Annotated in this window: 48 protein-coding genes and 1 pseudogene (2 of these 49 cut by a window edge); 27 read left to right on the top strand and 22 right to left on the bottom strand. The window is 71.4% G+C overall.

Translation table 11 applies throughout. The features are described 5' to 3' along the window. The 3 genes from ACIBVL_RS16940 to ACIBVL_RS16930 all read right to left on the bottom strand — a co-directional run. Positions 1-1524: the 5' end (the start) of an alpha-mannosidase gene (locus ACIBVL_RS16940; RefSeq protein ID WP_399097912.1), read on the bottom strand. 1539 nt of this gene lie to the left of the window's left edge; 1524 of the gene's 3063 nt are visible here — the first part of the coding sequence; it begins with the start codon at positions 1522-1524; the stop codon falls past the left edge of the window. Positions 1525-1616: 92 nt separating this feature from the next. After that, the gene (locus tag ACIBVL_RS16935; protein WP_399097911.1) at positions 1617-2957 is read right to left on the bottom strand and encodes a 6-phospho-beta-glucosidase; all 1341 of its coding nucleotides are present in this window, start codon (positions 2955-2957) and stop codon (positions 1617-1619) included. After that, entirely contained in the window at positions 2954-3718 is a 765-nt protein-coding gene (locus ACIBVL_RS16930) for a DeoR/GlpR family DNA-binding transcription regulator (protein WP_399097910.1), read from the bottom strand. The genes ACIBVL_RS16935 and ACIBVL_RS16930 overlap by 4 nt, the downstream gene beginning before the upstream one ends. A 193-nt stretch (positions 3719-3911) precedes the next feature. Here ACIBVL_RS16930 and ACIBVL_RS16925 point away from each other — a divergent pair, with 193 nt between their 5' ends. The 7 genes from ACIBVL_RS16925 to ACIBVL_RS16895 all read left to right on the top strand — a co-directional run bounded on the left by ACIBVL_RS16925 (position 3912) and on the right by ACIBVL_RS16895 (position 14642). Next, the gene (locus ACIBVL_RS16925) at positions 3912-4931 is read left to right on the top strand and encodes a carbohydrate kinase family protein (protein ID WP_399097909.1); all 1020 of its coding nucleotides are present in this window, start codon (positions 3912-3914) and stop codon (positions 4929-4931) included. 82 nt (positions 4932-5013) lie between these two features. Next, positions 5014-6300 (top strand): extracellular solute-binding protein, encoded by a 1287-nt coding sequence (locus ACIBVL_RS16920; RefSeq protein WP_399097908.1) that lies wholly within the window; start codon positions 5014-5016, stop codon positions 6298-6300. After that, positions 6300-7262, top strand: coding sequence for a carbohydrate ABC transporter permease (locus ACIBVL_RS16915; protein WP_399097907.1), 963 nt, complete (start codon positions 6300-6302; stop codon positions 7260-7262). The genes ACIBVL_RS16920 and ACIBVL_RS16915 overlap by 1 nt, the downstream gene beginning before the upstream one ends. A 15-nt stretch (positions 7263-7277) precedes the next feature. Further along, on the top strand, positions 7278-8114 hold the full coding sequence (locus ACIBVL_RS16910; RefSeq protein WP_399097906.1) for a carbohydrate ABC transporter permease: 837 nt from the start codon (positions 7278-7280) through the stop codon (positions 8112-8114). After that, entirely contained in the window at positions 8111-11068 is a 2958-nt protein-coding gene (locus ACIBVL_RS16905) for a glycoside hydrolase family 2 TIM barrel-domain containing protein (protein WP_399097905.1), read from the top strand. Before ACIBVL_RS16910 ends, ACIBVL_RS16905 begins: the two co-directional genes overlap by 4 nt. Positions 11069-11114: 46 nt before the next feature. Then, entirely contained in the window at positions 11115-12956 is a 1842-nt protein-coding gene (locus ACIBVL_RS16900; RefSeq protein ID WP_399097904.1) for a LamG-like jellyroll fold domain-containing protein, read from the top strand. 18 nt (positions 12957-12974) lie between these two features. Next, positions 12975-14642, top strand: a complete 1668-nt coding sequence (locus tag ACIBVL_RS16895) for a histidinol-phosphatase (RefSeq protein ID WP_399097903.1) — start codon at positions 12975-12977, stop codon at positions 14640-14642. 94 nt (positions 14643-14736) lie between these two features. Here the strand turns inward: ACIBVL_RS16895 and ACIBVL_RS16890 are convergent, their stop codons facing one another. From ACIBVL_RS16890 to ACIBVL_RS16875, 4 genes are read right to left on the bottom strand one after another with little or no spacing between them, the layout of a single operon-like run. After that, a complete protein-coding gene (locus ACIBVL_RS16890; protein WP_399097902.1) occupies positions 14737-15192 on the bottom strand; it encodes a MaoC family dehydratase in 456 nt (151 codons plus the stop codon). Positions 15193-15206: 14 nt separating this feature from the next. After that, entirely contained in the window at positions 15207-16712 is a 1506-nt protein-coding gene (gene menE, locus ACIBVL_RS16885; protein WP_399097901.1) for an o-succinylbenzoate--CoA ligase, read from the bottom strand. Positions 16713-16724: 12 nt separating this feature from the next. After that, a complete protein-coding gene (locus ACIBVL_RS16880) occupies positions 16725-17609 on the bottom strand; it encodes an amidohydrolase family protein (RefSeq protein ID WP_399097900.1) in 885 nt (294 codons plus the stop codon). Positions 17610-17611: 2 nt separating this feature from the next. Continuing rightward, entirely contained in the window at positions 17612-18529 is a 918-nt protein-coding gene (locus ACIBVL_RS16875; protein WP_399097899.1) for an SDR family NAD(P)-dependent oxidoreductase, read from the bottom strand. Between the two features lie 263 nt (positions 18530-18792). Between ACIBVL_RS16875 and ACIBVL_RS16870 the strand changes: the two genes are divergently transcribed. The 5 genes from ACIBVL_RS16870 (at position 18793) to ACIBVL_RS16850 (ending at position 24822) form a co-directional block, all read left to right on the top strand. Further along, positions 18793-19218: a MarR family winged helix-turn-helix transcriptional regulator gene (locus tag ACIBVL_RS16870; protein WP_399097941.1), complete on the top strand. Its 426-nt coding sequence runs from the start codon at positions 18793-18795 to the stop codon at positions 19216-19218. Between the two features lie 4 nt (positions 19219-19222). Beyond that, positions 19223-20017, top strand: coding sequence for an IclR family transcriptional regulator (locus tag ACIBVL_RS16865; protein WP_399097898.1), 795 nt, complete (start codon positions 19223-19225; stop codon positions 20015-20017). 223 nt (positions 20018-20240) lie between these two features. Next, positions 20241-21488, top strand: a complete 1248-nt coding sequence (locus tag ACIBVL_RS16860) for an Ig-like domain-containing protein (protein WP_399097897.1) — start codon at positions 20241-20243, stop codon at positions 21486-21488. A 175-nt stretch (positions 21489-21663) separates the two neighbouring features. Then, positions 21664-23055 carry a glycoside hydrolase family 16 protein gene (locus tag ACIBVL_RS16855; RefSeq protein WP_399097896.1) on the top strand — a complete coding sequence of 464 codons (1392 nt, stop codon included), beginning with the start codon at positions 21664-21666 and terminating at the stop codon, positions 23053-23055. A 177-nt stretch (positions 23056-23232) separates the two neighbouring features. Beyond that, positions 23233-24822: a DUF4157 domain-containing protein gene (locus ACIBVL_RS16850; protein WP_399097895.1), complete on the top strand. Its 1590-nt coding sequence runs from the start codon at positions 23233-23235 to the stop codon at positions 24820-24822. Positions 24823-24829: 7 nt separating this feature from the next. On the opposite strand, the gene ACIBVL_RS16845 is transcribed toward ACIBVL_RS16850, so the two are convergent. Both ACIBVL_RS16845 and ACIBVL_RS16840 read right to left on the bottom strand, forming a co-directional pair. After that, positions 24830-25513, bottom strand: coding sequence for an SDR family NAD(P)-dependent oxidoreductase (locus ACIBVL_RS16845; protein WP_399097894.1), 684 nt, complete (start codon positions 25511-25513; stop codon positions 24830-24832). A gap of 343 nt (positions 25514-25856) precedes the next feature. After that, entirely contained in the window at positions 25857-26744 is an 888-nt protein-coding gene (locus ACIBVL_RS16840; RefSeq protein WP_399097893.1) for a helix-turn-helix domain-containing protein, read from the bottom strand. Between the two features lie 146 nt (positions 26745-26890). Here ACIBVL_RS16840 and tkt point away from each other — a divergent pair, with 146 nt between their 5' ends. The 8 genes from tkt to ACIBVL_RS16800 are packed head-to-tail and all read left to right on the top strand — an operon-like array spanning position 26891 to position 37192. After that, the gene (tkt, locus tag ACIBVL_RS16835) at positions 26891-28966 is read left to right on the top strand and encodes a transketolase (RefSeq protein WP_399097892.1); all 2076 of its coding nucleotides are present in this window, start codon (positions 26891-26893) and stop codon (positions 28964-28966) included. Between the two features lie 19 nt (positions 28967-28985). Then, positions 28986-30131, top strand: a complete 1146-nt coding sequence (tal, locus tag ACIBVL_RS16830; protein ID WP_399097891.1) for a transaldolase — start codon at positions 28986-28988, stop codon at positions 30129-30131. Further along, complete coding sequence (zwf, locus tag ACIBVL_RS16825; protein WP_399097890.1) at positions 30128-31663, top strand: glucose-6-phosphate dehydrogenase; 1536 nt, start codon at positions 30128-30130, stop codon at positions 31661-31663. Before tal ends, zwf begins: the two co-directional genes overlap by 4 nt. Continuing rightward, positions 31660-32595 carry a glucose-6-phosphate dehydrogenase assembly protein OpcA gene (gene opcA, locus ACIBVL_RS16820; protein ID WP_399097889.1) on the top strand — a complete coding sequence of 312 codons (936 nt, stop codon included), beginning with the start codon at positions 31660-31662 and terminating at the stop codon, positions 32593-32595. The genes zwf and opcA overlap by 4 nt, the downstream gene beginning before the upstream one ends. Beyond that, on the top strand, positions 32588-34228 hold the full coding sequence (pgi, locus tag ACIBVL_RS16815; protein WP_399097888.1) for a glucose-6-phosphate isomerase: 1641 nt from the start codon (positions 32588-32590) through the stop codon (positions 34226-34228). The genes opcA and pgi overlap by 8 nt, the downstream gene beginning before the upstream one ends. A 9-nt stretch (positions 34229-34237) precedes the next feature. Beyond that, on the top strand, positions 34238-35119 hold the full coding sequence (gene gnd, locus ACIBVL_RS16810; RefSeq protein ID WP_399097887.1) for a phosphogluconate dehydrogenase (NAD(+)-dependent, decarboxylating): 882 nt from the start codon (positions 34238-34240) through the stop codon (positions 35117-35119). A gap of 7 nt (positions 35120-35126) precedes the next feature. Further along, complete coding sequence (locus ACIBVL_RS16805) at positions 35127-35720, top strand: histidine phosphatase family protein (protein WP_399097886.1); 594 nt, start codon at positions 35127-35129, stop codon at positions 35718-35720. Between the two features lie 41 nt (positions 35721-35761). Further along, positions 35762-37192 (top strand): membrane-associated oxidoreductase, encoded by a 1431-nt coding sequence (locus ACIBVL_RS16800; protein ID WP_399097885.1) that lies wholly within the window; start codon positions 35762-35764, stop codon positions 37190-37192. A 1-nt stretch (position 37193) separates the two neighbouring features. Here ACIBVL_RS16800 and ACIBVL_RS16795 read toward each other — a convergent pair whose 3' ends face one another. Together ACIBVL_RS16795 and ACIBVL_RS16790 are read right to left on the bottom strand one after the other, a co-directional pair. Further along, on the bottom strand, positions 37194-39011 hold the full coding sequence (locus tag ACIBVL_RS16795; RefSeq protein WP_399097884.1) for a bifunctional sugar phosphate isomerase/epimerase/4-hydroxyphenylpyruvate dioxygenase family protein: 1818 nt from the start codon (positions 39009-39011) through the stop codon (positions 37194-37196). A gap of 41 nt (positions 39012-39052) precedes the next feature. Then, positions 39053-39928 (bottom strand): shikimate dehydrogenase, encoded by an 876-nt coding sequence (locus tag ACIBVL_RS16790; RefSeq protein ID WP_399097940.1) that lies wholly within the window; start codon positions 39926-39928, stop codon positions 39053-39055. A 160-nt stretch (positions 39929-40088) separates the two neighbouring features. Here ACIBVL_RS16790 and ACIBVL_RS16785 point away from each other — a divergent pair, with 160 nt between their 5' ends. After that, the gene (locus ACIBVL_RS16785) at positions 40089-40754 is read left to right on the top strand and encodes a TetR family transcriptional regulator (protein WP_399097883.1); all 666 of its coding nucleotides are present in this window, start codon (positions 40089-40091) and stop codon (positions 40752-40754) included. 214 nt (positions 40755-40968) lie between these two features. Beyond that, on the top strand, positions 40969-42312 hold the full coding sequence (locus ACIBVL_RS16780) for an MFS transporter (RefSeq protein ID WP_399097882.1): 1344 nt from the start codon (positions 40969-40971) through the stop codon (positions 42310-42312). A 74-nt stretch (positions 42313-42386) separates the two neighbouring features. Here the strand turns inward: ACIBVL_RS16780 and ACIBVL_RS16775 are convergent, their stop codons facing one another. Continuing rightward, positions 42387-42833: a PPOX class F420-dependent oxidoreductase gene (locus ACIBVL_RS16775; protein ID WP_399097881.1), complete on the bottom strand. Its 447-nt coding sequence runs from the start codon at positions 42831-42833 to the stop codon at positions 42387-42389. A 107-nt stretch (positions 42834-42940) separates the two neighbouring features. Between ACIBVL_RS16775 and ACIBVL_RS16770 the strand changes: the two genes are divergently transcribed. Genes ACIBVL_RS16770 through ACIBVL_RS16760 form a run of 3 tightly spaced genes read left to right on the top strand, consistent with a single transcriptional unit; the run spans position 42941 to position 46210 of the window. Next, complete coding sequence (locus ACIBVL_RS16770) at positions 42941-43531, top strand: TetR/AcrR family transcriptional regulator (RefSeq protein ID WP_399097880.1); 591 nt, start codon at positions 42941-42943, stop codon at positions 43529-43531. Continuing rightward, on the top strand, positions 43528-44922 hold the full coding sequence (locus ACIBVL_RS16765; RefSeq protein WP_399097879.1) for an MFS transporter: 1395 nt from the start codon (positions 43528-43530) through the stop codon (positions 44920-44922). The genes ACIBVL_RS16770 and ACIBVL_RS16765 overlap by 4 nt, the downstream gene beginning before the upstream one ends. Positions 44923-44980: 58 nt before the next feature. Beyond that, positions 44981-46210, top strand: a complete 1230-nt coding sequence (locus ACIBVL_RS16760) for a serine hydrolase domain-containing protein (RefSeq protein ID WP_399097878.1) — start codon at positions 44981-44983, stop codon at positions 46208-46210. Positions 46211-46216: 6 nt separating this feature from the next. Here ACIBVL_RS16760 and ACIBVL_RS16755 read toward each other — a convergent pair whose 3' ends face one another. The 4 genes from ACIBVL_RS16755 to ribA all read right to left on the bottom strand — a co-directional run bounded on the left by ACIBVL_RS16755 (position 46217) and on the right by ribA (position 50362). Continuing rightward, positions 46217-47377, bottom strand: a complete 1161-nt coding sequence (locus tag ACIBVL_RS16755) for a saccharopine dehydrogenase family protein (protein ID WP_399097877.1) — start codon at positions 47375-47377, stop codon at positions 46217-46219. Continuing rightward, a complete protein-coding gene (locus tag ACIBVL_RS16750) occupies positions 47370-48449 on the bottom strand; it encodes a saccharopine dehydrogenase (protein ID WP_399097876.1) in 1080 nt (359 codons plus the stop codon). Before ACIBVL_RS16750 ends, ACIBVL_RS16755 begins: the two co-directional genes overlap by 8 nt. After that, positions 48446-49591: an NAD(P)/FAD-dependent oxidoreductase gene (locus ACIBVL_RS16745; RefSeq protein ID WP_399097875.1), complete on the bottom strand. Its 1146-nt coding sequence runs from the start codon at positions 49589-49591 to the stop codon at positions 48446-48448. The genes ACIBVL_RS16750 and ACIBVL_RS16745 overlap by 4 nt, the downstream gene beginning before the upstream one ends. A 111-nt stretch (positions 49592-49702) precedes the next feature. Continuing rightward, a complete protein-coding gene (ribA, locus tag ACIBVL_RS16740; RefSeq protein WP_399097874.1) occupies positions 49703-50362 on the bottom strand; it encodes a GTP cyclohydrolase II in 660 nt (219 codons plus the stop codon). A gap of 39 nt (positions 50363-50401) precedes the next feature. Here ribA and ACIBVL_RS16735 point away from each other — a divergent pair, with 39 nt between their 5' ends. Further along, positions 50402-51283 (top strand): creatininase family protein, encoded by an 882-nt coding sequence (locus ACIBVL_RS16735; RefSeq protein WP_399097873.1) that lies wholly within the window; start codon positions 50402-50404, stop codon positions 51281-51283. A gap of 146 nt (positions 51284-51429) precedes the next feature. Here ACIBVL_RS16735 and ACIBVL_RS16730 read toward each other — a convergent pair. From ACIBVL_RS16730 to ACIBVL_RS16710, 5 genes and pseudogenes are all read right to left on the bottom strand, one after another. Continuing rightward, positions 51430-52485: pseudogene (locus ACIBVL_RS16730) on the bottom strand (YbhN family protein); the annotation flags it as partial. Continuing rightward, positions 52485-53588, bottom strand: a complete 1104-nt coding sequence (locus ACIBVL_RS16725; protein ID WP_399097872.1) for a trans-aconitate methyltransferase — start codon at positions 53586-53588, stop codon at positions 52485-52487. The gene ACIBVL_RS16725 and the pseudogene ACIBVL_RS16730, both read right to left, overlap by 1 nt. After that, positions 53585-54766: a glycosyltransferase family 4 protein gene (locus ACIBVL_RS16720; protein ID WP_399097871.1), complete on the bottom strand. Its 1182-nt coding sequence runs from the start codon at positions 54764-54766 to the stop codon at positions 53585-53587. The genes ACIBVL_RS16725 and ACIBVL_RS16720 overlap by 4 nt, the downstream gene beginning before the upstream one ends. Further along, positions 54763-55161 carry a 6-pyruvoyl trahydropterin synthase family protein gene (locus ACIBVL_RS16715; RefSeq protein WP_399097870.1) on the bottom strand — a complete coding sequence of 133 codons (399 nt, stop codon included), beginning with the start codon at positions 55159-55161 and terminating at the stop codon, positions 54763-54765. The genes ACIBVL_RS16720 and ACIBVL_RS16715 overlap by 4 nt, the downstream gene beginning before the upstream one ends. A gap of 116 nt (positions 55162-55277) precedes the next feature. Beyond that, positions 55278-56270, bottom strand: a complete 993-nt coding sequence (locus ACIBVL_RS16710; protein ID WP_399097869.1) for a zinc-binding alcohol dehydrogenase — start codon at positions 56268-56270, stop codon at positions 55278-55280. A 108-nt stretch (positions 56271-56378) separates the two neighbouring features. On the opposite strand from ACIBVL_RS16710, the gene ACIBVL_RS16705 reads away from it, so the two are divergent. Continuing rightward, on the top strand, positions 56379-57140 hold the full coding sequence (locus ACIBVL_RS16705; protein ID WP_399097868.1) for a CDP-alcohol phosphatidyltransferase family protein: 762 nt from the start codon (positions 56379-56381) through the stop codon (positions 57138-57140). A gap of 193 nt (positions 57141-57333) precedes the next feature. Here ACIBVL_RS16705 and ACIBVL_RS16700 read toward each other — a convergent pair whose 3' ends face one another. Beyond that, positions 57334-57671 carry the final stretch of an MDR family MFS transporter gene (locus tag ACIBVL_RS16700; protein WP_399097867.1) on the bottom strand. The gene runs 895 nt beyond the window's last position, so 338 of the gene's 1233 nt are visible here — the last part of the coding sequence; the start codon falls outside the window, past its right edge — the gene reads right to left on this strand; it ends in the stop codon at positions 57334-57336.

Raw genomic sequence — 57671 nt, 5'->3', positions numbered from 1 at the left:
GTCCGGGTACTCCTCGCGGGCCTTGGCGAAGAAGTCGTCCGGGTGCTCGACGACGACCTTGGGCGAGCCCTCCAGGTCGGCGAGCCGACGGGCGCGTTCCATGATCTCGCGGGTGGGGCCGCCACCGCCGTCGCCCCAGCCGAACGGGGCGAGGGAGCGCGTACCGGCGCCCTTCTCGGAGTAGTTGCGGACCGCGCGGTCCATCTCCTCCCCGCTGAAGCGGGCGTTGTAGGTGTCGACCGGCGGGAAGTGGGTGAAGATGCGGGTGCCGTCGATGCCCTCCCACCAGAAGGTGTGGTGGGGGAACTTGTTGGTCTGGTTCCAGGAGATCTTCTGGGTGAGGAACCAGTCGTTGCCGGCGAGCTTGGCGAGCTGCGGATAGGCGGCCGTGTAGCCGAAGGAGTCCGGCAGCCAGACACCCTTGGTCTCGACGCCGAAGTGCTCGATGAAGAACCGCTTGCCGTGGATGAGCTGGCGGGCGATCGCCTCGCCGCCGGGCAGGTTGCCGTCGGCCTCCACCCACATGCCGCCGACCGGCGCCCACTGGCCCTTCTTCACCGACTCCTGGATGCGGGCCCACACGTGCGGGTAGTTGTCGCGCACCCACTCGTACTGCTGGGCCTGAGAGCAGGCGAAGATGAAGTCCTCGTACTCGTCGGCCAGCGAGGTGACGTTGGAGAAGGTGCGGGAGGTCTTGCGCTTGGTCTCGCGGATCGGCCACAGCCAGGCCGAGTCGATGTGCGCGTGGCCGACTCCGGAGACGGTGTGGGCGCTGGCGTGCGCGGGCCGGGCGAGGACGGGCGCGAGGACCTCGCGGACGGCGGCGGCGCTGCCGGAGATGTCGTCCAGGTCCAGGGCGTCCATGGCCCGGTCGAGGGCGTGCATGATCTCGTGGCGGCGGGGCTCGTGCTCGCCGAGGTGGACCATGAGTTCGCGCAGCACCTGGAGGTCCAGGTCGAGGTGCCAGACCTGCTCGTCGAGGACGGCGAGGTCGGCACGGCGGAATGTATACAGTGGACGGTCGCCTGCCGTCAGTACATCGCCGAGCGGCGTCGGCTCCGCGAAGTCGTTCGCCAGGATGTCGGGGTTGGAGGCCGCCTCGACCAGGTAGTCGATCTGCTCGCCGCCGGTCGCCGGGTTGCCGACCGGCACGTACTGGTTGAGCGGGTTGACCGCCTTCAGGGGGGTCCCGTCGGCCAGGTGGACCAGCGCCTCGGCCTGGCCGCCGGGCCAGTCGCCGACGAACCCGAGGTCCATGACGGCCTCGACCCGCCGGCCGGCCCACTCGGCGGGCACCTGGCCCCGCATCCGGAACCATGTCGTGCCCCATGGCGGGCCCCAGAGGGTGTCCATCGCGAAGGGCTCGTACGGCGCTGCCGCGGCCTCCTCGAACGGAACCGGCTCCCCCGGCGCCTGCCAGGCCTCGACCTCGAAGGGAACGGTGGCCGCGTAGATCGCGGGCTTGATGCGCTGGTTGTGGACGCGCTCGACGCGCTCCTCGATGCGGCGGCGTTCGTCGTGCATGGGATGTCTCCAGGGACCGGGAGGAAGGAGCCGGACGGGGAGCCGTCGTGCTCGGGAGCCGACGGACCCGGGGAAAGCGCTTTCTCGATGCTTCAGCGCTTAAGGTACGCGAGCCCGGGATGGGCCTCGGTGTAACCCTCGACGAGCCGGCGGGCGACATTCACCGAGTCGACCAGGGGGTGCAGTGCGAACGCCTTCACCGCCGTGGCCCGGGAGCCGGACTCGGCGGCGGCCAGCACCTCCCGCTCGACCGCCTTGACGGCGCACACGAGGCCGGTGGCGTGGCCGGGCAGCGGGTCGACCGCGACCGGGTGGGCGCCGTTGGCGTCGACGAGGCACGGGACCTCGATGACGGCGTCCGTGTCGAGCACCGACAGGGTGCCCTGGTTGCGCACGTTGAGGATCAGCGTGGTGCGCTCGTCGCGGGCGATCGCCCGCATCAGGGCCAGGGCCACCTTCTCGTAACCGCCGGAGAGGTCGTCGGCGTCGCGCTCGCCGGCGCCCGCCGTCTCCCGGTTCTCCGACATGTAGGTGGCCTCGCGCTCGGCGCGGGTGCGGTCCCAGGCGGTCAGGGCCGCCGCGCCGGGGTGGCGCATCTCCTCGTAGAAGTGGGCCTGCTGCTCGCGTAGGAAGGCGCCGCGGGTCTTCTCGGCCTGCTGGTAGGCGCGGACGGCCTCGCGGTTGAAGTAGTAGTAGTGCAGGTACTCGTTCGGGATCGCGCCGAGCGACTGGAGCCAGTCGACGCCGAACAGCTTGCCCTCCTCGAAGGAGCCGAGCAGGTCGGGGTCGGCGAGCAGCCGCGGCAGCTCGTCCCGGCCGGCGACGCGCAGGCCGCGGACCCAGCCGAGGTGGTTGAGGCCGACGTAGTCGATCCACGCCTCCTTCGGGTCGGCGCCGAGGACCCGGGCGATACGGCGGCCGAGACCGACCGGCGAGTCGCAGATGCCGATGACGCGGTCGCCGAGGTGGCGGGCCATGGCCTCGGTGACCAGGCCGGCCGGGTTGGTGAAGTTGATGAGCCAGGCCTCGGGGGCGAGGCGGGCGACGCGCCGGGCGATGTCGGTGGCGACGGGGACCGTCCGCAGACCGTAGGCGATGCCGCCCGCGCCGACCGTCTCCTGGCCGAGGACGCCCTCCGCGAGGGCGACCCGCTCGTCGGCGGCCCGGCCCTCCAGACCGCCGACCCGGATCGCGGAGAAGATGAAGTCGGCGCCGCGCAGGGCCTCGTCGAGGTCGGTGGTGGCGGTCACCGTGGGGGCGTCGGGGACACCGGCGGCCTGTTCAGCCAGTACACGGGCGACTGCATACAGTCGACTGTCGTCCAGATCGTGCAGAACGACGTCCGTCACCCGCCCCTCCGCACGATCGCCGAGGAGCGCCCCGTACACGAGCGGCACCCGGAAACCGCCGCCGCCCAGAATCGTCAGCTTCACGCCTGCACCTTTCCTGCCACGATCACCTCGACGCCCGCCTCCTCCAGCGAGGAGCGGGTCGCCGGGTCGACCGGCGCGTTCGTCACCACCACGTCCAGGTCCTCGGGACCGCAGACCTTCGCCATCCCCGTACCCGGGAACTTCGCCGCGTCGGCCAGCAGGACAACCTTGTCACCGGCCTTGATCATGGCTCGCTTCACCGGCACCTCGACGACCGTCGTATCCATCACCTGCCCGCCCGGGCGCACTCCACTGGTACCGAGGAAGAGCCAGTCCGCGTGCAGCTGACGCAGGTTGTCCTCGGTGAGGAAGCCGACCAGGGAACGGTACTCGCGGCGGACCATCCCGCCCAGCAGTACCAGCTCGATGCCCTCGTCGTCGGCGAGCTCCTCGTAGACCACCAGATTGCTGGTGATCACGGTGAGGCGGCGGCCGTGCAGCTGGCGGGCCAGACGGTAGGCGGTGGTGCCGATGTCGAGCAGTACCGACTGACCATCCTTGACCATGCCGGCCGCGTGCGCGGCGATGGCGTCCTTCTCCGGTACGCGCACCTCGGCGACCTCGGCGAAGGGCTGGTCGCCCTCCTCGACGACCGCCCCGCCGTGGACCCGGGTGAGCAGGCCGTCCTCCTCGAGTTTGACCAGGTCACGCCTGATCGTGGCGGGGCTCACGCCCAGCTGCTCGGAGAGATCGGTCACGGCCGCGGGCCCTCCGGAGCGAAGGGCCCGCAGGATGAGTTGGTGTCGTCGTTCTGCCAGCACGCCGTGAACAGTACTAGTCATCTTCGATCATTTCTATGCTCAGTTCTGCTCGGCTCTTGACCAACGGCGGTGAGCGGCGCACGATTCCGGTCACGAAATGAAGAGTTCTGACGAGTTGCTCCGCGCCGGGAGTGCACTCGCCCGCCCCAGAGCCCGCCCAGAGCCTGAAGAGAGCCCGAAGAGAGGACCCTCCGTGGACGACGACCGGCCCGATGTGCTGCTGACCGGGCTGCTCTTCTACGACCTCGTGCTCACCGGGCTGGGCGGGCCGCCCACGCCGGGCGAGGAGATCTGGACCGCCGGCATGGGCTGCGGCCCCGGCGGCATCGCCAACCTCGCGGTGGCGGCCTCCCGCTTCGGTCTCAGAACCTCCCTGGCGACGGTCTTCGGCGACGACTTCTACGGCGGCTACTGCCACGACGTCCTCGCCCGCCAGGAAGGCGTCGACCTCACCCTCTCCCGCGTGGCGGACGACTGGCCCACCCCGGTCACCGTCGCCCTCGCCCAGGGCCACGACCGGGCCCTCGTCACCCACGGCCAGGAGCCGCCGTACGCGCAGGACGAGCTGATGGGCGACCCGCCCGAGGCACGCACCGCCCTCGTGCACATCGAGGCCGAGCCGCAGGCGTGGCTCGCGAAGGCGGCGGCGAACGGCACCCGGATCTACGCCGACGTCGGCTGGGACCCCACCCGGCAGTGGTCGGCCGACCTGCTCGAACAGCTCGCCCTGTGCCACGCCTTCCTCCCCAACGAGACCGAGGCGATGGCCTACACCCGCACCGACAGCCCGGTCGCGGCCCTCGGCACCCTCGCGGAACTGGTGCCGGTCGCGGTGGTCACCCAGGGCGGCGACGGCGCCGTCGCGGTCGACCAGACGACCGGCGAGTACGCGGCGGTCCCCGCCCTTGACGTCGATGTCCTGGACGCCACGGGCGCCGGTGACGTGTTCGGCGCGAGCTTCGTCGCCGCCTCGCTCGGCGGCTGGCCGCTGGAGGAACGGCTGCGGTTCGCCGTACTGGCCTCCGGGTTGTCCGTACGCCATCACGGCGGGGCGCTGGCCGCGCCCGGCTGGTACGGCATCGACCGGTGGTGGCGGTCGGTGACCGATCCGGAGCTGAAGCGGGCCTACGGCTTCCTCGCCGACCGTATCCCGGCGGACGTCGGCCGGCCGGTGCGGTACGCGCCGGTCACCCCGCCCGCCCCACGGCCCTGACCCTTCCCCCGATTCCACGCTTGCCCCTGGTAGTGCACCCCGTCCGCGAAGACGGGTACAGATCCGAAAGGCGGTGGGAGCTGTGCGGCTCTCACGAAGAGGCCTCCTGCGCGCGGGCCTGGCCGGCACGGCCGCCACCGCGCTCGGCGGCCTGACGTCCGGCTGCGCCGTTCCGACCGGCTCGACCGGCCGCAACATGGTCCTGTGGTACTGGAGCGGCGGTCTGAGCGACACGGTCGTGAAGAACGCGAAGGCCCGTTACGACAGCACCGTGGACCTGCAGGCCATCCAGATCGGCGGCTACTACCGGTCGAAGCTGATCACCACGATGGCCGGCCGGGCCCACGTCCCCGACATCGCGGGCCTCAAGGGCGAGGACATGGCGTCCTACCTGCCCAACGCCGACCAGTTCATCGATCTGCGCACCCTCGGCGCCGAGAAGTACAAGAGCCGGTACCTGTCCTGGAAGTGGGACCAGGGCATCGCCGACGACGGCACGATGGTCGGCTTCCCGATCGACTGCGGGCCGGTCGCGCACTACTACATGCCGGCCGTCTTCGAGAAGGCGGGACTGCCCTTCGAGCCCGAGGACGTCTCCCGCGAGCTGGACACCTGGGAGAAGTTCCTCGACGCCGGTGTGCAGCTGAAGAAGCGGCTCCCGGGGACCTACCTGCTCACCGACATCACCAGCGTCTTCACCATGTCGGTCAACCAGGGCACCAAGAACTACGTCGACAAGGACCGCCACTTTATCGGCGACCAGGAGCACATCAGGACCGCCTGGGACCGGGCCGTGGACGCCAAACGGCGCGGGATCGTCTCCCAACTCGTCAGCGGCACGCCGGACCAGCTGTCGGCCACCGAGAGCGGCAAACTCCCCAGCCAGCTCAACGCCTCCTGGGCCACCAGCGACATCAAACTCGGGGTCCCGAAGACCAAGGGCAAGTGGCGGGTGGCGAACTGTCCCGGCGGCCCCTCCAACATCGGCGGCTCGTTCCTGGCGATCACCAAGGCGTGCCGGGAACCCGAGAAGGCCTTCGAGGTCATCACCTGGCTGCTGAACGCCGCCAACCAGGCCCAGGGGTTCGTCGACGCGGGTCTCTTCCCGTCCACGCCGGCCTCGTACGGCATGAGCAAGCTCCAGGAGCCCGACCCGTTCTTCGGCGGCCAGGTCACGATGGACGTCTTCGGGCCGGCCGCCCAGAAGATCCCGATCACCTACAACAGCCCCTACGACATCGCGCTCGGGCAGCCCATCAAGGACGAGATCAAGAACGTCGGCGTCCTCGGCAAGGACCCGGACAACGCCTGGAGTGACGCCATGAGCAAGTGCCGGCGCATCGCGAAGCACCTGGGGGTGAGCTACTGATGGCCACCGCCCCCGCGCTGGAGAAGCCCCCGGCGACCGTGCCGGCCACCCCCGCCGCACAGCCCAGAAAGGGCTTTCGCAAGTACTGGCACCTCTACGCCGCCATCTCCCCGTTCTATCTGCTGTTCCTGGGTTTCGGCCTGATCCCCGTCGGCTTCTCGCTCTACGTCTCCTTCCACCGCTGGGACGGCCTCGGCCCGATGGAGTGGGCGGGCCTGTCGCAATACCAGTACCTGCTGGGCGACAGCGACTTCTGGAACTCGGTCGGCAACACCATCGTCATCTGGGCGCTGGCCACCTTCCCCATGATCTTCCTGGCGATGGTCACGGCCGTGATGCTCAACTCGGCGGTCCGTTTCAAGAACGTCTACCGCTTCGCCTACTTCCTGCCGAACGTCACCTCGGTGGTGGCCGTCGCGATCATCTTCGGCTCGGTGTTCTCCACCAACTTCGGCCTGGTCAACGCCCTGCTGCAGGCGATCGGCGTGGACCAGGTGGCCTGGCTGAACACCCCCTGGGGCATCAAGGTCGCCATCGCCACGCTGATGACCTGGCAGTGGACGGGCTACAACGCGATCATCTTCCTCGCCGGCCTGCAGACGATCCCCGGTGAACTGTATGAAGCCGCCCGTATGGACGGCGCCGGTCCCCTGCAGACCTTCTTCCGGATCACGCTGCCGATGATGCGGCCGGTACTGCTGTTCGTCCTCGTCGTGTCGACCGTCACCGGTCTGCAGAGCTTCTCCGAACCGCAGGTCCTGCTCCAGACCACCGCCAACGACTCCACGTACGCGGGCGGCCCCGGACACTCCGGCCAGACGATGGTCCTCTACTTCTTCCAGCAGACCTTCGACAACAACGACTTCGGCTACGGCGCCGCCGTGGCGTGGGGCATCTTCCTCGTCGTCATCCTCTTCTCGATCATCAACTGGCGTCTGGTGCAGCGCCGGGGCGAAGACTAGGGAGGCCCGTTCACCATGGCATCCATCAAGGGAACCCGCAGCCGGGGCATCGCGCTGCACACCGTCCTCGTGATCGGCCTGCTGCTGTCGGCCTTCCCGTTCTACTGGGCCGTGATCATGTCGACGCACTCGTCGTCGGAGATCTTCTCGTACCCTCCGAAGCTGCTGCCCGGCTCGCACTTCCTCGAGAACGCCCGGCACCTCTTCGACAGCGTCGATTTCTTCGGCTCGATGGTCAACTCGCTGCTGGTCGCGTGCTCGGTGACCTTCCTGGTCCTGTTCTTCGACTCGCTGGCCGCCTTCGTCTTCGCCAAGTTCGCGTTCCCGGGCAAGAACGTACTGTTCGCGCTGCTCATGGTCATCTTCATGGTGCCCGCGCAACTCGCGGCCATCCCGCAGTTCGTGATCATGGCGAAGCTCGGCTGGATCGGCTCGATGACCTCGCTGATCGTGCCGGCGGCCGCCAACGCCTTCGGCATCTTCTGGATGCGCCAGTACATGAAGGGCGCCATCCACGACGAGCTCCTCGACGCCTCGCGCATCGACGGCGCGAACTTCATGCGCCAGTACTGGCACGTCGCCCTCCCGGTGGTCCGCCCGGGCCTGGCCTTCCTCGGCATCTTCACCTTCATGGGCCAGTGGAACGACTACGCCTGGCCCCTGATCGCGCTCACCGACCCCGACAACGTCACCCTCCAGGTCGCGCTGTCCCAGCTCAACGGCACCCACGGAACGACGGACTACGGAATGGTCATGACCGGCGCGCTGCTCGCGCTGGTCCCGCTGCTGATCGTGTTCGCGGTCGGCGCCCGCCAGATCATCGGGGACCTCGCCAAGGGAGCCATCAAATGACGCGCTCCCTGCCGACGGACCCACTGCTGGCACTGCGCCCCTGGGAGGCACCGGAGGTGACCTCCTGGGGGCGGCTGCCCATGAACGCCGTCGACCGGCGCGCCGGAGCATACTCCCTGGACGGCGACTGGCGTTTTCAGTTGCTGTCCGCTCCGGACGCGCCGGTCGGCGGTGCGTGGTCGACGACGGCCGTGCCGGGTGTATGGACGATGCAGGATACGGACGACCCTCTACGGGCGACGGTCGACCTTCCGCAGTATCTGAACATCCGTATGCCGTATACAGAATTCCCTCCGTTGTCGCCCGCCGACCACAACCCGACAGGTGTCTACGAGCGGGAGATCGACATCCCCGCCGAGTGGGCCGGACGCCGGATCGTGCTCCAGGTCGGGGCCGCCGAGAGCGTGCTGCTGGTGCATGTGGACGGGCGGCCCGTCGGTGTGTCCAAGGACTCCCACCTCGCCGCCGAGTTCGACCTGTCGGCCGTCGTGCGCCCCGGCGGGCGGTCGGTCCTCCGGCTGACCGTCGTCAAGTGGTCGGACGCCTCGCACATCGAGGACCAGGACCACTGGTGGCACGGCGGCATCACCCGCTCGGTACTGCTGTACGCGACCGACCCGCTGCACCTGGCCGACGTCACGGTCCGCGCGGCGCGGGACGGGGAGTTGCGGGTCGACTGTCTGGTGCGGGACGCGGGCGGGGCGCTGCCCGAGGGATGGTACGTCGGTGGGGAACTGGACGGGCTGGCGCTCGCGCAGGACACGGAGTTCGACCGGGCCAACGCCGAGGACGAGCGCGTCTCCGCCTTCCTCGGCGAGGCTCGGCTGCACGCGCGCGTGCCCGAGGTGCGCACCTGGACCGCCGAGACGCCCGAGCTGTACGGGCTGACGGTGCGCCTGCACCGCGCCGACGGCAGCGTCGCCGACACCTCCCGCCACCGGGTCGGCTTCCGGGACGTCGAGATCGTCGGGCGGGACCTGCTGGTCAACGGCGAGCGCGTCTTCATCCGGGGCGTGAACCGGCACGACTTCCACCCGCTGACGGGCCGGACGGTGTCGTACGACGACATGCGCGCGGACCTGATCCTGCTGAAGCGTTTCGGCTTCAACGCGATCCGCACCGCGCACTACCCCAACGACCCCGGTCTCCTGGATCTCGCGGACGATCTCGGGTTCTACGTGGTCGACGAGGCGGACATCGAGTCCCACGACCACGCCCATGAGATCGCCGACGACCCGCGTTATCTGAACGCCTTCGTGGACCGGGTGTCACGCATGGTGCTGCGGGACAAGAACCACCCGTCGGTGATCATCTGGTCGCTGGGCAACGAGTCGGACTACGGCGCCAACCACGATGCCGCCGCGGGCTGGGCGCGCCGGCACGACCCGACCCGGCCGCTGCAGTACGAGGGGGCGGCCAAGCGCGGCTGGGCGGATCCGGACCTCGCCTCCGACATCGCCTGCCCGATGTACGCGCCCCTGGAGGACTGCGTGGCGCACGCGCTGTCCGGGGAGCAGACCAAGCCGCTCATCCAGTGCGAGTACTCGCACGCGATGGGCAACAGCAACGGCACGCTGGCCGACCACTGGGCCGCCATCGAGGCCACCCCGGGTCTTCAGGGCGGGTTCATCTGGGAGTTCTGGGACCACGGAATCCTTCAGTCCGTGAACGACGGAAGACCGGTCGGGCGTGGGGGCGCCGGGCTCTACGACAACGGTGTCACCGCCCCCGGCCACCGCTGGGCATACGGCGGCGACTTCGGCGAGACGGACCACGACGGCGCGTTCATCGCGGACGGTGTCGTCTTCCCCGACCGCACCCCGAAACCGGTGATGTACGAACACCGGGAGATCGCGGCGCCGGTACGGCTGGAGCTGTTCCGGCACGAGGGGGTGGTCGTCTCCAACCACCAGCACTTCCGGGGCCTGGAGTGGCTCGCGGGCGAGTGGGAGCTGGCGCTGGCGGACGGTCGTACGCTGACCGCTCCCGCGGTGCTCCCGGCGCTGCGGCCCGGTGAGACGGCCGTGGTGCCGCTGCCGTTCGCGGTGCCGGAGGACGGCGGCGAGGTCTGGCTGACGCTGCGCGTGAGGACCGCCGAGGACCTGGCGTGGGCGCCGGCCGGTACGGAGGTGTGCGCGCCGCAGGTGCGGTTGCGGGCGGCCGTGGTGGTCGAGGACCTGATGGTCGCCGGTGGCGTGGAGGTCGACACCGACGGGCTGCTGGTCCATCCGCTGCTGACCGCCGGGCCCACGCTGTCGTTGTGGCGGGCGCCCACCGACAACGACGAGCTGGGCGGCATGGCGCTGCGCTGGCGGGCGTGGGGGCTGGACGCTCTGGTGCGCAAGGTGGTGTCGGTGCGGCACGACAGCGGGTCGGTGACCGTTGTCGCGGAGTACGCGGGGACCACCGGCGTGGTCCGGCACCGGCAGGTGTTCACCCCTGTCGAGGGCGGGGTCCGGATCGACGAACTGGCCGAGCTGCCGGAGGAGTTCGACGACGTGGCCCGAGTCGGGTCGGTGTTCGAGACGGTCGCGGGGCTCGACCTGCTCGAGTGGTTCGGGCAGGGCCCCTGGGAGTCCTACCCGGACCGCAGCGGGGGCGCGCCGGTGGGGCATCACTCCCTGCCCGTCGACGCGTTGTTCACGCCGTACCTGCGTCCGCAGGAGAGCGGCGGCCGGCACGGCGTAAGGCGCTTCACACTCTCGGCGCCGGACGCCACCGGTCTCGTGGTCGCGCTGGACGAGCCGCGGCAGGTGTCCGTAACGCGCTACCGCGCCGAGGACCTGACCGCCGCCGCCCACCACGACGAACTCGTGCCGCGCGCGGGCTGCGTGGTGCACCTGGACGCGTCGCACCGGGGCCTCGGTACGGCCTCGTGCGGCCCCGACACCTTCCCCTCCTACCTCGTCGCACCGGGCACCCACCGCTGGAGCTGGACCCTGCGCACCCTGTAACCCCCCTCCCCCGCAAGGCTTTTCCCGCCTCCCCTACGGAGCACACGTGTGTACTTCGCATGCCCATGAACCGTGCGAGGCCGCGCAGGCCGGCGCCGGACGACGCAGTTTCCTGCGGGCCACCGCACTGCTGGGGGCCGCGGCCACGGCCTCGGTCGCCCTGCCCGCGGCCGACGCCGAGGCGGCGCCCTCCGCCTGGCGCCCCGACGCCGACAGCCGCCGCTTCACGCTCGCCGTGATGCCCGACACCCAGTACCTCTTCGACGGGCCGAGCATCGACAAGGCGCCGGTCGAGGCCTCCCTGCGCTACCTCCTGGAGCACGGCCGGGACGAGAACATCGTCTTCCTGTCCCATCTCGGCGACCTCACCCAGAACGGCGCCGAGAACGAATTCGCAGCGATCGGCGAGGCGTTCGGGCTGCTCGACCGGCACGGCGTCGGCTACAGCGTCCTGGCCGGCAACCACGACGTGAAGTCGTCCACGACCGACCAGCGCGGCGCGACCCCGTACCTGGACACGTTCGGCCCGCGACGCTTCCGGCGGAAGCCCACCTTCGGCGGGGCCTCCTCCGACGGCTACAACACCTACCACCTGTTCAAGGCCGCCGGCCGCGAGTGGATGGTGCTCGCGCTGGACTGGCGGCTGTCGGTGAAGGGGTACGCCTGGGCGAAGGACGTCCTCGCCCGGCACCCGAAGACCCCGGTCGTCCTCACCACTCACGAACTGGTCGTCGAGGACGACTCGCTGTCCGCGTACGGGCAGCAGCTGTGGGACCGGCTGATCGAGGACCACGACCAGATCTTCCTCACCCTCAACGGTCACTACTGGCCCGCCGGCCGGACCACCCGCAAGAACGCGGCGGGACATGACGTCCACCTTCACCTGACGAACTATCAGAACCGTTACTTCGGCGGTGCGGCGATGATCCGCCTGTACCGCTTCGACCTCGACCGCGACGTCATCGACGTGGAGACGGTCTCCCCCTGGATCCTGGGCCGGGCCGCCGAGGGACTCAACGAGCTGGAGCGGCAGGAGATCGAACTCAGCGGCGACGCCGACCGGTTCTCCGTCGGCATCGACTTCGCCGAGCGCTTCGCCGGCTTCGACCCGGTGCCGGCCCGTGCCGCACGACCGGTGTCGAAGGTCGTCGTCCCGGGCACGGTCGCCTACTGGCGGTTCGACGGGCACGACGACGGTACGACCGTCTCCGGCACCGTCCGTGACCTCTCCGGGCGCGGCAACGACCTCACCGTCGTCACGGTCGGCGACGGCACGCTGGGCCGGTCGTCGGACCACCACCCCGACCAGCCGGGCCACGGCAGCCTGGAGTTCCGGGGTTTCAAGTCCCCGCTGCAGGGCGCCTACCTGCGTACGGTCGACGGCGCCCCCCTCAACTCGGCGACGTTCGAGGACGGTTACACCATCGAGGCGTTCTACCGCCTTCCGGCCGACTGGGACCCGGCGCACCACGCCTGGTCGGGACTGGTCAGCCGCACCGGAACGGGTGGCGCCGCGGGCAAGAGCGGCGACGACCCCGACGAGCCGCTCGCCACGCTGTCCCTGTCCAACGACCGGGAGCCCCAGTGGGCGATGCGTCCGCTGAACCAGGAGGGCATCGCCACCAACTGGGGGCAGGAGACCCCGCTGGAGACCTGGTGGCACCTCGCGGTCGTGAGCGACGGCACGCACACCACGCTGTACGTCGAGGGCTGCCCGGTCGTGCGCAACCCGAAGGCGAAGGCCGTGGGCATCACCTCCGTCGGGCTGCCGTGGCTCCTCGGCGGCTACGAGTACGCCGGACAGATCGACCAGATCCTGCACGGCAGTCTCGGTGACGTCCGCATCGTCGAACGGGCGCTGCCCACGACCTCCTTCATGAACCACTGAGACCCGCCGAGGACATCCATGACCGAGCAGCAGCTGCCCGCCTGGGCCGACCCGTCCGTCTCCCCCACCGCTCTCGACGCCCAGGGCGTGTCGAGGCGCGGACTCCTGCGCCGCGCCGGCCTGTTCGGCGCCGCGTTCGCCCTCGGTGGGGCGGCCACGCCCGCCGTCGCCGCCACCGGCAGGGGCTACGGCGGGGAGGACCCGCGCCTCGCCTATCTCGTCGGCGACCACCATGTGCACTCCGTGTACAGCCACGACGCCAAGTACACGTTCTCCCAGCAGGCGCAGGCCGCCGCCAGGTACGGCCTGGACTGGATGGTGTTCAACGAGCACTCCAACTTCGGGCACGCCTCCTACGGCGCCGCACTGGAGCACAAGGAGATCCTGCGGGCACGCGCCGAGAACCCCCGTCAGCTGATCTTCCAGGGCCTGGAGTGGTACATCCCGGCCGCCGAGCACTGCACGGTGTTCGCCGCCCCGGGCCCCCACGAGGTCGACCTGCTCACGCGGTTCGAGCTCGCCTACGACGGCAAGCTGCTCGGCTACACCGAGGGCTCCGCCGGCGCCACGGACACCGCCCGCAACGAGGCCCACGCCGTCAAGGCCGTCAAGTGGCTGGCGGAGCAGCGCCGTTCGGGCTACGTGGACGACGTCCTCGTCCTCGCCAACCATCCGCTGCGGCTGGGCATCGACTCCCCGCACGAGATGCGCAACTGGCGGGACGCGGCCCCCGAGATCATGATCGGCATGGAGGGCGCGCCGGGCGCCCAGGGCGCGGCGCTTCCCGGCTGGCGCGGCTCCACCTCGATCCGCGGCGAGTACGAGAACAAGCCGTCCGCGCAGTCGTGGGCGGGCTATCCGGCGGACGCCTACCTGACGTACGGCGGCTTCGACTGGGCGACCGCGACGGTCGGCGGCCTGTGGGACTCGATGCTGGCCGAGGGCCGGCTGTTCTCGATCACCACCAACTCCGACAACCACCGGACCGTCTTCGACACCTGGAAGAACGGCGACTGGCCGGCCGGGCAGAACTTCGACAACACCGGCAGGCTGCCGGACCCGGTGAACACCGACACACCGCAGCCGGGCAGCGACTTCTGGCCGGGCCAGTTCAGCCGGACCCACGTGGGGGTGACCCGCTACGGCTACCGGGCGGTGATGACGGGCCTGCGCGAGGGCCGGATCTGGCTCGACCACGGCCATCTGCTCGACGGCCTGGAGGTCCGCCTGCGGCGGGAGCACAGCACCGGCCGGGGTGTCACGCTGGGCGGCCGGATGCGGGTCCGCAGCGGCGAGAAGCTCACCCTGAGCATCACGGTGACCACCGCCTCCCGTCCCAATCCCCAGGGAATCCTTCCGGAGTTGGCGCACGTGGACGTGATCCGGGGCGCGGTGCGCGGCCCGGTGCCCGACCGCGACACCTGGAAGGCCCCCGACACCAGGGTCGTCCGCACGACGGACGTGAGCGGCCGTACAGGGACGTACACCCTGCGTGTCCCGCTCACCGTGGGCGACGAGTCCTTCTACGTCCGCCTGCGCGGCAGCGACGGCAACCGCAACGGCACCGGTTACCTCGGCGCGTCGGTCGACCCGCACGGCCCGATCCCCCACGAGCCGGGCGACGGCGATCCGTGGGCGGACACATGGTTCTACTCCAACCCGATCTTCGTGGACGTCGTCGGCTGAAACGCCCTGGAAAGGGGCGCCGGGGAACTGCGCGACCGGCTCAACGGTCCGCGGTTCCCCTCGACAACAGCCCTACGGCGCCACGAAGGAGGTCTCACGCATAGAACCGCGACAGGCTCTGCAGCACGGCAGCGGGCTTCGCGCCCCCCTCGATCTCGATCGCCCCGTCGACGGTGATCTGCACGCCGCCCGGCACGTCCTCGACCTCGGTCAGCTTCGCGACCAGCCGGATCCGCGAGCCGACCTTCACCGGCGAGGGGAAGCGCACCTTGTTCAGCCCGTAGTTGACCTTGGTCGTCACGCCCTGGACGTCCAGCAGCTCGGTGAACAGCGGGATGAACAGCGAGAGGGTCAGGTAACCGTGGGCGATGGGGGCCCCGAAGGGTCCGGTGGCCGCACGCTCGGGATCCACGTGGATCCACTGGTGGTCGCCGGTCGCGTCGGCGAAGGTGTCGATGCGCTCCTGGGTGACCTCGATCCACTCACTGGTGCCCAGGTCGCTGCCGGCCAGCTTCTTCAGTTCGTCGAGGCCGTTGACGGTGACGCTCATGTGGGTTCCCTTACTTAGGAGTCGGATCCGTAGCGCTTGCGCACCCGGGCTTTCAGGAGCTTTCCGGAGGCGGTGCGGGGAAGTTCGTCCGCGACCACCACCGACTTGGGGATCTTGTACTTCGCGAGCCGTCCGGCCAGGGACGCCACCACCTCGTCGGGATCCAGCGAAGCGCCCTCGCGGGGCACGACGACCGCGCGCGGCACCTCGCCCCACTTGTCGTCCCGCACACCGATGACGGCGGCCTCGACGATGTCGGGGTGGGCGAGTAGGAGGTCCTCGATCTCGGCGGGGTAGATGTTCTCCCCACCAGAGATGATCATGTCCTTTATACGGTCGACGATGTACACGTAACCGTCTTCGTCGACCTTCGCCGCGTCCCCGCTGCGGAACCAGCCGTCGGCGAAGGAGGCGGACGTCTCCTCGGGCAGCCCCCAGTAACCGGGCATCACATGGGGTCCGCGCACGAGCACCTCGCCGGTCTCGCCCGCCTCGACCGGGGCGAGGTCGGGGCGCAGGACGCGTACGTCGCTGAAGAAGTGCGGGACCCCGGCCGAGCCCGCCTTGCTGATCGCGTGCTCGGCGTCCAGGAAGAGCGTGCCGGGCGAGGCCTCGGTCATGCCGTAGCCCTGGAGGAAGGTGAGCCCGCGTTCCTGGTAGGCGGCGATCAGCGGGGTGGAGACCGGCGAGCCGCCGCAGGTCAGCAGGCGCAGGCTGGACAGGTCGGCGCCTGCCCAGCGCGGATGCCGGGCGATCTGGTCGAACATCGTCGGCACCCCGAACATGAAGGTGATCCGGTGCCGTTCGATCAGGTCGAAGGTGGCGTCGGGGTCGAAGGCCTCGACCAGGACGCAGGTGCCGCCCTTCAGGAGCACCGGGAGCGTCAGCATGTTCAGGCCGGCGGTGTGGAACAGCGGCGCCGAGACCAGGGCGCGCTCGTCGGCGATCAGGTCGGTGTCGACGAGGACGTTGATCGCGTTCCAGGTCAGGTTGCCGTGCGTGAGCATGGCGCCCTTGGGCCGGCCGGTCGTGCCCGAGGTGTACATGATGATGCAGGTGTCGTCGGCGCCGACGGGTTCGTCGATCGGCTCCTCGGCGGCCGACGCCAGCATGCTCTCGTACTCCTGCCCGACCTCGACGTACGTCCGCACGTCCGTGCTGCCCGGCAGTCCCGCGACCAGGCCCGCGTGGGAGGGGCCGTAGACGAGGGCCTTGGCGCCGGAGTCGGCGAGCTGGTAGGCGATCTCGGGTCCCGCGAGGCGGGTGTTGAGGGGGACGAAGACCGCGCCGAGCGTGCCGGCCGCGAACAGCGTCTCCAGGTAGGAGGGGTGGTTCGGGCCGAGATAGGCGATCCGGTCGCCGCGGCGGACACCCCGGGCGCGCAGGGCGTGGGCCAGGCGCGTGGTGCGTGTATGCAATGTGCGGTAGTCCGTCGACTGTTCACCGTGGACCAGGGCGGTGCGGTGGGGGGTCTTGCGGGCCCGGCGTGCGGGCCATGACCCCAGTCCCTCGTTGCGCATCTGTGACGCCCCTTACGGTGTGGTCAGCCCGAGCAGACGGGCGGCGTTCTCCTTGAGGATCTTCGGCTTCACCTCGTCCTTGATCGTCAGCTTGTCGAAGTCGGCGAGCCAGCGGTCCGGGGTGAGGACGGGGAAGTCGGAGCCGAAGAGGACCTTGTCCTTCAGCAGCGTATTGGCGTACTGCACGAGCTGCGGCGGGAAGTACTTCGGCGACCAGCCGGACAGGTCGATGTGCACGCCCGGCTTGTGTGTGGCGACGGCCAGGGCCTCGTCCTGCCAGGGGAAGGAGGGATGCGCCAGGATGATCTTGAGGTGCGGGAAGTCGGCGGCGACGTCGTCGACGTGCAGCGGGTTGGAGTACTTCAGACGGATCCCGCCGCCGCCCGGAACGCCCGCGCCGATGCCGGTCTGACCGGTGTGGAAGAGGGCGATGGTGCCCGTCTCCTCGATGACCTCGTACAGGTCGTACGCGACCGACCGGTCGTTGGGGAAGAAGCCCTGGATGCTGGGGTGGAACTTGAAGCCCTTCACCCCGTACTCCTCGACCAGGCGGCGGGCCTGCCGCACGCCGGCCTTTCCCCGGAAGGGGTCGATGGAGGCGAAGGGGATGAGGACGTCCGCGTTGGCGGCGGCGGCCTCGGCGACCTCCTCGTTGGGGACGGGGGCCGTGCCGGTCGCGGACTCGGCGTCCACCGTGAAGATCACGGCGGCCATCCTCCGTTCCCGGTAGTAGGCGGCCGTCTCCTCGAGGGTCGGCTTCCGCTTGCCCTCCACCTTGAAGTAGGCGGAGGACGCGTCGTGCAGGTCGTCGTCCAGCGAGGAGTGGCCCTTGGAGGACACCTCCGCGTGGGTGTGGACATCGATCGCGACGAGTTCCTCGACGTTGAGGGTCGCCATGGTCAGGCCTCCGGGAACTTGGGCGCCGGGATGCCGACGGTCTGCAGCTCGGCGCCGACCGAGGTGGGGAAGGCGTCGGCCAGGCTCGCGGGGGTCCAGCCTCCGTCGGCGTACGCGGTCTTGATCTCCTGCGGATGCGACCAGAGTGCCACCTTGTCGCCGCCGATGCCGATGGCCTGACCGGTGATGCCACGTGCCGCCCCGGAGGCGAGGAAGGGCACGAGCGCGGCGCAGTCCTCAGGCGTGCCGAAGCCCTCGCCCTTGCGCAGGAAGTCCGGGAGCGGCTCGCCGTTCCTCATGGCCTCGATGTACGGGGCGAAGGCGGGGATGGTCTCGGTCATCGCGGTCGCTGCGACCGGCACGATCGCGTTCACGGTGATGTTGGCGCGGCCCAGCTCCATCGACCAGGTGCGGGCCATGGCGGCGATGCCGGCCTTGGCGGCGGCGTAGTTCGTCTGGCCGAAGTTGCCGCGCTGGCCCGCCGGGGAGCCGACCAGGATCAGCGTGCCGCCCTCGCCCTGCTCCCGCATCCGTACGGCGGCGGCGCGGGCGCAGGTGAAGGTGCCCTTGAGGTGGGTGGTGACGACCGCGTCGAAGTCGTCGTCGGTCATCTTCCACAGCACCTTGTCGCGCAGGATGCCCGCGTTGGTGACCAGGATGTCGAGCCGCCCGAACTCCTCGACCGCGCGGGCGACCAGCCGCTCGGCGGCCTCGGTGGTGCCGACCGGGACCACCTCGGCGACAGCGGTGCCGCCGGCCTCCGTGATGGACTTCACGGCCTGCTCGGCGACCGCCTCGTCGACGTCGTTGACGACCACGGAGGCGCCGTGGGCGGCCAGGGCGTGGGCGTAGGCGAGACCGAGGCCCCGGCCGCTGCCGGTGACGACGGCGACCTTGCCGGTGAGATCGATGCTGGTCACGAGCGAGTCCCTTCAGGAAGAGCTATGACCACGAGGGGGTCACAGGAGCTGCGACCACGCGGGTCGCGGCGGGTGCGGCTTCGAGATCGAAGCTAAGAGCAATAATTGTTGTCGTCAATAGTTGTTGTCCACCTGCGGGTGAGTCATGCTGGAATCGGCACGACGCACCGCCCCCGGAAGGGGCCGAGACCAGGGAGCCCGCCATCGCCCGCCAGGACAACGCAGTGAACGCCGCCGCCCCGATCGACGGGAACGAGCCGTGGATGCGCGGACTGCACGCGGACACGGGCTACCTGCTCTACCGGCTGGGCCTGCGCTCGGGTCAGCTCTTCAACACGTTCCTCCAGGAGTCGGGGCTGCGACTGCGCCACTACGCGGTGCTGCGCTTCCTGGCCACCGCCGAGGGCGCGCTCCAGCGCGAACTGAGCACACGGCTCGGGTACGACCCGAGCGCGATCGTCGGCCTGGTCGACGACCTGGAGAAACTGGGGTTCGCCGAGCGCCGGCCCGCCCCGGACGACCGCCGCAGCCGGATCGTGGTCCTCACCGAGGACGGCCGCGCCTTTCTGCGCGGCACGGACGAGGCGGGTTTGCGCGTGACGAACGAACTGCTGGGCCCGCTCGGCCCCGCCGAACGCGACGCCCTGCACACGCTGCTGCTGCGGGTCGCGGAGGACAGGCTGAGCTGATGCCATGAGGACGACAGAAGTGGACCAGGGCCGCCCCGCGACGACCTCCCGTTCCGCGCCGGACCGGCTGCTGGCCGTGCTCGCCGCGTTCGACCACGCCCACCCGGCGCTGTCCCTGACCGACATCGGCCGTCGGGCGGGGCTGACCCTGACCACCGCGCACCGGCTGGTGGGCGCGCTGACCGAGTGGGGCGCGCTGGAGCGGGACGCGTCCGGCCTGTATCACGTGGGCCTGCGGCTGTGGGAGATCGCCGCGCTCGCGCCGCGCGGCCTGGCACTGCGCCAGGTGGCGCTGCCGTATCTGGAGGATCTCTACGAAGCCACGCACGAGAACGTGCAGTTGGCGGTGCGGGACGGGTCCGAGGTCGTCTACACCGAGTGGATCTCCGGGCGCTCGGCGGTAGGCGTGCACATCCGGGTGGGCGCCCGCTGGCCGCTGCACGTCACCGGAGTCGGGCTGGTGCTCCTGGCCCACGGCGGGCCCTCACTCCAAGAGGCCTACTGTGCCGGGCCGTTGGCGTCCTTCACTGCGCACACCATCACCGATCCCGCCCGGTTGCGCCGGGTACTGGCCGAAGTCCGGCGTATGGGCGTCGCGGTGAGCAGCCGTCAGGTCACGGACGACGCCCTGTCGGTGGCCGCCCCGGTGCGCGGGCCGGGCGGTGCGGTGGTCGCCGCCGTGTCGGTGGTCGTCCCGCATGCCCACGCCCAGGTGCCGGTGCTGGCACCGGCCGTACGGGTCGCCGCCCGCGGGATCTCCCGGGCCCTGGGGTGGCAGCCGGGGGAGCCACAGGTCTGAGGCACCCCCGCGCCGGGGGACCTCACACAGCGTCGCGGAGGCTTCCCGCCGGGGCCCCACGCGCCCGGATCCCCGCCGCCCTCCACCGGCGGCCCCATCGCTCCGCCCCCTCCCAGCCCGTCCTCACCGAAATCTCAGCCTGCGGCCCGGGCATTCAAAGGATCGACCCATGTGCGGGGCGCAGGATGCAGGCGCAAAGGTGGACATCTCAGGAAGGCGTGCCGTGGGCGTCTCGCACATATCGAACCGGTCCGAGCAGCAGTCGCAGGGGTGGTCCCGCCGCGGGATCCTGGCCGTGCTGAGTGCCGTGCCGGCCGTCGCGCTGACCGGGTGCGGTTCCGGGTCGGCGGACGCCTCGGAGGGCTCGGGCACCCGGGCCTCCGCTTCCACGAAGGCATCGGCGGCCGCCAAGCAGCCGGTGATCTCGGTGACCCCCGCCGACGGCACGAAGAAGGCCGCGTTCAGCAGCCCCGTCGAGGTGACGGTGACCGACGGCACCCTCGCGTCCGTGACGGTGACGGGCGACGACGGCTCCACGCTGGAGGGCTCCCTCAACGACGCCCGGACCACGTGGACGTCGACGAGGAACCCGTACTCGGGAACCACGTACACGGTCACCGCCCGGGCGGAGGGCGTCGACGCCCGGACGGCCACCTTCACCACCAGGTCGCCCGGCGAGACCTTCGTCGGCTACTACACCCCCGAGGCGGACTCGACCTCCGGCGTCGGCATGCCCGTGTCGATCAACTTCACCCACGCCGTGTCGGACAGGGCCGCCGTCCAGAAGGCGATCACCGTGACCGCCGAGCCGGCGGTGGAGATCGTGGGCCACTGGTTCAGCGACACCCGGCTGGACTTCCGGCCGGAGACGTACTGGGCGGCCGGCACCAAGATCACCCTCAGTCTGCGGTTGAAGGACGTCGAAGGACGGGATGGTGTCTACGGTATTCAGTCGAAGGACGTCACCTTCCACATCGGCCGCGAGCAGATCAGCACCGTCGACCTGTCCAGCAAGCAGATGGTGGTCGAGCGTGACGGCGCGACCTACGCCACCTACCCCGTCTCCGGCGGCGACTCCGAGCACACCACCTGGTCCGGGATCATGGTGATCAGCGAGCGGTTCAAGCAGACCCGGATGGAGTCCTCCACGGTCGGCCTCGGCGACGAGTACGACATCTCCGACGTGCCGCACGCCCAGCGCCTGACCACCTCCGGCACCTTCGTCCACGGCAACTACTGGGCCTCGACCTCGGTGTTCGGCAGCCAGAACACCAGCCACGGCTGCGTCGGACTGCACGACGCCAAGGGCGCGGGCGACAGCTCCGTCGCGGGGTACAGGTTCTACGAGAGTTCCCTGCTCGGCGACGTGGTGATCGTGAAGAACTCGGGCGAGAGGACCGTCGACCCCGCCAACGGCCTCAACGGCTGGAACCTGCCCTGGGCGGACTGGAAGGCGGGCAGCGCGGTTTAACACCTTTGCGCGGTTCACGCCCTGAACTCCCCCGGGACGAAAGGACTTTCCTCGCTTTAAGTCTTGACGACCCTCGCGACGGAGAGCACATTGGGCCCACTTTGAGAGCGCTCTCAAGGGGCAGCGCTGTCAAAGGCACCCGCACCCCACCACTCCGTACCCGAGAGGTCCCCCCATGAGTGCACCCTCCGGCGTGTCCAGGCGGCGACGCGCGCTCGTCGCCGTCCTGGGCACCCTCGGCCTGGCGGCCGCCGCGGCGACGGCCGTCACCCTGCCCGCGAACGCCTCCGCGCCCACACCCCCGTCGGGCTGGACGCAGGTCTTCCTCGACGACTTCACCGGCACCGCCGGCACCGGCGTCAACACCTCCAACTGGCAGTACAGCACCGGGACTTCGTATCCGGGTGGTCCCGCCAACTGGGGCACCGGCGAGGTCGAGACGATGACCAACAGCACCAGCAACGTCTCGCTCGACGGCAACGGCAACCTGCGCATCACCCCGCTGCGCGACGCGGCCGGCAACTGGACCTCGGGGCGTATCGAGACCACCCGCACCGACTTCCAGCCCCCGTCCGGCGGCAGACTGCGCGTCGAGGCCCGCCTGCAGATGCCCAACGTCACCGGCACCGCGGCCGAGGGCTACTGGCCCGCGTTCTGGATGCTCGGCGCCCCCTACCGGGGCAACTACCAGAACTGGCCGAGCGTCGGCGAACTGGACATCATGGAGAACGTCCAGGGCCTGAACAAGGTCTGGGCGACCATGCACTGCGGCACCAACCCGGGCGGGCCGTGCAACGAGACGAGCGGCATCGGCAACAACACCGCCTGTCCCAACACCACCTGCCAGTCCGGCTTCCACACCTACACGATGGAATGGGACCGCTCGGTCACCCCCGAGGCGATCCGCTTCTTCGTCGACGGCGTCAACTACCACACGGTGACGGCCAGTCAGGTCGACGCGACGACCTGGGCCAACGCCACCAACCACGGCTTCTTCGTCATCCTGAACGTGGCGATGGGCGGAGCCTTCCCCGACGCGTTCGGCGGCGGCCTGGACAGCGCCACCGAGCCCGGCCACCCGATGGTCGTCGACTACGTGCAGGTGCTCCAGGCCTCGGGCAGTGGGAGCGGTACCACGCCCCCGCCGTCCGGCAGCCGTGACGCCTACTCCACCCTCCAGGCCGAGTCCTACGACAGCCAGTCCGGCACCACCACCGAGACCACGACCGACACCGGGGGCGGCCAGGACCTCGGCTATCTCGCCAACGGCGACTGGGCGTCGTACAAGGGCGTCAATTTCGGTTCGACCGCGGCGACCCAGTTCAGCGCGCGGGTCGCCAGCGGCGCGGCCTCCGGGGTGAGCGGGCTGGTCGAGGTGCGCCTGGACAGCCGTACCAGCACGCCGATCGGCAGCTTCGCGGTGGCCAACACCGGCGGCTGGCAGACATGGAAGACGGTTCCGGCGAACATCAGCTCCGTCACCGGTACGCACGACGTGTATCTCACCTTCACCAGCGGGCAGTCGGCGGACTTCGTGAACGTCAACTGGTTCACGTTCGGTCACTGATCCCGTCCCGGGCGGCGCCGGACGCCCCGACCTGCGCACGGGTCGGGGCGTCCGGCGCAGCCCCGCAGACCCCCGACTGCCCCTCGGGGCAGGCAGATCTGCCCCCACGCCTCTTTCCGGGCGCGCGGTCGGCCGGTATGCAGGGATGGACCACCCCTCCCGCCCGGAAGGCACCTCGTGCGCACAGCGAAGCCCGGCAGAACTCCCGACGACTCCCCCCGCAAGGGCACGACGACCTCGGCGAACACCGGAACGCCGGCCCACCGGCTCCTCGCCCTGCAGCGCACCGCGGGCAACGGCGCGGTCGTCCAGTCGCTCCGCCGGGAGGGCCACCCCGCGACCGCGGCACGGGAGGAGCACCGGCACGGCGCGGACTGCGGTCACCAGGACGCCGCGGGCCACGGGGCCGCTCCCCCCGTACAGCGGTCGGCGGTCCACGACGTCCTGCGCGGCGGTGGCCGGCCACTCGACGACGCCACCCGTACGGACATGGAGTCCCGCCTCGGCGCCGACTTCTCCGACGTCCGCGTCCACACCGACGCCGCGGCGAAGGCCTCCGCGTCCGAGATCGGCGCCCGTGCCTACACCTCGGGCCACCACATCGTCCTCGGCGAGGGCGGCGGGGACCGGCACACCCTGGCCCATGAGCTGACCCATGTCATCCAGCAGCGGCAGGGACCGGTCTCCGGCACCGACAACGGTGCCGGGCTGCGGGTGTCGGACCCCGGTGACCGCTTCGAGCGCGAAGCCGAGGCGAACGCCGCGCGAGCGCTCGCGGGTCCGGCGCCGTCCGCCGCGCCCGCCCCGGAACACGCCGTCCGGCAGGACCCCGCCGGCGGTGGCGCCGTGCTGCAGCGCCGCAAGGTCGAGATCAAGCAGGGCCCGCCCCAGACGGCCGACACACAGGCCTTCAACGACTTCTTCACCGCCGTGGACAACGCCGTCGAGTGGGCCTACCACTACGTCACCACCGCGCCGCAACTGGGCCCCCTCGCCACCTACGACGGCTACACGAAGCGTTGGGTCGAGGTCTGGCAGGAGTTCAACGCCGTCGGCAGGAACGGCGGTATCTCCAAGGAGTTCGGCTACGCGATCGAATCCGTCGCCCAGGCCCGCCTGGAAGGCGCCGGAAGCCCCAACCTCCCCGCGGGCATGGACTACGCCACGCAGGTGACCTTCGGCACCACCCGGCCGGACTACGTCCTGTACGCGCACGGCAACCCCGTCGGGGCCGTGGACATCACCGCCGCCGGCAGCACCGGCCACGTCCTGAACAAGACCAACTGGGACGCTCTCTTCACCCAGTTCGGCGAGTCCGTCTATCCCTCGCTCAGCCCCACGATCACCGCCGCGATGAAAATGGCCCACGGCAACGCCGCGCCGCTCACGCAGCAGCAGGCCGACCAGCTGAAGCAGCAGGCCGCGGCCAAACGCGCCGAGTGGGAGGAGAAATGGCGACGGATGGGCGTCTCCTTCAAGGACGCCATGCAGCGCAAGGGCATCGTGAACGCGGCCGGCCAGGTGAGGGGCGGCGGCGATCCGATCGTCCGCGAGGCGGAGCGCCGCGGTGCGGTCTTCGCGTGGATGCGGGACGGCCTCGGCGTGGACCAGGACACCGCCGAGAGCAACGCCACCGTCATGCTGCTGAAGTTCAACCCCAGCTGGCCCGCCTCGTTCTCCTGCAACGACTCCACCGCGAGCGTGTCCCGCGGCGAGGCGTTCCTGACCTCCGTGTTCCGGGAGTGGGAGCAGCGGCACGCCACCTGACGGAACGTCACCAGGGCAGCGGCCGCCCGTCGCGGAAGAAGCCTCCGGTCGGACCGTCGTCGGGCAGCGTCGCGGCCCATACGATCCCGGCGGCGCCCTCGGCGACGGGTCGGCCGCCCGGGCCGCCCATGTCGGTGGCGACCCAGCCGGGGCAGACCGAGTTGACCAGGACGCCGTCGGCGCGCAGTTCGCCCGCGAGCATCCGGGTGAGCGCGTTGAGCGCGGCCTTGGAGGTGGAGTAGGCGGGCGTGCCGCCGGTCATGGCGGCCAGGGAGCCGCCCTCGCTGGACACGTTGACGATGCGCGGACGCCCGCTCGCCCGCAGCAGCGGCAGCAGGGCCTGAGCCAGCCGCCACGGCCCGTACAGATTGGTCTCCATGGCCTCGCGTACGACGTCCAGGTCGGCGTCCGCGGCCCGCTGCCAGGTGTCGTAGGTGATCGCCGCGTTGTTCACCAGGACGTCGAGGCCGCCGAACCGCTCCCGCAGGACCCGCGCCGCCGCCTCCGCGTCCGCCGGACGCGTCACGTCCAGCAGCAGCGGATGCGCGCCCGCGCCGCCGAGCCGCGCGGCGGCCTCCTCGGCGGCCCGCTCGGAGCGGGCGGTGACCAGGACCGTCCAGCCACGGCCCAGGAGTTGCCGTGCCACCTCGTAGCCGATGCCACGGTTCGCCCCGGTCACCAATGCGATCACTGCCGCGCCCTTTCGCCGCCCTGACTCGTATGAGGGACAAGCCTGTCAGTCAGGGAAAGCGGAGTCTCGCCGGAAACCGCCCACAGCCCGGTCCCGATGACGACCGACGGGCGACTGTCTGCAGTCGACCGCCGCCACCAGACCGCAGACGGTCGACCGCCGCCACCAGACCGCAGACCGTCGACTGCCGCCCCCAGACCGCAGACGGTCGACTGCCGCCCCCAGACCGCAGACCGTCGACCGCCACCTCGGACCGCAGACAGTCGACAGGCCCCCGGCCCCGCATTCGGTCGCCCACCGACCACAGGCCACCTGTCACCGACCACCGAAAGTCGGCCGCCTCTCACCGCAACTCCGCCCGGAACCCCACCGGCGTCTGCCCGGTGTGCAGTTGGAAGAACTTGGAGAAGTTCGCCGGATCGGGAAAGCCCACCGCCGCGCCGACGCGCCCGATCGGCAGCTCCGTGTGGGCCAGCAGCCGCTTGGCCTCCAGGACGACCCGTTTGTCGATGAAGCCCTTGGGCGTCTCTCCGGTGGCGGCGCGGACCGCGCGCACCAGAGTACGGCGGGAGTAACCCAGCGCGTCCGCGTAGGCGCTGACGCTGTGATTGGTCGCGAAGTCACGCTCCACGGCGTCCCGGAAGAGGGTGAACGTCGACTCGGTGCGCCGCCCGGCCTCCGCGGAACTCGCCGCGAGGTGCGCGAGCCGCAGCAGGAACGCCGTCAGGGAGTGCCGCAGCACCGCCGTGTGCAGGCTGAGCGGGAGGGTCGCGTCGTCCTCGTACTCCTGTCGCAGGTACGTCAGGGCCGCGCGCAGGCCTGCGAGTCGGGCCGGGTCGGGGCGGAGCAGGGGCGGCAGGTCGTAGCGGTACAGGCCGGTGGCCTCGACCGTGGCGCGGGGCAGGAAGCCGGGTTGCATGGCGAGAACGGTTCCGCGGTACTCGCTCGACTTCGAGAAGCGGTGGACCTGCCCCGGGCGGATCCACAGCAGATCGCCGGCCGTGGCCTCGTACTCCGCGAAGTCGATCATGTGGTGTACGGGGCCGGCGTCGAACAGCATCACCACGTGGAAGTCGATCCGGTGGACGCGGTCCAGCGGCGCGTCCTCGGCGTGCCAGGTGCGGCCCGGCGCCATGGGGCCGACCTGCATACCGACACCGCCGACACTCAGCTCGACCGGAAAGGGAAGGGTGCTGATGCCATCGCCGTCTTGGGGGTTTCTGTCCGCCATGTCCTTCTCTCGCCGCCCTGCTGCCGCCGCCTGTGTCCCACTTTCACCACAGGCTGACACAGGCAGACCTTCCCCCGTAAAAGTCAGACTTTTACTTTTGAACACGCAAGACCCAGCTTCCCCCTCCCATCGAGGACTTCTTGAAGATGAGCACGCAGACCCCGAACAGCTTCGAATGGACCGAGCTCGACCGGCGTGCCGTCGACACCGCACGCCTTCTGGCGGCGGATGCCGTACAGCGGGTGGGCAACGGCCACCCCGGCACCGCGATGAGCCTGGCCCCCGCCGCGTACACGATCTTCCAGAAGGTGATGCGTCACGATCCGGCGGACCCGGAGTGGACCGGCCGTGACCGGTTCGTCCTCTCCCCCGGCCACACCTCGCTCACCCTCTACACCCAGCTCTTCCTCTCCGGCTACGAGGTGGAGCTCGAGGACCTGAAGCGCTTCCGGACCCATGGCTCGAAGACCCCCGGACATCCCGAGTACGGGCACACCGCCGGCGTGGAGACCACCACCGGGCCGCTCGGCCAGGGTGTCGCCAACGCCGTGGGCATGGCGATGGCCGCCCGGTACGAGCGTGGTCTGTTCGACCCGGAGGCACCGCAGGGCGAGTCGCCGTTCGATCACACGATCTGGGCGATCGTCTCCGACGGCGACCTGGAGGAAGGCGTCTCCGCCGAGGCCTCCTCGCTCGCCGGCCACCAGAAGCTCGGCAACCTGGTCTTCCTCTACGACGACAACCACATCTCCATCGAGGGCGACACCGCCACCGCGTTCTCCGAGGACGTGCTGAAGAGGTACGAGGCGTACGGCTGGCACGTGCAGCGCGTCGAGCCCGCCGACAACGGCGACATCGACGTATCCGCCCTGCATACGGCTCTGAGGGCGGCGCAGGCCGAGACCGCGCGCCCCTCCATGGTCGCGATGCGTACGATCATCGCCTGGCCCGCCCCGAACGCCCGGAACACCGAGGCCTCCCACGGCTCGGCGCTCGGCGCGGACGAGGTCGCCGCCACCAAGCGGTTGCTGGGCTTCGACCCCGAGCAGTCCTTCCAGGTGGACGCCGACGTCCTCGCCCACACCCGCGCCGCGCTCGACCGGGGCGCCGAGGCGCACGCGGCCTGGGACAAGCAGCTCGGCACTTGGCGCGGCGCCAACCCGGAGCGGGCGAAGCTGTTCGACCGGGTCGTCGCCGGTCAGCTCCCGGAGGGCTGGGAGGACGCGCTGCCGGTGTTCGAGCCCGGCAAGTCCGTCGCCACCCGCGCCGCCTCCGGCAAGGTGCTGCAAGCGCTGGGCGCGGTCGTCCCCGAGCTGTGGGGCGGTTCCGCCGATCTCGCCGGCTCCAACAACACCACCATCGACAAGGCCTCCTCCTTCCTCCCCGAGGGCAACCCGCTGCCCGAGGCGGACCCGTACGGCCGTACCGTGCACTTCGGCATCCGCGAGTTCTCGATGGCCGCCGAGATGAACGGCATCGCGCTGCACGGCAACACCCGTATCTACGGGGGGACGTTCCTGGTGTTCTCCGACTACATGCGCAACGCCGTCCGCATGTCGGCGCTGATGCAGCTGCCGGTGACGTACGTGTGGACGCACGACTCCATCGGCCTCGGCGAGGACGGCCCCACTCACCAGCCGGTCGAGCACCTGGCCTCGCTGCGCGCCATTCCGGGCCTGAACATCGTCCGCCCGGCCGACGCCAACGAGACCGCGATCGCCTGGGCGGAGATTCTCAAGCGGCACGCCACCCACCCGGCGCCGCACGGGCTCGCCCTCACCCGCCAGGGCGTGCCGACGTACGCGCCCAACTCCGACGCGGCGAAGGGTGGTTACGTCCTCGTCGACTCCTCCTCCGGCACTGCGGACGTCGTTCTCCTCGCCACCGGCTCCGAGGTGCAGCTCGCCGTCGCCGCGCGCGAGCTGCTGGAGGCCGAGGGGATCGGGACGCGGGTGGTGTCGATGCCGTCCGTGGAGTGGTTCGAGGAGCAGTCGCGCGCGTACCGCGACAGCGTCCTGCCGCCGTCGGTGAAGGCCCGGGTCGCGGTCGAGGCGGGCATCGGCCTGACCTGGTACCGGTTCGTGGGGGACGCGGGACGCATCGTCTCCCTCGAACACTTCGGCGCCTCCGCCGACGCGAACATCCTGTTCGCCGAATACGGGTTCACCCCCGAGAACGTCGCCGCCGCAGCCCGGGAATCCCTCGCTGCCGCGCGTGGTTGATCCGAACGCCAGAAAGAAGATGATCACAGTGACCGAAGCAACCGCTGTCGCGGGAGCACTCAAGCGCCTGTCCGACGAGGGCGTCTCCATCTGGCTGGACGACCTGTCGCGCAACCGGATCCGGTCCGGCAACCTGGCCGAACTCGTCGCCACGCAGCACGTCGTCGGCGTCACCACCAACCCGTCCATCTTCCAGGCCGCCATCGGCTCCGGCGAGGGCTACGAGGACCAGCTCGCCGACCTGGCCGTGCGGGGCGTGACGGTCGACGAGGCCGTCAGGATGATGACGACCGCCGACGTGCGGGCGGCAGCCGATATCCTGCATCCCGTATACACCACATCGCATGGTGTCGACGGTCGCGTGTCCATCGAGGTCGACCCCCGCCTCGCACACGACACCGCGGCCACCATCGCCGAGGCCAAGCAGCTCGCCTGGCTCGTCGACCGCCCCAACGTGATGATCAAGATCCCGGCGACGAAGGCCGGCCTCCCGGCGATCACCGAGGTCATCGGCCTCGGCATCAGCGTCAACGTCACGCTGATCTTCTCGCTGGAGCGCTACCGCGAGGTCATGGACGCCTACCTGGCCGGCCTCGAGAAAGCGCATTCCAACGGCCTGGACCTCTCCGCCATCCACTCCGTGGCCTCCTTCTTCGTCTCCCGCGTCGACTCCGAGATCGACAAGCGGCTGACGGTCCTCGGCACGGACGAGGCCCTCGCGCTGAAGGGAAGGGCGGCGCTGGCCAACGCGCGGCTCGCCTACGAGGCGTACGAGGAGGTCTTCGCCGGCGACCGCTGGACCACGCTGGCCGGGGCGAAGGCGAACAAGCAGCGTCCGCTGTGGGCGTCCACGGGTGTGAAGGATCCCGCATACAAGGACACGCTGTACGTGGACGATCTGGTGGCTCCGGGCACCGTCAACACCATGCCGGAGGCCACCCTCCACGCCACCGCCGACCACGGCGCCATCACCGGCGACACGGTGACCGGCGGCTACGCGCGGGCCCGTGCCGATCTGGCCGCCGTAGCGGCACTCGGTATCTCCTACGACGAGGTCGTCACCCGGTTGGAGGACGAGGGTGTCGCCAAGTTCGAGGCGGCGTGGGAGGACTTGCTGAACACGGTCACGAAGTCGCTGCTGAGCAGGGGAGCTGACGCGGAATGAGCACCATACCTGTGTGGGACAACCCTCTGCGGGATCCCCGCGACCGGCGTCTGCCCCGTATCGCCGGCCCGTCCGGCCTCGTGATCTTCGGCGTGACGGGCGATCTGTCCCGCAAGAAGCTGATGCCGGCCGTCTACGACCTCGCCAACCGCGGTCTGCTGCCGCCGGGCTTCTCGCTCGTCGGGTTCGCCCGGCGCGACTGGGAGGACCAGGACTTCGCGCAGGTCGTGCATGACGCGGTGCGGGAGCACTCGCGGACCCCGTTCCGCGAGGAGGTCTGGCAGCAGCTCGCCGAGGGCATGCGGTTCATCCCGGGCGACTTCGACGACGACACGGCGTTCAAGCAGCTCAAGGCCGCCGTCGACGAGCTGGACACCTCTCGTGGTACCGGCGGCAACTTCGCCTTCTACCTCTCCGTGCCGCCCAGGTTCTTCCCGAAGGTCGTCGAGCAGCTCAAGAGGCACGGGCTGGCGAAGGCGCGGGAGGGATCCTGGCGGCGGGCGGTCATCGAGAAGCCGTTCGGGCACGACCTGGCGAGCGCGCGGGAGCTGAACGCGGTCGTGCACGACGTGTTCGAGCCGGACCAGGTGTTCCGCATCGACCACTACCTGGGCAAGGAGACCGTCCAGAACATCCTGGCGCTGCGGTTCGCCAACACGATGTTCGAGCCGATCTGGAACCGGTCGTACGTCGACCACATCCAGATCACCATGGCCGAGGACATCGGCATCGGCGGCCGGGCCGGCTACTACGACGGCATCGGCTCGGCCCGTGACGTCATCCAGAACCACCTGCTGCAGCTGATGGCACTGACGGCCATGGAGGAACCCGCCTCCTTCGACGCGGCCTCGCTGCTCACCGAGAAGCTCAAGGTGCTCGAGGCCGTGAAGCTGCCGGAGGACCTGGGCCGCCACACCGTGCGGGCGCAGTACGCGGGCGGCTGGCAGGGCGGTGCGAAGGTGCGCGGTTACCTGGAGGAGGACGGCATCGACCCGGCGTCCACGACGGACACGTACGCCGCCGTGAAGCTGAACGTCGACAACCGCCGCTGGGCGGGCGTCCCCTTCTACCTGCGCACCGGCAAGCGGCTCGGCCGCCGGGTGACGGAGATCGCGGTCGTCTTCCAGCGGGCGCCCCACTCCCCCTTCGACTCCACCGCCACCGAGGAGCTCGGGCAGAACGCGATCGTCATCCGCGTCCAGCCGGACGAGGGCATCACGGTACGGTTCGGTTCGAAGGTTCCGGGCACCTCGATGGAGATCCGGGACGTCACGATGGACTTCGCCTACGGCGAGTCCTTCACGGAGTCGAGCCCGGAGGCGTACGAGCGCCTCATCCTGGACGTGCTGCTCGGCGACGCCAACCTTTTCCCGCGCCACCAGGAAGTGGAAGAGTCCTGGAAGATCCTCGACCCGATCGAGGAGTACTGGGCGGCGCACGGCAGGCCCGCGCAGTACGCCTCGGGCAGCTGGGGTCCCGAGGAAGCCGACGAGATGCTCGCACGAGACGGACGGAGCTGGCGCAGGCCATGAAGATCGACCTGACCGACACCACGGCAAGCAAGATCAACAAGGCGCTGGTGCAGGGTCGCCGCGCCATCGGCACACCCGCCGTGGGCATGGTCCTGACGATGGTCATCGTCACGGACGAGGAGAACGCCTACGACGCGATCAAGGCGGCCGAGGAGGCCTCGCACGAGCACCCCTCGCGCACCCTGGTCGTCATCAAGCGGCACGCCCGCACCCCGAGGGAGCGCACCCGGTCGCGGCTGGACGCCGAGGTGCGCGTCGGCTCCGAGGCCGGCACCGGCGAGACGGTGATCCTGCGGACCTACGGCGAGGTGTCCGACCACGCCGACTCCGTCGTCCTGCCGCTGCTGCTGCCGGACGCGCCGGTCGTCGTGTGGTGGCCGGTGGACGCGCCGGAGAACCCGTCCAAGGATCCGCTGGGCGCGCTCGCGCAGCGCCGGATCACCGACCTCTACGCCGTCGAGAACGCGCTGCGGACGCTGGAGACCCGGGTACGGTCCTACGCCCCCGGCGACACCGACCTCGCGTGGACCCGGCTCACGCCGTGGCGCTCCATGCTGGCGGCGGCTCTGGACCAGGCCCGGGTGCCGATCGTCTCGGGCGCGGTGGAGGCCGAGGCGGAGAACCCGGCCGCCGAGCTGCTGGCCCGCTGGCTCGAGGCGCGGCTGAGCGTCCGGATCGACCGCGTGGTCACCGCCGGACCGGTCGTCACGGCCGTGCGCCTGGGCACGGCGGACGGCGACATCGTCATCGACCGCCCCGAGGGCCCCCTGGCCACGCTCTCCCTGCCGGGCCAGCCCTCACGCACCCTCGCGCTGAAGGTCCGCACCACCTCCGAACTCATCGCCGAGGAGCTCAGGCGCCTCGACGCGGACGAGATGTACGCCGTCGCCCTCAGGGGTGAGGGCACCAAGGAGACCCCCTCTCATGTCTGACACAACCCGGCTCACCCAGCGGCCCGAGTGGGCCGCCCTGGCGGACCACCGCGCCCAGGGGCAGGCACATCTGCGCGAGCTGTTCGCGGCGGACCCCTCTCGCGCCGAACGGTACGTGGTGCGCGTCGGCGACCTGCGCATCGACTACTCGAAGCACCTGGTCACCGACGAGACGCTGGCCCTGCTGACCGAACTGGCCACCGCCACCGGCGTGTTCGGGCTGCGGGACGCCATGTTCCGCGGCGAGAAGATCAACGTCACCGAGCGGCGGGCCGTCCTGCACACCGCGCTGCGCGCCCCGGCCGACGCGGTGATCGAGGTCGACGGCGAGAACGTCGTCCCCCAGGTCCACTCCGTGCTGCGGAAGATGAGCGACTTCGCCGAGCGGGTCCGCTCCGGCGAGTGGACCGGGCACACCGGCAAGCGCATCCGCAACGTCGTCAACATCGGCATCGGCGGCTCGGACCTGGGACCGGCGATGGCGTACGAGGTGCTGCGCGCCTTCACGGCACGGGAGTTGACGTTCCGATTCGTGTCGAACGTCGACGGCGCCGATCTCCACGAGGCCGTACGGGACCTGGACCCGGCGGAGACCCTGTTCATCGTCGCCTCCAAGACCTTCACCACCATCGAGACGATCACCAACGCCACCTCGGCCCGGTCCTGGCTCCTCGAGGGCCTGGGCGGCGAGGAGAAGGCGGTCGCGAGGCACTTCGTCGCGCTGTCCACGAACGCCGAGAAGGTCGCCGGCTTCGGCATCGACGTGGACAACATGTTCGAGTTCTGGGACTGGGTCGGCGGCCGCTACTCCTACGACTCGGCGATCGGACTGTCCCTGATGATCGCCATCGGCCCGGACCGGTTCCGGGAGATGCTCGACGGCTTCCACCTGGTCGACGAGCACTTCCGCACCGCGCCCGCCGAGGCCAACGCCCCTTTGATCCTGGGGCTGTTGGGCATCTGGTACGGCAACTTCCTGGACGCCCAGTCGCATGCGGTGCTGCCGTACTCGCACTATCTGTCGAAGTTCACCGCCTATCTCCAGCAGCTCGACATGGAGTCCAACGGCAAGTCGGTGGACCGCGAGGGCAGGCCCGTCGAGTGGCAGACGGGGCCGGTGGTGTGGGGTACGCCCGGCACCAACGGGCAGCACGCCTACTACCAGTTGATCCACCAGGGCACGAAGCTGATCCCGGCCGACCTGATCGGCTTCGCCCGTCCCGTCGGTGAGCTGAGCGACGAACTCAAGGCGCAGCACGATTTGTTGATGGCCAACCTGTTCGCGCAGGGGCAGGCGCTCGCCTTCGGCAAGACCGCCGACGAGGTCCGCGCGGAGGGCGTGCCCGAGGAGCAGGTCGCGCACCGCACCTTCCGGGGCAACCACCCCACCACCACGATCCTGGCGGCCGAGCTGACCCCGTCGGTCCTCGGCCAGCTCATCGCCCTCTACGAGCACAAGGTGTTCGTGCAGGGTGCCGTCTGGGACATCGACTCCTTCGACCAGTGGGGCGTGGAGCTCGGCAAGGTCCTCGCCAAGCGCGTCGAGCCGGCCCTCACCGAAGGCGCGGACGTGCCCGGCCTCGACCCCTCCACCGCCGCCCTCGTGGCCGCCTACCGTGAACTCAGGAAGTAGTGAACTGATATGCAGCTCGGTCTGATTGGTCTCGGCAAGATGGGCGGCAACATGCGCGAGCGCATCCGCCGCGCCGGCCACACCGTCATCGGCTACGACCGCAACCCCGACCTCTCCGACGTCGAGGACCTCGCCGGACTCGTCGAGCGGCTCGAGGCGCCGCGCACCGTCTGGGTGATGGTCCCGGCAGGCGCCGCCACCCAGTCCGTCGTCGACGAACTCGGCGACCTGCTCCAGGCCGGCGACACGGTCGTCGACGGCGGCAACTCCCGCTGGACGGACGACGAGAAGCACGCCGCCGAGCTCGGCGCCAAGGGCATCGGCTTCGTCGACGCCGGTGTCTCCGGCGGCGTGTGGGGCCTGCAGAACGGCTACGCCCTGATGGTCGGCGGCGACAAGGAGCACGTCGACCGGCTCCAGCCGATCTTCGACGCGCTCAAGCCGGAGGGCCCGTACGGCTATGTCCACGCGGGCAGGGTCGGCGCCGGGCACTTCTCGAAGATGGTCCACAACGGCATCGAGTACGCCATGATGCAGGCCTACGCCGAGGGCTGGGAGCTGCTGGAGAAGGTCGACTCCGTGACGGACGTGCGTGAGGTCTTCCGCTCCTGGCAGGAGGGCACCGTCATCCGGTCCTGGCTGCTCGACCTGGCGGTCAACGCCCTCGACGAGGACGAGCACCTCGACAAGCTGCGCGGCTGGGCACAGGACTCCGGTGAGGGCCGCTGGACCGTGGAGGCCGCCATCGACAACGCGGTGCCGCTGCCCGCGATCACGGCCTCGCTGTTCGCCCGGTTCACGTCCCGCCAGGAGGACTCGCCGCAGATGAAGATGATCGCGGCGCTGCGCAACCAGTTCGGCGGCCACGCCGTCGAGTCGGCGAAGGAGTAGTACGGCCGTGGGGGATCTGCTGCTGGTCCGCCACGGCGAGACGGAGTGGAGCCTTTCGGGACAGCACACCAGCTGGACCGACCTGCCCCTCACCGAGAACGGTGAACTGCAGGCGAAGTCGCTCGCTCCCTTCTTCTCCCGCCGGACCTTCTGCCTCGCCCTGACCAGCCCGCTGCACCGCGCGGTGCGCACCGCCGAGCTCGCCGGCATCGGCGGGGCCGTCGCCGCGCCCGACCTGCACGAGTGGGACTACGGGGCCTACGAGGGCATCACCAGCGTCGAGATCCATCGGGACCGCCCCACCTGGGACCTGTGGACCGACGGCGTCCCGGCCGGCCCCGACGGTCATCCCGGTGAGTCGCCGGAGGAGATCGGGCGGCGCGCCGACCGGGTGCTGTCCCGCGTCGACGCGGCGCTCGCCAACTGTGGCGGGGACGCCGTGCTCGTGGCCCACGGGCACTTCCTGCGGGTGCTGACGGCCCGTCGGCTCGGACTGCCGCCCGCGCAAGGGCGGTTGTTCCAGCTGGCCACGGGCACGTACAGCCGGTTGTCGACGGAGCACGGCCGACCGGTGATCGCGGAGTGGAACGTGCGGCCGTAGTCGGTTGACACCGTGCGAAGGGCCCGCCAGAGTCGCGGCTGATGGAGATCGACGATCTGACAGCGGCCGAACAGCGCGTCTGGCGGGCCTTCGCCACGGGTGCGGAGGTCGACTTCCGGGACAGCGACGGCGAACGGACGGTGCGGGCCCCGGTGTTGCGGGCGTTGCTCCTCAACGGACCGGGTGAACCGGGGGAGATAGCGGCCGTCAAGGTCCGCGGCGCCCGTATCACCGGCGCGCTGGACCTGCGGTACGCGACCGTCGACAGCGTCATCCACCTGACCCACTGCCACTTCGCGGACGCCCCCGACTTCACCGGCGGCCACCTGCGCTACCTCAGCCTGCGCGACTCCGAGATGCCCGGGCTGGCGGTGACCCGGGCCCGCATCGACGGCAGCCTGCGGCTGACCCGCTGCCGGTTCGGCGGGCCGGTGCGTCTCGACGGGGCACAGATCAGCGGTGCGCTGTTCCTCGAGCGGGCGCAGATCACCCCGGAGACCTCCGCACAGCCGGTGCTCCAGCTCAACCAGGTGGCCGTCGACGACGACCTGTGCGCCCGCGGACTGCGTGCCCGGGGCCTGATCCGGCTCGACGGCGCAACCGTCGCCGGCTCGCTCGACCTGGAGGACGCCGAGCTGAGCAACACCGGCGCCCATGTCCTCGACGCCGAGGCACTCGATGTCGGCGCCAACCTGCTCGCCCGGCGGCTGCGCGCCGAGGGACGCATCGACCTGCGCGGCGCCCGGATACCCGGCCGGGTGGATCTGCTGGACGCCCGGCTGTCCAACCCGGGCGGCACCGCCCTGCGGGCCAGCAGCTGTGTGATCGGCGAGTTCTGGCTGCGCCGGGGACCGCGGGTCGAGGGCATGCTGAATCTGCGACGGGCCGAGATCAACCAGTTCGACGTGGAGCCGGAGATGCTGCCCGAGGAGGTCCGTCTGCTCGACCTCACCTACACCTTCCTCACCCCCCACGAGCCCGCCGAACGCCGGCTGCCCATGCTGGAGCGGGACGGCGAGGGGTTCGATCCGCACGCCTACGAGCAGTTGACGGCCGCCTACCGCAGGATCGGCGACGACCAGGCGGCCATGCTCGTCCAACTCGCCAAGCAGCGCCGCCGCCGGTCCACGCTCCCCTGGTACGGGCGGGTGTGGGGCCATCTCCAGGACGCCGCCGTCGGCTACGGCTTCCGACCGCTGCGGGCGGCCGTCTGGCTGCTGTCCCTGCTGGCCGTCGGCTCGGTCGCGTACGCCACGCACCGTCCGCCCGCGCTCAAGGCGGGCGAGGCACCCCGCTTCGATCCGGTCTTCTACACCCTCGACCTGCTGCTTCCGGTGATCTCCTTCGGGCAGGAGAGCGCGTTCGCGCCGAGGGGCTGGTACCAGACGCTGTCGTACGTCCTCATCGTCACCGGCTGGATCCTGGCCACGACGGTCGTCGCGGGCGTGACCAGGACGGTCAGCCGCCAGTAGGTCAGCGCCACGCGCGCTGGGCCGCCAGCCGCACCGGCGCGTTGGCGGCGCCGTAGCCCTGGTAGCCGCCGTCGCGCTGGACGAGTTCGAAGAACACGCGGCCGACGGTGCGGGTGTAGAAGTGCCGAAAGACGCCGTGCGCGTCCCGGTCGTAGAGAATGCCCAGGTCCCGGTAGGTCTCCAGCTCGCCGTCGGCGAACTCGAAGCGGGCCGCGAGATCGTCGTGGTAGTTCTCGGGGATGGGCAGCAGACGGCCGCCGGCCGCGATGAAGCGGCGGGCCGCGGCAACCACGTCGTTGGTGGCGAGCGCGATGTGCCGGGCGTGGACGGTGTCGTCGCCGGGGGCCGCGCCGACGGTGAGCGGGAAACGGACGCTGCCGTCGGCGTTGGTGACGGCGCGGCTGCGCAGCAGCCCGTAGGGGTCGGCGACGTCGACGCTCTCCTGCGCGTCGAGGCCGAGGACGCCGCGGTGGAAGAGGACGGCCTCGTCGAAGTGGTGCCAGGGCTGGGTGAGGGCCACGTGGTCGATGCGGAGGTCGTCCGAGGGGACGGGGGTGTGGGGTACGTCCTCGAAGTCGGCGCGCCAGTTGGGCAGTCCGGGTCGGTCGGTCGCGCACAGGAAGAGTTCCGTGCCGTCGGGGGCGGCGACCGCGTCGAGGGGGGCGTCCTCGGCGGCGCGGCGACGCGGCAGGACCGGGGCGAGCAGGGCCTCGGCGCGGCGGGCGGCGGCGGCCGGGTCCGGGGACTCCAGGCCGATCGCGGCGAGGGTGGTGCCGTCGACGGGGGTCCCCCCGCGCGAGCGAAGCCGGGAGTGGGGGAGGGCGGCCGGGCCGGTGTTGACCAGGATCCGGGCCCCGCCCTGCTCCCACAGCTCGACCGGCTTGCCGCGGTGGCGGGCGGTGCGGGCGAAGCCGAGGGAGGTCAGGAGCGCGGAGACGGGTTCGGCGTCGGGGGTGACCAGTTCGGTGAAGGCGATCCCGGTGGGGGTGGCCGGCGCGGGCAGGTCCTCAAGGCCGAGCTGCTCCTGCAGGACGAGCAGGGAGCGGCGGGCGTCGACGGCGGTCGGGCCGGCCTCCGCCTGCCGGAAGACGTCGTTGAAGACCTCGAGCGAGAGCGGACCGTCGTAGCCTGTATGCAGTACACGACGTACAAGATCCGGTATATCGAATCCGCCCTGACCGGGGAAGCAGCGGTGGTGGCGGCTCCACTGCAGCACGTCCATGCCGAGCAGCGGGGCGTCCGCGAGCTGCAGGAAGAAGATCTTCTCGCCGGGGATGTCCTCGATGCCCTTGGGGTCGGAGCCCCGGGACAGGATGTGGAAGCTGTCCAGGCAGGTGCCGAGGGCCGGGTGACCGGCGGTCTCGACGATGTGCCAGGCGTGGTCGTAGGTGCTGACGTGCCGCCCCCAGGCGAGCGCCTCGTAGGCGACCCGGATCCCGAAGTCCTGGGCGAGGTCGGCGAGGCGGGCGAGCTGCTCGGCGGCGAGCGCGTCGTCGTCCTCGGCCAGCGGGGAGACGCTGGAGCAGACCAGGACGGTGTCCGCTCCGAGCCGGCCCATCAGCTCGAACTTGTGCCGGGCACGGCGCAGGTTGCGGGCGAACGCGGCCTCGGGCACCGCCTCGATGTCCCGCATCGGCTGGTAGAGATCGATGCCGAGGCCGAGGTCGGCGCAGCGGGCGCGGATCTCCTCGGGGGTGAGGGGGCTCGCGAGCAGATCGTTCTCGAAGATCTCGACACCGTCGAAACCGGCGCGGGCGGCGGCCGTGAGCTTCTCGGTGAGGGATCCGCTCAGGGAGACGGTGGCTATGGACGTACGCACCTGGGCACCTCTTGGTTCTGGTTGCGTCGGGCGGCGAGGGCTTACTTCGGGGCGGCGACCGCGCCGGCCAGCTCGGCGATGTCGGCGAGCATGCGGGCGCTGTCGGGTTCCCGCCCGGTGAACAGCCGGAACGCGTCCACCGCCTGGAAGACGGCCATGCCGCCGCCGTCGAGGACCGCGCAGCCCAGGGCCCGCGCGGTGCGCAGCAGCTCGGTCTCCAGCGGGCGGTAGACGACCTCGGCGACCCACAGGCCGGGGCGCAGCAGGCCGGCCGGGAAGGGCAGGCCGGGGTGGGCGGCCATGCCGGTGGGGGTGGCGTGCACGATGCCGTCGGCGTGCGCGAGCAGCTCCGGCAGGCGGTCCGGGCCGGCGGCCACCGCGCGACCGGCGCCGAAGTGGCGGTTCAGGGAGCCCGCGAGCTGTCGGGCCCGCTCGGGCAGCGCGTCGACGACGGTGACCTGCCCGGCGCCGAGGGTGAGTGTGGCGTGCGCGACGGCCGCGCCCGCGCCGCCCGCCCCCAGCTGCACGACCCGCTCCAGCGGGGCGTCCGGCAGGCCGCGGGCGAAGGAGGCGGCGAAACCGGTGACGTCGGTGTTGTGGCCGACGGCCCGGCCGCCCTCGAAGACGACCGTGTTGACCGCTCCGAGTGCCTCGGCCTGCGGGGAGAGCGCGTCGAGGTGCTCGATGACCAGCTGCTTGCACGGATGCGTGATGTTCAGCCCGTCGAAGCCGAGGTCGCGCGCGGCCCGCACCAGGTCGCCGACCGCCTCCGGAACGACCCCGAGGACGTCGATGTCGATCAGCCGGTACAGATAGCGCAGCCCCTGCCGGTCGGCCTCCCGCTCGTGCAGCGCCGGGCTGAGCGACGGGCCGATGCCGGAGCCGATCAGGCCGACGAGATACGAGTCCTTGGACACGTCCTGGGGCACGACGGACCTCCTGAGCGGCGACTAATGTACGAACTGGTGAGTTAGTCATAGCATCGGACCGGGCCGCCGGGGAAGCCCTCTCTCGTCATGGCACGCGATCGGGCTTCTAGAATCCGTTCACCGCACCCCCACCGCCCGAAGGAACCCGATGACCAGCGTCGACGAACCGGCACGACCGAACGGGCGCACCCGTGACGCCGCCCGCACCCAGGCCGAGATCCTCGACGTGGCGACCCGGGAGTTCGCCCGCGTCGGCTACGCCGGGGCCCGTGTCGACGACATCGCCGCCCGCACCAGCACCACGAAGCGGATGATCTACTACTACTTCGGCGGCAAGGAGCAGCTGTTCACCGCCGTCCTGGAGCGGGCCTACGGCGTGATCCGCGAGGCCGAGCAGAAGCTCGACGTCGAGCACCTGGACCCGGTCGCGGCCATCCGCCGCCTGGCCGAGCTGACCTTCGACCACCACGAGCAGCACCCGGACTTCATCCGCCTGGTGAGCATCGAGAACATCCACGAGGCCGAGCACATCGCCGCCTCCGAGAAGCTCGGCAGGATCGGCTCTCCCGCGCTCGACGTGATCGGCCGCATCCTCGCCGCCGGCCAGGAGTCCGGCCTGTTCACCGCCGAGGTGGACGCCGTCGACCTGCACGCCATGATCAGCTCGTTCTGCTTCTTCCGGGTGGCCAACCGGCACACCTTCGGCGCCCTGTTCGGCCGTGACCTGGTGGACCCGGCCCAGCGCGAGCACTACCGGACCATGCTCGGCGACATGGTGATCGCCTACCTGACGGCGGAGCGGGCGGCGGACTGATCCGCCCCCGGGACCGCCTCGGAAGATCCTTCCGCGCCACCTATTGACAGAGGGGAAACATCAGCGCAACATCACTGGCCATCCGCTACTAACTACCCAGTGGGTTAATTAGCCGGTCATCGCACCCGGCGCAGCCGCCGCCCCGCACCCCGGGGATCCTGCCCTTCTCCCCTGCCCCACTCCCCGTACGTCGGAGCCCCCGAAGGAGCACGCCGTGTCCGTCCCCGCCGCAGCACCTCCCGGCCAGCCGAAGAAAGCCGCCACGGCGGCGTGGATCGGCAGCGCCCTCGAGTACTACGACTTCTTCATCTACGGCAGCGCGGCCGCGCTGATCTTCCCGAAGGTCTTCTTCGACGAGTCGGACCCGGCCACCGCGACCCTGCTGTCGCTGGCCACCTTCGGTGTCGCCTACGCGGCCCGTCCCGTCGGCGCGCTCTTCCTGGGGCACTTCGGCGACCGCGTGGGCCGCAAGAAGATCATGGTCTTCACGCTGATCCTGATGGGCGTCTCGACGTTCCTCATCGGCTGCCTGCCCTCTCGCGCCCAGGTCGGCGGCCTCGCTCCGGTCCTGCTGGTCGCCTGCCGGGTCCTGCAGGGCATCTCCGCGGCCGGTGAGCAGGCCAGCGCCAACTCGATGACGCTCGAACACGCGCCGCCGAACCGGCGCGGCTTCTTCACCAGCTTCACCCTGAGCGGCACCCAGGGCGGGCAGCTCCTGGCCACCCTGGTCTTCATCCCGGTCGCGGCGCTGCCCGAGGACCAGCTGCTGTCGTGGGGCTGGCGGGTGCCGTTCTGGATGAGCATCGCGGTCGCCGTGGTCGGCTACGTCATCCGGCGCAAGCTGGAGGAGACCCCGGCGTTCGCCGCGCAGCAGGCCACCGGTGAGGTCGTCAAGCTGCCGCTGGCGGTGCTGCTGCGCGAGCACTGGGCCGATGTGCTGCGGGTGATCGGGGGCGCGCTGATCGCCTCGGTCAGCACCGTCTTCACGGTGTGGGCGCTGGCGTACGCGACCGGCGACTCGGTCGGCATGAGCCGCTCCTCCATGCTGTGGGTGGGCGCGCTGGCCAACCTGGTGGCGCTGGCGGCCATCCCGGCGTGGGCGACGCTCTCCGACCGCATCGGCCGGCGTCCCGTCTACCTGGCCGGTGCGGCCGGCAGCGCGGTGCTGATGTTCCTGTACCTGTGGGCGATCTCCACCGGTTCCTACCCGCTGATCCTGGTCCTGGGCATCGTCACCTTCGGTGTGGTCTACAGCGCCGCGAACGGCGTGTGGCCCTCCTTCTACGGCGAGATGTTCTCCACCCGCGTCCGCCTCTCGGGCATGGCGATCGGCACCCAGATCGGTTTCGCGGTGGCCGGTTTCGCGGTCACCTTCGCGGCGGAGATCGCGGGCCCGAACGGCGACGACTGGTCCTCGGTGGCCCTGTTCACGGCCGCCCTGTGCGTCCCGCCGGTGATCGCGGCCCTCTCGGCCCGGGAGACCGCGAAGATCCCGACCGAGCACCTGGGCGAGCGGGACGCGACCGGGTCCTCGCAGCGGGAGGCCGTCACCGCCTGACCCGCGGCCTCCCGAGCCCCTCCGGACGCCCTGGCGGCTCCGGTGGGGGCTCCGGCATGTCGGCGGGCCGCCCGTCAGCCTTCGCCGGCCGCCTTCGGAATCCCGTACGCCCGCTCCACCCGCAGCCGGGCGACCAGGCGGCGGTCGCGGACCATGGCGGCGCGGTAGTCCTCCCAGTCGGGGTGTTCGCCCAGGACGTCGCGGTAGAGGCGGACGAGTTCCTCCACCGTGTCGTCGTAGGGGTCCTTCGCGACCGGGGTGAGGTCGGCGGTGGCCTCGACGACCGTGTAGGCGCGGTGGTTCGGGGTGGTGACGTGGTACGACGCCCGTGGGTCGCGGCGCAGGTTGCGGGTCTTGGCGCGGTCGTCCGTGACGGAGATCCGGATGACGCCCTCGTCCGGGTCGTAGTGGTGGCTGACGTTCGACAGCTGGGGGCGGCCGTCACGCTTGAGGGTGACCAGTACTCCGCTGCGGCCCTCGGAGAGCAGCGCGAGCAGTGCGTTCTGCGTGTCCTGAGTCATGTCCGGCACAACAGGCTCCCCCTCGGGGCGCATTCCCCGCCCCGCGTCCCCACCGGACTCCGGGCGCCCAGTAGACACTGTCTACGGCATGCTGGTAGACAGTGTCTATGAGCGATTCCGAGAAGCCGGACCCCGATCTGCGGACCCGTCTCGTCGACATCGGCGTGGACCTGGTCGCACAGGAGGGGGCCGGTGCGCTGACCCTGCGGGAGATCGCCCGCCGGGCCGGCGTCTCGCACGGCGCGCCCCGCCGCCACTTCCCCACCCACCTGGAGCTGCTGTCGGCGATCGCCCGCCGCGGCTTCACCCAGCTGGGCGTGCGGGTGACGACGACCCTCGGTGACGGCGGCGCGGGCCCACGCGCGCAGATCGCCGAACTGGGGCGCGCCTACCTGGAGTTCGCGCTGGACAACTCCGGCATGTACGAGCTGATGTTCCGCCACGACCTGCTGGAAAGCGGGCACTTGAGGCTGCGGGACACCAGCCTGCCGCTGTTCGCGGTCCTGGTGGACCTGGTCGGCCGGGCCCGTCCGGAGGCCGACGCCCGCGCGGTCGCGGGGGCGCTGTGGGCGAACCTGCACGGCATCGCGCAGCTGTGGGGCTGGGGCAGCCTCCAACTCGCCACCGGAGCAGACGACTTCGTACCCCTGCTGCGGACGGCGCTCGACGCGCACCTCGGGCCGGAGGACGGCCGGTGAACCGCCCGTTGACGCTGGCGAGCAGCGTGGCGGGGGCCGTGGTCGTCGCCCTGGACGGCACCGTGCTCACCGTCGCCCAGCCCACCCTCCGCCGCGACCTGCACGCCTCCCTGACCGGGGTGCAGTGGACGAGCACCGGCTATCTCGTGGCCGTGGCGGGCCTGCTGGTGTTCGCCGGACGGCTCGGCGACCGGTACGGCCACCGGCGCACCTTCGCCGTCGGCATGCTCGGCTTCGGCGCCGCCTCGGCCGGTGTCGCATGGGCGCCCGGCGTGGGCTGGGTGATCGGACTGCGGGCCGTCCAGGGGGCGTTCGGAGCCTTGCTCCAGCCCGCCACGCTCGGGATGCTGCGCGCCGCGTTCCCGCCGGACCGGCTGCGCACGCCGATCGCCGTGCGGACCGCCGCCATCGGGGCGGCTGCCGCCGCCGGGCCGGTGGCGGGCGGGGCACTCGCCACGGGGTTCGGCTGGCGGGCGGTGTTCCTCCTCAACGTCGGGCCCGCCCTGTTCTTCGGCGTGCTCGCCCTGGCCTCCCGGGAGGAGCCCCGGCCGTCCGCCCGTGTCCCGCTCGACGTGCCCGGCGCCCTGCTTCTCGCGGTCGCGCTGGCCTGTCTGGTGCACACCCTCGTCACCCTCCCCGGCGCGGCCTGGTCGGCGCCGGTGGCACTGGTCGCGGGGGTCGCCTTCGTGCGGCACGAGCGCCGGGCGCCCGCGCCCCTGCTGCCGCCGGGCGTCGTCGGCTCCCCCGCGGTCGGCGGCGCGCTCGCCGTGCTGGTCACCGCGTCGGCGGCTCTCAACGGCGGACTGTTCGCCTGTGTCTACGTCCTCCAGGACGGCCTCCACCTCACCGCCCTGCACAGCGCGCTGCTCAGCCTGCCGCTGGCGGTGTGCCTGATCGCGGCGGCACCCGTGTCGGCGGTCCTGCTGCGCCGGGCGGGCGCCCGTGCCACGGTCACGGGGGCGACGGCCGTGCTCGCCGCCGGCCTCCTCGTCCTGGCCCGCGCCCCGGGCGAGGCGGCCTTCGCCACCGGGTTCGCGCTGGTCGGAGCCGGGTTCGGGGCCGTGATGGTGGCGGCGACCCATGTCGTCGTACGGCAGGCGCCCGCCGAGGCGGCCGGCGTGGCCGGCGGGCTCCAGCAGACGGCGATGAACGTCGGGCCGGTGCTGGGCGTGGCCTCGGCGACCGTGCTGATGGACCTCGGCGCGGCCCGTTCGCCGATGGCCGTGCTCGGCGTCGCGGCCCTGGCGACGCTCCCGGTCCTGCGGGCTCTGCCGGGACGTGCGGCACCCGTCCCGGCCGGTTCCACGGCTGGTCGTAGCGACACACCCCACACCGATCACGGCGTGGAAAAAGGTCCGTACGCCCGTTCCCTACGCAACCATGAGGACTGAGGTCGTACGGGAGGGGCAACCCGGACCGCACCTCGCACGAGCGCACCGGAGGAGAACGATGGCACTGCTGCGACAAGAGGTCGACCCGAGCGAGGTCGGGCTGGACGCGAAGGCGCTGGACCGCCTCGACCAGCATGTCGCCCACTACGTCGACGAGGGACGGCTGCCCGGTTTCCTCGTGGCCGTCTCCCGGGGCGGGCGAGTGGCGCACCTGACCACGCAGGGCCGCCGCGACATCGCCGCCGGACTGCCGGTCGAGGCCGACACCCTGTACCGGATCTACTCGATGACCAAGCCGGTCACCTCCGTCGCCGCGCTGATACTGATGGAGGAGGGCCGCCTGGGGCTCGACGACCCGGTCGCCGACCATCTCCCGGCCTTCGCCGGCCAGCGGGTGTACGCGGGCGGCTCGGGGAGCGACCTGAAGACCCGCCCCGTGGAGCAGCCGATCCTGATCCGGCACCTGATGACCCACACCGCGGGTCTGACCTTCGCCTTCTACCACTGCCACCCCGTCGACGCCCTCTACCGCGAGGCCGGTCTGGAGTCGGCGGTGCTGCCCGGCTCCAACCTGGCCGAGACCGTCGACGCCTACGCGCGGCTGCCGCTGCAGTTCGAGCCGGGCACCCAGTGGAACTACTCGGTGGCCACCAACGTCCTGGGCCGGATCATCGAGGTCGTCTCCGGGCAGCCCCTCGACACGTTCCTCGCCGAACGGATCTTCCGCCCGCTCGGCATGCCAGACGCCGGCTTCCAGGTCACCGAGGAGCAGACCGGCCGGCTGGCCGAGTTGTACGGCGACGCAGACGACGGCGGCATCGAGCCGATCCCCGGACTGCCGCTGTTCGGCCGGCCGCGGTTCCTGTCGGGAAGCGGCGGTATGGTGGCCACCGCATACGACATCCACCGCTTCAGCGAGCTGCTGCGCCGCCGCGGCGAGCTCGACGGAGTCCGGCTGCTCGCCCCGGAGACGGTGGACCTCATGACGCGCAACCACCTTCCCGGCGGCGCCGACCTGCGTGCCTTCGGCAGCCGCCCCGCCCACGACGAACCCGGCAACGACGGCGTCGGCTTCGGCCTGGGCGTCTCCGTGGTCATCGACCCGGACCGCACCCAGGCCCCGTCCGGCCTCGGCACCTACGGCTGGAGCGGCGTCGCCACCACGACCTTCTGGATCGACCCCAGCCGCGATCTGAGCGTCCAGTTCCTGACCCAGCTGCGGCCGAGGAGGTCACTGAAGCTCTACCCCGACCTCAAGCGGCTGGTGCACGAGGCGGTGACGGACTGACGCCCGTCAGCCGTCCACCCGCACGGTGAACTCCAGCCCCTCCCGGGCGAGTTCGCCCAGCCACTCCTCGGACCGGGCCGCCGTCCCTGCCGCCCGGTTCAGGCCGGGCGGCAGGTCGCCGTCCAGGACGTGCCGGACACCGAGCGCGAGGGTGCGGGAGACACACCGCGCCATCGCGCTCTCCGCCTCGTCGCCCACCAGGTCCAGCAGACAGCTCCCGGACCAGGAAGCGCCGTTGCCCGTCTCCGACGCGACGTCCAGGGAGACCGCGAGGACCACCCGGTCGCGGTCGGCGTCCGTCGTCGGGTAGGTGTCCGCCAACTCCCGTGCCAGCGCGGCGACGTGCGCGTCCTCGCCCTCCCTCAGCTCCCGGAACACCGGCTCCCAGGCCTTCAGCCAGCCGTCCAGGCGCAGGGTGCCGCGCACGAAGGCGAGCGGCTTCCAGGCCGCCGGCAGCCCGTACTGCTCGATGAAGGGGACGCTGTCGCGGTTGGGGTAGACCTCGAAGGGCTCGCCGTCGACGAGGTGCCCGCGGGTCGCCTCCCAGGGGCGCTCGGCCACCGTCTCGGTGCCGTCCTCGACGTAACGGGCGGGCGAGCGCAGGGCGTTGAGGACGCCGAGGGGAGCCCAGCTGAAGCGGTAGCGGAAGTCGTTGGGAACGGCCGGGATCCCTCCGCAGTACGAGGTGAGACGGTACGAGGCCGCCGTGTCCCCGCCGATCACCGCCCGGGCGCGGGCGACCAGGCTGTGCGCGAAGAGGTGGTCGATGCCCGGGTCCAGTCCCGCCTCGGTGAGGACGACGAGCCCGGCCTCCTCGGCCGCCGGCACCTGCTCCAGCACCGCGTCCGAGACATAGCTGGAGCAGGCGAAGTGGGCGCGTCGGGCGACGCAGGCGGCGAGCAGCGGGGCGTGTTCGGGGGCGGGGAGCATCGACACGACGACGTCACCGGGGGCGAGTTCGGCCGTGAGCGCGTCGAGCGTGTACGCGCGCGGTGCGGCGCGTCCGGTCAGGCCGAGCCGGTCGAGGGCCTCGGCCGCGCGCTCGGCCGTGCGGTGCCACAGGCGGACGTCGCCGGTGCGCGCGCACAGGGCGGCCAGGCCACTGCCCGTGGACAGGCCGGCGCCGACCCAGTGGACGGTGCCGGTCGCGGGGACCAGGTCAGTCACGGCCGGGCTTCCCTTCGTCAAGGCCCGGGACGCCGAGTTCACGGCAGGCCCGGTGGTAGCGGTCCAGACAGCGCGCCCAGGCACCGCCCGCGGGGAATTCCAGCAGCTGGGGCAGCAGGGCCGCCGAGAAGTCGGTGCTGGACTCGCGGGGCAGCAGCGACGGAAGGTTGTCGATGGCGATCAGGTCGAGCGGGGGTTCCTTGCGCAGTCGGCGCACCGGGTCCGTCCACTCGGTCGTACGGTCGTAGACGGGCAGCACGTTGAGGGGTGAGCCGACGTCGCAGGTGACGTCGGAGAGGGTGCGCAGCCGGCGGGCCGGGTCGTCGAGATCCTCCTCGCGCACGAAGGGCGGCACCGGGGTCGTGGCCAGCACACAGTTGACCAGCACCTCGTGGTCCAGGAGGGCGCGGCGGTCCAGGTCCCGGGTCTCGGCCAGATCCCAGCAGGCGGGGTCGACGCCCGCCGTGCCGAAGGCCGCCCGGGCGCCGCTGCCGCTGCGGCCGAGGGCGCCCACCACGAGAGCGGTGAACTCCTCGTCGCCGGGTGCCGGGCGCAGGGTGTCGTCGAGTTCGCCCCTGTCGGTGGGGCGCAGCGGCCCGGTCAGCCGGCCCCGGTGCTGGAGCACCGCGAGGGCCGCGCCCAGATAGCCCGCCCAGAAGCCGAACGCGGCGAGCCGGCGGCCCTGTCCGTCGACGAGGTACTCCAGGTCCAGGAGCGCCCCTCCTCCGGCGGCGAATCTCCCGAGCAGCTCGGCCGCGCCGGGCTGCCGCTTGTAGGCGTGCCCGAAGAAGATGTGACGGTGAATCAACTGTGCTGGCTCGTCGGGAAGTTCCTTGAGGCCGAGGACGACCGTGTCGGGCGGCGCCGAGTTCCAGGAGCCCGCGGGGGCGACACGGGCGCCGACCGCCTCGTACGCCTCGACGGGGAAGATCCGCTGGGGGGACTCCTCGACGGTCAGGCGCGCTCCGGCCTCGACGAGGCGGCGGGCGTCGTCGGGGACGACCGGGGTGCGCCGCTCGGTGGTGCGGGCCTCGTGGCGCAGCCACAGGTGCGGTGCCGTCTTACCCGTCATACGCAGTTGACCTCCGGACGCGGGGCGTCGGCCGCGAAACGGCCGGCGCTCAGGGGGGTGACGTCCACGAAGGGTACGCGGCCGAGGTACAGGTCGCGGACGACTTCGCCGACCGCCGGCCCCTGCAGGAATCCGTGCCCGGAGAAACCGGTCGCATACAGAAAACGGGATACCGAATGCGCCTCGCCGATCAGCGCGTTGTGATCCGGGGTGACCTCGTACAAGCCCGCCCAGCCGCCGGTGCGGCGCAGGTCGAGGACGGACGGGGCGCGGTGTTCCAGGGCGGCGGCGAGACGGGGGATCCAGCGGTCGTGCGGGTCGGTGGCGAAGCCGGGGCGCTCGTCGGGGTCGGACATGCCGACCAGGAGGCCGGGGCCCTCGGAGTGGAAGTAGAGGGTGGTGCCGAAGTCGATCGTCATGGGCAGGTCCGGCGGAAGGTCCGCGACCGGTTCCGTGACCGCGATCTGGCGGCGGAGCGGCTGCACCGGAAGGTCCACGCCCACCATCGCGCCGACCGCCCGGGACCAGGCGCCGGCCGCGCAGATCACCGTGTCGGTGGTGATGTCGCCGAGGGTGGTGGTGACGGCGGTGATGGTGTCGCCGCGGGTTTCGATACCGGTGACGGCGGTGCGGCGCAGGATGCGCGCACCGCACTGGCGGGCGGCGGCCGCGTACCCCTGGACGACGGCTTCGGGGGTGCAGTGGCCGTCGTCGGGTGAGAACGCGGCCGCGCGTAAGCCGTCGGTGGTGATCAGCGAAGAGAGACGACGGGCCTCCGCCGGGTCGATCATCCGGCTGGGCACGCCGAGCGCGTTCTGCAGCCGGACGCCCGCCTCGAAGGAGGCGACCTCCTCGGGCGTGGAGAGCAGGAAGAGATAGCCGACCCGGCGCAGTCCGATGTCGTGTCCGAACTCCTCCCCGAACCGCCCGAACGCCTCCAGGCTGCGCGCCCCGAGCTGGATGTTCAGTTCGTCGGAGAACTGGGCGCGCACTCCGCCCGCGGCCTTCGAGGTCGACCCGGCGCCGAGGTCGTCCCGCTCCACGAGCAGGACGTCCCGTACGCCCGCGGCGGCCAGATGGTAGGCGATGCTGGTCCCCATCACTCCGCCGCCGATGACGACGACCGAGGCATGTGTGTTCACGCGAGCGGCTCCTTACTGTGCGGCGGCCCCGGCCCGAGTACCGAGGCCGGGGCTGTCACATGCCGTGGCCGTCGCGATCCCCCTCCGCGGGGACGACGGCCCGGAGCCCGCTCAGGACCAGTGCGCCACCGCGTCCAGATGGGGCAGCCGGTGGTCCATGCGCTCCCGCTTGGTGCGCAGGTAGGTGATGTTGTTCTCGCACGGCTCTATCAGCAGGGGCACCTCCTCGGCGACCTGGATGCCGTTGTCCACCAGCGCCTCGCGCTTGCGCGGGTTGTTCGACATCAGCCGCACGGACCGTACGCCCAGATCGCGCAGGATGTCGGCGGCCACCTTGTAGTCGCGGGCGTCCACCGGGAAGCCGAGCGCCACGTTCGCCTCGACGGTGTCCAGGCCCTCCGCCTGCAGCGCCATCGCGCGCAGCTTGCCGAGCAGTCCGATGCCGCGCCCCTCGTGCCCGCGCAGGTAGACGACGATGCCGCTGCCCGCGGCGACGACGGCCCGCAGCGCCGACTCCAGCTGGTCGCCGCACTCGCAGTGCTGGGAGCCGAAGGCGTCGCCGGTCAGGCACTCCGAGTGCAGCCGGGTCAGCACGTCCTCGGTGCCGATCTCGCCGTACACCAGGGCGACTTGTTCGTCACCGCGGTCGTGGTCGAGGTAACCGACCGCCTGGAATTTGCCGTACACGGTCGGCAGGGGTGCATTCACGACGCGTTCCACACCCGTACGCTGCGGGGTCTTCTTGCCGAGTACACCAATTTTTTCTGTCATGATTCTGATTCCTAAGCGGAGACGAAAGGCCCTGAAAAGATGAGTGGTTCGGACATACGGACGGCGGCGACAGCGGCGGCGGCGTACGGCCTGGTGCCCGCGGACACCACCGAGGACGTCCGCGCCCGGGGTGCCGGCGCCGCGACGCAGGTGGCCGTGCTTCCGGTCGGCAGTTTCGAACAGCACGGCCCGTACCTGCCGTTGGCCACCGACACGCTGGTCGCCTGCGCCATCGCCCGGGAGATCGCCGGGACATACCCGGTGCACCTCCTTCCGCCGGTGACCATCGCCTGCTCGCACGAGCACGCGGCCTGGCCGGGGACCGTCAGCATCTCCTCCGTGACCCTTCACGCGGTGGTACGGGACATAGCGGCGTCACTGCGCCGCTCGGGCGTCGAGGCCCTGGTGCTGGTCAACGGACACGGCGGGAACTACGTCCTGGGCAACGCGGTCCAGGAGTCCTCCGCCCGCGGTGAGCGGATGGCGCTCTTCCCCGCCCCGGAGGACTGGGAGGCGGCGCGGGAACGGTCCGGGGTGGCGACCTCGCTCCTCACCGACATGCACGCCGGGGAAATCGAGACCTCGATCCTGCTGCACGCCCATCCCGAACTCGTCCGGCCCGGTTACGAGTCCGCCGATTTCACCGCGGACGACCGTCGCCATCTGCTCACGCTGGGAATGTCCGCCTATACCGATTCGGGCGTCATCGGCCGTCCTTCCCTGGGGTCGGCGGAAAAGGGGAAGGAACTCCTGGCGAGCCTGGCGGATTCCTTCGGCGCGTATTTCGCATTGCTGACCTCGGGAACCGGGGCGGCCGGGACACCCGCCCGGGCGTCCGGAACCCCCGCCCTGGGCACGGGGACGCCCGCCCTGGGAGCCGGGGCGCCCACGACCGGGGACGCGGCGGCCGGCTCCGAGTAGTCCGCGCGGGAGGCGGGATCGGCGACACCGGCCGTCCCCGCCTCCCCGGGCACCACGGTCGATCCGGTCTCCCCGGACACCTCGCTCGCTCCGGCCCGTACGGAGCCGTACCAGCGCACGACGAGAACGACCGCCCCCGGCAGCGCGGCCACGAAGCTCAGCACCCCGTACACCACCGACACCGACAGGCCGGTGCTCGCGCCGAGTCCGGCGGCGCCGAACGCCCAGGCGGTGACGCCCTCGCGGGGGCCCCAGCCGCCGACGTTCAGGGGCAGGCCCATGGCGAGCAGGGCGAGGACCGCGATCGGCAGCAGGGTGAGGACGGAGGCCGCGGAGCCGGCGACCCGGGCCGCGACGACGAACATCGCGAGGTGTCCGGACAGCACGACCACCGAGGACAGGGCGACGCCCGGCCCGTTGCGCCGGGACAGCAGTCCCTCGCGCGCCTCGGCCAGCGTCCTGCGCAGGCGCCCGTCCCGGCGCGGGGCCGAGGAGTTCATACGCAGCGCCAGGAACACGGCGAGCGCGCCCGTCCCGGCCAGCAGGACCGGCGGGGCGATCTGCCGTGCGTCCGCCATCACCGGGGACGGCAGCACCAGCAGGACGGTCGCGCCCGCGACGGCCAGCGCGAGCTGTCCCGCCGTACGCTCCAGCACCACCGCCCGTACCCCGCGCCCGACGTCACCGGCGCTCTGCCCGTGCCGCACGGCGCGGTGCACGTCGCCGAGGATGCCGCCCGGCAGGGCCGCGTTCAGGAACAGCGAGCGGTAGTAGTCGGCGACGGCCGCGCCCAGCGGCAGCCGGATCCGCAGCCCGCGCGCGACCAGCGCCCACCGCCAGGCGCTGAACACGGTCGTGACCACGCCGATCCCCAGCCCGGCCAGCAGAGTCGGTACGTCGATCCGCCGCAGCCCGTCCAGGAACACGCCGGTGCCCATCCGCCACAGCAGCACCGCGAGGATGACGACCCCGGCGACCGTCCCGAAGTGGGTGCGCAGGGCGCGGGAGGCGAGCAGTCGGCGCCACGCCGACGGCGTGCGGTGCGCCTGCGTCACGATGACGCCGATCCGGGCCGCGGACACGGCGGGCCCGGTCCGGGCCACCGACGGGGCGCGCGGCGGCCGTCGTACCGCGAGGGTGCCCTCGCCCCACACCACGGGCGCGGCCGGCTCCACCCGCGCGCCCACCGTCTCGGCACTCATCACGCGCCGCCCGTCGGCCGGGCCAGCGCGAGCAGGTCGCTGTGGTGGACGGTGACCCGCAGCTCGCCGGCCTGGCAGGCCGCGAGGCGCGTGGCCAGGTACGCCTCGGCGCGCTCGGCCAGTTCGGGGCGCTCCTCGACGGCCGCGCCCACCCAGCCGCGCAGCCACTGGGCGGTCAGGGCGACGTTCTGCGGACCGAGCCGCCACGGGCTCGGGTGGACCTTGACCGTGGCGCCGTGGGCGGCGAACGCCTCACAGGCCGCGGTCACCGCGTCGGGGCCGAGGAGGCCGCCGCGCCGCTGGTGGTCGTTGAACGCGGCGGTGATCTCCTCGTCCATCGGGTCCGGCGCGGCGAACTCGACACGGCCGGCCACCGAGAGCGTCAGCAGCGCCGGGCAGCCGGCGCCGGCGCAGGCGGCGGCGAGGGTCTCCACCTCCTCGCGGGTGAGGACGTCCAGGAGCGCGGAGGCGGTGACCAGCGAGGCGCCGACCAGGGCGTCCGCGGTGAGCCGGGCGACGTCGCCGCGCCGGGTCTCGACGGTGACCCTGCTGCCGTCGGCGGCGGCGCGCGGGGAGGCGACGGCCGCGAAGTGCAGAAGGTAGGGGTCGCGGTCGTGCAGGATCCAGTGCTGGCCGCCGTCCAGGCGGGGCGCCAGCCAGCGGCCCATCGAGCCGGTGCCGCAGCCCAGGTCGTGCACGGCGAGACCGCCGCTGCGCGCGCCGGGCAGGTTGGCGAGCCGGATCCGCAGCGGGTCCAGCAGATCCACGGCCCGCGCGGCCGCGTCGGCGGGCTCGCGCAACTGCAGCCACTCGGGGGCGTAACGGGGCTGGTCCTCCGGACCGGCCTCGCGCAGCCGCACGGTGGGCCGCTCACCGGGACGGCTGACGGGACCCGCGCCCGCTATCACGGCGTCGGCCGGGCTGTCGCCCACGGTCTCGTCCACTGTCTGGTTCACAGCCTCACCAAGGGTTTCGCTGCCGCTGCGGTTCATCGTCCCGGTCACGGTGTCGGTCATCGTGGAGGCCTCCTTGGGGCCCGGCTGGGCCGGGATGCGGCCGATCTGGCGGGCCACGTCCGCCGGGGTCACCGTGGTCTTCCTCATGCCGCCCTCCGGGGTTCGCTGGGAAGCCGGCCCAGGACGCCGGCCAGGCTCTGGGCGGTGGACGCCCAGCCGTTCAGGGCCGCGCGGCGGCTGCGGGCGGCCGCCTTCAGCCGGCGCCGCACGTCCGCCTCGCCGAACCAGCCGCGCAGCTCGGCGGCGAGCGCGGCCGGGTTCTCCGGCGGCACGAGAATGCCGGGAACGCCGCCGTCGGGGGCGCGGCCGACCGCCTCGGGCAGCCCGCCGACGTCCGTCGCCAGAACCGGGATGCCCCGCGCGAGGGCCTCGGTGACCGCCATGCCGTACGTCTCGGCGTAGGAGGTGAGGACCATCAGGTCGGCGGTGGCGTACGCGGCGTCGAGTTCGGCGCCCGCCTTCGGACCGGCGAGCTCCAGCCGGTCCTCGAGACCGTACTTCGCGATGAGGCCGCGCAGATGGGCGACGTACTCCGGGTCCTGGCCCAGACCGCCCACGCACACACAGCTCCACCGCAGGTCGGTCACCGCGGCCAGCGCCTCCACCAGCCGGTGCTGGCCCTTGCGCGGGGTCACGGCGGCCACGCACAGCAGTCTCGACACCCCGTCCGTCCCCGAGGCGAGGGGTGCGATGTCCGCACCGGGCGCGGCGCAGTGCACCTTCTCGGGGGCCAGGCCGTGGTGGGAGACGAGCCGGCGCACCGCCCAGTCACTGGTGGCGATCACCGCGGGCACGGCCCGCAGCACATCCCGTTCCCTGGCGTCGAGTTCGGCGGCCAGCTCCGGGGCGAGGCCCGTCTCGTCGCCGAGCGGAAGGTGGACGAGGACCGCGAGCCGCAGCCGCTCCGCCTCCGGCACGACGATCTCCGGGACACCGCAGGCGACCAGCCCGTCGAGCAGGACGACGGTCCCGTCGGGGAACTCGGCCAGGGTGCGCGCCAGTTCCGTCCGCGCGGCCGTCTCCGGGCGCGGCCAGGAGCCGTCGACCAGGTGCTTGTGGACCTGCCAGCCGAAGCCGGGCAGGTCCAGGCAGACCCGCCGGTCGTAGGCGTTGCCGCCGCTGGGGTTCGCCGGGTCGTAGACACCGCCCGGCATGACGAAGTGCACGGAGCGCAGGGACATGGGGATGATGTCGCCCATCTTGGGAACGGCCGTCTGTGCGGGTACGTACGCGAGCGGGGCCTTCTCCAGGGTCACGTCGGTCACAGCGCACGCTCGTAACTCGCCCAGGCGATGTGCGACTCGTGCAGGGTGACGGAGAGGGAGGCGATACCGCGGGCGCCCTCGCCGAGCGCGCCCTTGTGGATCCGCTCGGCGAGCCGGTCCGCGACGACCTTGGCCAGGAACTCGGTGGAGGTGTTGATCCCGGCGAATTCGGGCTCGTTGTCCAGGTTGCGGTAGTTCAGCTCGCTGACCACGGCTCCCAGTTCCTGGGTGGCCAGTCCGATGTCGACGACGATGTTGTCGTCGTCCAGCTGCCCGCGGCGGAACGTGGCGTCCACCAGGAACGTCGCTCCGTGCAGGCGCTGCGCGGGTCCGAAGACCTCGCCGCGGAAGCTGTGGGCGATCATGATGTGATCGCGGACGGTGACACTGAACAACGGACGACCCTCCAGGTGCGGCGCGTCTGGTCCCCCGGCCGTTGGCCGCCGGGGGATGCCGTGTAGTACGGCTCCTCGCTTCCCCCCGTTCAGTCGAATCTCACTCTTTTCTCAGGTCAGGCGCTCTTGCCCGGACGCGGCCCGTACCTGACGCGATGACAGAGCGCGGGGATCTCCCCCGAGGCGAGCCGCGGCATCACCTCCGGCAGCTCCTCGAACGCGCTTTCCCCCGTGACGAGCGCGTCGAGCGCCGGGTCGGCGAGCAGGTCGAGGGCGAGCGCGAGCCGGTCGGCGTAGCTGCGGTCGGCGCGGGCCGGGGAGACGGTTCCGACCTGGCTGCTGCGGATCACCAGGCGGCGGGAGTGGAAGGCCTCGCCGAGCGGGAGGGCGATCTTCCGGTCGCCGTACCAGCTCAGTTCGAGGACGGTGCCCTCGGCGGTCAGCAGTTCCAGGGAACGGGTGAGGCCCGCTTCGGTGGCGCTGGCGTGCACGACCAGGTCGCAGCCGCCCAGGGCGTCCCCGGGCAGCGCGAAGCCGACGCCGAGCGCCTCGGCGGTCTTCGCCCGCGCCGGGTCGGCGTCCACCAACTGGACGCGGACGCCCGGGAAACGGGCGAGCAGTGCGGCGACCGAGCAGCCGACCATGCCGCCGCCCACCACCGCGATCCGATCCCCGACCAGCGGTTTCGCATCCCACAGCGCGTTGACGGCGGTCTCCACCGTGCCCGCCAGGACGGCCCGTTCGGCGGGCACGGAGTCCGGTACGACCGTCACGGCCGCCGCGGGAACGACGTACCGCGTCTGATGCGGGTACAGACAGAACACGGTCCGGCCGACGAGCCGCTCCGGCCCCTCCTCCACCATCCCCACGCTGAGGTAGCCGTACTTCACGGGCGCAGGGAAGTCGCCCTCCTGGAACGGCGCCCGCATCACGGCGTGCTGGCTCGCCGGCACCCCGCCGCGGAAGACGAGGGTCTCCGTGCCGCGGCTGACCCCGGAGTACAGCGAGCGGACGACGACCTCGCCCTCGGCCGGGTCCGGCAGGGCGACGTCCCGTATCGCGCCCTGTCCCGGAGAGTCGAGCCAGAACGCACGTCCGGTGCGGTTCATCGGCATCCTCCTGAACGATCTGGAACTGGTGCACGTACCGAGGTGTGCACAGGTCGCGCACAGTACGCGGCACTGATCATCTCTGTCATCTGGCCGGAGGAATGTGCGGTGGCCCTGAACAACACTTACGACGCAAGGCTGGTCCAGCAGGAGACCGCTGTGGGAGCGGGCGTTCAGATCCTGTTGCTGGCCCTGCTCGGCTCGGCGATCGGCATGGGCCCGGCGGGCTGGGTGACCGGCCTCGTCTTCGCCGTCGCCACCTGGGCGGTCCTCTCCCGGGCGCTGCACCGCTCCCGGCTGCGGTCCTTCGGCCCCGCCAACCGCGTCACCCTCGGCCGCGCCACCCTCGTCGGCGGAGTGACCGCCCTCGTCGCGGACTCCTTCGAGAGCACCCCGCCGGTGACCCTGCTGGTCGGCCTCACCGCCGTGGCCCTGATCCTCGACGGCGTCGACGGCAAGGTCGCCCGACGCACCGGCACCTCCACGGCTCTGGGCGCCCGCTTCGACATGGAGGTCGACGCGTTCCTGATCCTCGTCCTGAGCGTGTACGTCTCGATGGCGCTCGGCCCGTGGGTGCTGCTGATCGGCGGCATGCGCTACGCCTTCGTCGCCGCCGCCCGGGTCGCCCCGTGGCTCAACGCCCCGCTCCCGCCGAGCATGGCCCGCAAGACGGTCGCCGCCCTGCAGGGCGTCTGCCTGCTGGTGGCGGGCGCGGATCTGCTGCCCTACGCGGCCAACTTCGCCATCATGCTGCTGGCCCTCGGCTCCCTGCTCTGGTCGTTCGGCCGGGACGTGCTGTGGCTGTGGCGCACCTCGCGCGTCGAGGCGGGGCTTCCGTCGAACCAGCGGCGGGTGCTGGAGCCGGCGTAGATCGCATACTGGATCGTGTCCCCGGCATACAGGATGTCGTGTACGCCATAACGGATCCCGCGCACCCCGTGCAGAACCTCGCACCACGCATACGGGGCCGGCGCAACCGCCCACGGAAAAGGGCCCGCACCGTCGCGGACGGTCCGGGCCCTTCCGTATGCGCTCCTACGGCCGTACCGCGCGCGCTTCCCTGTCAGGCCTTCTCGGGGTGGCGGGGCAGCAGGGTGATCGCGGTGGCCGGTACGGCGGCCAGCAGCAGCCAGGGCACGGCCCGCGGCAGACCGGTGTCGAGGAGGGAGCCGGTGGCCGCGCTGCCCAGCAGGACGATCAGCCCGGACACCGAGGACAGCGCGCCGGTGTACAGCCCCAGCCGGCCGTCCTCTGCGAGGTCGGGCACCCAGGCCCGGGCGGCGGGCGCGACCAGCATCTGACCGAGGGTGAGCAGCACGACGAACCCGGCGGCCGGCAGCAGCCCGGCCGTGCCGGTCCGCCCGGTCGGCAGGGCGGCGGCCACCACCGCGAACCCGGCGG

The organism is Streptomyces sp. NPDC049687, from assembly GCF_044465285.1.
Classification (GTDB): domain Bacteria; phylum Actinomycetota; class Actinomycetes; order Streptomycetales; family Streptomycetaceae; genus Streptomyces.
Note: the sequence above shows the minus strand (reverse complement) of the source record. Positions and strands in the feature narration are given on the sequence as shown.

Bases quoted from the DNA above. Each gene is read 5' to 3' on its own strand.
- ACIBVL_RS16710 (WP_399097869.1), bottom strand. From the start codon at position 56,270: ATGAACCGCACCGGACGTGCGTTCTGGCTCGACTCTCCGGGACAGGGC.
- ribA (WP_399097874.1), bottom strand. From the start codon at position 50,362: ATGACAGAAAAAATTGGTGTACTCGGCAAGAAGACCCCGCAGCGTACG.
- pgi (WP_399097888.1), top strand. From the start codon at position 32,588: ATGTCTGACACAACCCGGCTCACCCAGCGGCCCGAGTGGGCCGCCCTG.
- ACIBVL_RS16910 (WP_399097906.1), top strand. From the start codon at position 7,278: ATGGCATCCATCAAGGGAACCCGCAGCCGGGGCATCGCGCTGCACACC.
- ACIBVL_RS16865 (WP_399097898.1), top strand. From the start codon at position 19,223: ATGAGGACGACAGAAGTGGACCAGGGCCGCCCCGCGACGACCTCCCGT.
- tkt (WP_399097892.1), top strand. From the start codon at position 26,891: ATGAGCACGCAGACCCCGAACAGCTTCGAATGGACCGAGCTCGACCGG.
- menE (WP_399097901.1), bottom strand. From the start codon at position 16,712: ATGCGCAACGAGGGACTGGGGTCATGGCCCGCACGCCGGGCCCGCAAG.
- ACIBVL_RS16890 (WP_399097902.1), bottom strand. From the start codon at position 15,192: ATGAGCGTCACCGTCAACGGCCTCGACGAACTGAAGAAGCTGGCCGGC.
- ACIBVL_RS16725 (WP_399097872.1), bottom strand. From the start codon at position 53,588: ATGAGGAAGACCACGGTGACCCCGGCGGACGTGGCCCGCCAGATCGGC.
- zwf (WP_399097890.1), top strand. From the start codon at position 30,128: ATGAGCACCATACCTGTGTGGGACAACCCTCTGCGGGATCCCCGCGAC.
- opcA (WP_399097889.1), top strand. From the start codon at position 31,660: ATGAAGATCGACCTGACCGACACCACGGCAAGCAAGATCAACAAGGCG.
- ACIBVL_RS16905 (WP_399097905.1), top strand. From the start codon at position 8,111: ATGACGCGCTCCCTGCCGACGGACCCACTGCTGGCACTGCGCCCCTGG.
- gnd (WP_399097887.1), top strand. From the start codon at position 34,238: ATGCAGCTCGGTCTGATTGGTCTCGGCAAGATGGGCGGCAACATGCGC.
- ACIBVL_RS16895 (WP_399097903.1), top strand. From the start codon at position 12,975: ATGACCGAGCAGCAGCTGCCCGCCTGGGCCGACCCGTCCGTCTCCCCC.
- ACIBVL_RS16915 (WP_399097907.1), top strand. From the start codon at position 6,300: ATGGCCACCGCCCCCGCGCTGGAGAAGCCCCCGGCGACCGTGCCGGCC.
- ACIBVL_RS16785 (WP_399097883.1), top strand. From the start codon at position 40,089: ATGACCAGCGTCGACGAACCGGCACGACCGAACGGGCGCACCCGTGAC.
- ACIBVL_RS16880 (WP_399097900.1), bottom strand. From the start codon at position 17,609: ATGGCGACCCTCAACGTCGAGGAACTCGTCGCGATCGATGTCCACACC.
- ACIBVL_RS16770 (WP_399097880.1), top strand. From the start codon at position 42,941: ATGAGCGATTCCGAGAAGCCGGACCCCGATCTGCGGACCCGTCTCGTC.
- ACIBVL_RS16760 (WP_399097878.1), top strand. From the start codon at position 44,981: ATGGCACTGCTGCGACAAGAGGTCGACCCGAGCGAGGTCGGGCTGGAC.
- ACIBVL_RS16800 (WP_399097885.1), top strand. From the start codon at position 35,762: ATGGAGATCGACGATCTGACAGCGGCCGAACAGCGCGTCTGGCGGGCC.
- ACIBVL_RS16750 (WP_399097876.1), bottom strand. From the start codon at position 48,449: ATGACGGGTAAGACGGCACCGCACCTGTGGCTGCGCCACGAGGCCCGC.
- ACIBVL_RS16855 (WP_399097896.1), top strand. From the start codon at position 21,664: ATGAGTGCACCCTCCGGCGTGTCCAGGCGGCGACGCGCGCTCGTCGCC.
- ACIBVL_RS16735 (WP_399097873.1), top strand. From the start codon at position 50,402: ATGAGTGGTTCGGACATACGGACGGCGGCGACAGCGGCGGCGGCGTAC.
- ACIBVL_RS16840 (WP_399097893.1), bottom strand. From the start codon at position 26,744: ATGGCGGACAGAAACCCCCAAGACGGCGATGGCATCAGCACCCTTCCC.
- ACIBVL_RS16870 (WP_399097941.1), top strand. From the start codon at position 18,793: ATGCGCGGACTGCACGCGGACACGGGCTACCTGCTCTACCGGCTGGGC.
- tal (WP_399097891.1), top strand. From the start codon at position 28,986: ATGATCACAGTGACCGAAGCAACCGCTGTCGCGGGAGCACTCAAGCGC.
- ACIBVL_RS16775 (WP_399097881.1), bottom strand. From the start codon at position 42,833: ATGACTCAGGACACGCAGAACGCACTGCTCGCGCTGCTCTCCGAGGGC.